Annotated in this window: 50 protein-coding genes and 1 riboswitch (1 of these 51 running past the window's edge); of the genes, 33 read left to right on the top strand and 17 right to left on the bottom strand. The window is 40.6% G+C overall.

Features of this window, described 5'->3' with window-relative positions:
• From HC725_RS02900 to nagZ, 3 genes are all read right to left on the bottom strand, one after another.
• Window positions 1–293: the 5' end (the start) of an adenosine deaminase gene (locus tag HC725_RS02900; protein WP_190330302.1), read on the bottom strand. 718 nt of this gene lie to the left of the window's left edge; the window shows 293 of its 1011 coding nt (coding positions 1–293); it begins with the start codon at window positions 291–293; its stop codon lies beyond the left edge, outside the window.
• A 140-nt stretch (window positions 294–433) separates the two neighbouring features.
• Window positions 434–532, bottom strand: a riboswitch (purine riboswitch).
• Window positions 533–617: 85 nt separating this feature from the next.
• Window positions 618–1325: a phosphonate utilization transcriptional regulator PhnR gene (phnR, locus tag HC725_RS02895; RefSeq protein WP_190330262.1), complete on the bottom strand. Its 708-nt coding sequence runs from the start codon at window positions 1323–1325 to the stop codon at window positions 618–620.
• Window positions 1326–1447: 122 nt separating this feature from the next.
• Window positions 1448–2440 (bottom strand): beta-N-acetylhexosaminidase, encoded by a 993-nt coding sequence (gene nagZ, locus HC725_RS02890; RefSeq protein WP_190330261.1) that lies wholly within the window; start codon window positions 2438–2440, stop codon window positions 1448–1450.
• Window positions 2441–2598: 158 nt separating this feature from the next.
• Between nagZ and HC725_RS02885 the strand changes: the two genes are divergently transcribed.
• The 5 genes from HC725_RS02885 to HC725_RS02865 all read left to right on the top strand — a co-directional run bounded on the left by HC725_RS02885 (window position 2599) and on the right by HC725_RS02865 (window position 7668).
• Window positions 2599–3702, top strand: coding sequence for an anhydro-N-acetylmuramic acid kinase (locus HC725_RS02885; protein WP_190330260.1), 1104 nt, complete (start codon window positions 2599–2601; stop codon window positions 3700–3702).
• A 272-nt stretch (window positions 3703–3974) separates the two neighbouring features.
• On the top strand, window positions 3975–4931 hold the full coding sequence (locus HC725_RS02880; RefSeq protein WP_190330259.1) for a porin: 957 nt from the start codon (window positions 3975–3977) through the stop codon (window positions 4929–4931).
• A 252-nt stretch (window positions 4932–5183) separates the two neighbouring features.
• A complete protein-coding gene (locus tag HC725_RS02875; RefSeq protein ID WP_190330258.1) occupies window positions 5184–5609 on the top strand; it encodes an ATP-dependent zinc protease family protein in 426 nt (141 codons plus the stop codon).
• A 30-nt stretch (window positions 5610–5639) separates the two neighbouring features.
• Window positions 5640–6545, top strand: a complete 906-nt coding sequence (gene rimK, locus HC725_RS02870; RefSeq protein ID WP_190330257.1) for a 30S ribosomal protein S6--L-glutamate ligase — start codon at window positions 5640–5642, stop codon at window positions 6543–6545.
• Window positions 6546–6615: 70 nt separating this feature from the next.
• Window positions 6616–7668 (top strand): succinylglutamate desuccinylase/aspartoacylase family protein, encoded by a 1053-nt coding sequence (locus HC725_RS02865; protein ID WP_238928410.1) that lies wholly within the window; start codon window positions 6616–6618, stop codon window positions 7666–7668.
• Between the two features lie 75 nt (window positions 7669–7743).
• Here the strand turns inward: HC725_RS02865 and HC725_RS02860 are convergent, their stop codons facing one another.
• Window positions 7744–8301, bottom strand: coding sequence for an isochorismatase family protein (locus tag HC725_RS02860; protein WP_190330255.1), 558 nt, complete (start codon window positions 8299–8301; stop codon window positions 7744–7746).
• A gap of 237 nt (window positions 8302–8538) precedes the next feature.
• A complete protein-coding gene (locus HC725_RS02855) occupies window positions 8539–9795 on the bottom strand; it encodes an adenylosuccinate synthase (RefSeq protein WP_190330254.1) in 1257 nt (418 codons plus the stop codon).
• A gap of 137 nt (window positions 9796–9932) precedes the next feature.
• Between HC725_RS02855 and HC725_RS02850 the strand changes: the two genes are divergently transcribed.
• Both HC725_RS02850 and HC725_RS02845 read left to right on the top strand, forming a co-directional pair.
• On the top strand, window positions 9933–10832 hold the full coding sequence (locus tag HC725_RS02850; protein WP_190330253.1) for a LysR family transcriptional regulator: 900 nt from the start codon (window positions 9933–9935) through the stop codon (window positions 10830–10832).
• A gap of 158 nt (window positions 10833–10990) precedes the next feature.
• A complete protein-coding gene (locus tag HC725_RS02845; RefSeq protein ID WP_190330252.1) occupies window positions 10991–11644 on the top strand; it encodes a glutathione S-transferase family protein in 654 nt (217 codons plus the stop codon).
• 76 nt (window positions 11645–11720) lie between these two features.
• Here HC725_RS02845 and ppnP read toward each other — a convergent pair whose 3' ends face one another.
• On the bottom strand, window positions 11721–12002 hold the full coding sequence (ppnP, locus tag HC725_RS02840) for a pyrimidine/purine nucleoside phosphorylase (protein ID WP_190330251.1): 282 nt from the start codon (window positions 12000–12002) through the stop codon (window positions 11721–11723).
• A 219-nt stretch (window positions 12003–12221) separates the two neighbouring features.
• On the opposite strand from ppnP, the gene HC725_RS02835 reads away from it, so the two are divergent.
• The 8 genes from HC725_RS02835 to HC725_RS02800 all read left to right on the top strand — a co-directional run bounded on the left by HC725_RS02835 (window position 12222) and on the right by HC725_RS02800 (window position 23927).
• Entirely contained in the window at window positions 12222–13178 is a 957-nt protein-coding gene (locus HC725_RS02835; RefSeq protein WP_190330250.1) for an AEC family transporter, read from the top strand.
• Between the two features lie 50 nt (window positions 13179–13228).
• Window positions 13229–14533, top strand: coding sequence for an L-methionine/branched-chain amino acid transporter (yjeH, locus tag HC725_RS02830; RefSeq protein ID WP_190330249.1), 1305 nt, complete (start codon window positions 13229–13231; stop codon window positions 14531–14533).
• Between the two features lie 129 nt (window positions 14534–14662).
• Window positions 14663–15346 carry a hypothetical protein gene (locus tag HC725_RS02825; RefSeq protein ID WP_190330248.1) on the top strand — a complete coding sequence of 228 codons (684 nt, stop codon included), beginning with the start codon at window positions 14663–14665 and terminating at the stop codon, window positions 15344–15346.
• A gap of 339 nt (window positions 15347–15685) precedes the next feature.
• Window positions 15686–16669 carry a transcriptional regulator EbgR gene (ebgR, locus tag HC725_RS02820; protein ID WP_190330247.1) on the top strand — a complete coding sequence of 328 codons (984 nt, stop codon included), beginning with the start codon at window positions 15686–15688 and terminating at the stop codon, window positions 16667–16669.
• 250 nt (window positions 16670–16919) lie between these two features.
• Window positions 16920–20033, top strand: coding sequence for a beta-galactosidase subunit alpha (gene ebgA, locus HC725_RS02815; protein ID WP_190330246.1), 3114 nt, complete (start codon window positions 16920–16922; stop codon window positions 20031–20033).
• A 3-nt stretch (window positions 20034–20036) separates the two neighbouring features.
• Window positions 20037–20498, top strand: a complete 462-nt coding sequence (locus HC725_RS02810; RefSeq protein WP_190330245.1) for a beta-galactosidase subunit beta — start codon at window positions 20037–20039, stop codon at window positions 20496–20498.
• A 125-nt stretch (window positions 20499–20623) separates the two neighbouring features.
• On the top strand, window positions 20624–22072 hold the full coding sequence (locus HC725_RS02805; protein WP_190330244.1) for an amino acid permease: 1449 nt from the start codon (window positions 20624–20626) through the stop codon (window positions 22070–22072).
• 430 nt (window positions 22073–22502) lie between these two features.
• Entirely contained in the window at window positions 22503–23927 is a 1425-nt protein-coding gene (locus tag HC725_RS02800) for an amino acid permease (protein WP_190330243.1), read from the top strand.
• Between the two features lie 106 nt (window positions 23928–24033).
• Here HC725_RS02800 and HC725_RS02795 read toward each other — a convergent pair whose 3' ends face one another.
• On the bottom strand, window positions 24034–24366 hold the full coding sequence (locus HC725_RS02795) for a tRNA-binding protein (protein ID WP_190330242.1): 333 nt from the start codon (window positions 24364–24366) through the stop codon (window positions 24034–24036).
• Between the two features lie 266 nt (window positions 24367–24632).
• Between HC725_RS02795 and ygjJ the strand changes: the two genes are divergently transcribed.
• The 8 genes from ygjJ to HC725_RS02755 all read left to right on the top strand — a co-directional run bounded on the left by ygjJ (window position 24633) and on the right by HC725_RS02755 (window position 33042).
• On the top strand, window positions 24633–25685 hold the full coding sequence (gene ygjJ / locus HC725_RS02790) for a protein YgjJ (RefSeq protein ID WP_190330241.1): 1053 nt from the start codon (window positions 24633–24635) through the stop codon (window positions 25683–25685).
• Between the two features lie 18 nt (window positions 25686–25703).
• Window positions 25704–28076, top strand: coding sequence for an alpha-glucosidase (gene ygjK / locus HC725_RS02785; protein WP_190330240.1), 2373 nt, complete (start codon window positions 25704–25706; stop codon window positions 28074–28076).
• Between the two features lie 293 nt (window positions 28077–28369).
• On the top strand, window positions 28370–29284 hold the full coding sequence (locus HC725_RS02780) for a DUF368 domain-containing protein (RefSeq protein ID WP_190330239.1): 915 nt from the start codon (window positions 28370–28372) through the stop codon (window positions 29282–29284).
• Between the two features lie 164 nt (window positions 29285–29448).
• Window positions 29449–29925: a hypothetical protein gene (locus tag HC725_RS02775; RefSeq protein ID WP_190330238.1), complete on the top strand. Its 477-nt coding sequence runs from the start codon at window positions 29449–29451 to the stop codon at window positions 29923–29925.
• Window positions 29922–30512: an SCO family protein gene (locus tag HC725_RS02770; protein WP_190330237.1), complete on the top strand. Its 591-nt coding sequence runs from the start codon at window positions 29922–29924 to the stop codon at window positions 30510–30512. The genes HC725_RS02775 and HC725_RS02770 overlap by 4 nt, the downstream gene beginning before the upstream one ends.
• On the top strand, window positions 30512–31024 hold the full coding sequence (locus HC725_RS02765) for a copper chaperone PCu(A)C (protein ID WP_190330236.1): 513 nt from the start codon (window positions 30512–30514) through the stop codon (window positions 31022–31024). Before HC725_RS02770 ends, HC725_RS02765 begins: the two co-directional genes overlap by 1 nt.
• A gap of 128 nt (window positions 31025–31152) precedes the next feature.
• Complete coding sequence (locus tag HC725_RS02760; protein WP_190330235.1) at window positions 31153–32064, top strand: DMT family transporter; 912 nt, start codon at window positions 31153–31155, stop codon at window positions 32062–32064.
• 141 nt (window positions 32065–32205) lie between these two features.
• A complete protein-coding gene (locus HC725_RS02755; RefSeq protein WP_190330234.1) occupies window positions 32206–33042 on the top strand; it encodes a bifunctional allantoicase/(S)-ureidoglycine aminohydrolase in 837 nt (278 codons plus the stop codon).
• 79 nt (window positions 33043–33121) lie between these two features.
• Here HC725_RS02755 and HC725_RS02750 read toward each other — a convergent pair whose 3' ends face one another.
• From HC725_RS02750 to HC725_RS02740, 3 genes are all read right to left on the bottom strand, one after another.
• The gene (locus HC725_RS02750; protein WP_190330233.1) at window positions 33122–33667 is read right to left on the bottom strand and encodes a GNAT family N-acetyltransferase; all 546 of its coding nucleotides are present in this window, start codon (window positions 33665–33667) and stop codon (window positions 33122–33124) included.
• A 278-nt stretch (window positions 33668–33945) separates the two neighbouring features.
• Window positions 33946–34296, bottom strand: coding sequence for a hypothetical protein (locus HC725_RS02745; RefSeq protein WP_190330232.1), 351 nt, complete (start codon window positions 34294–34296; stop codon window positions 33946–33948).
• Between the two features lie 49 nt (window positions 34297–34345).
• Complete coding sequence (locus HC725_RS02740; RefSeq protein ID WP_238928408.1) at window positions 34346–35662, bottom strand: YjiH family protein; 1317 nt, start codon at window positions 35660–35662, stop codon at window positions 34346–34348.
• Window positions 35663–36049: 387 nt separating this feature from the next.
• Between HC725_RS02740 and HC725_RS02735 the strand changes: the two genes are divergently transcribed.
• Window positions 36050–37519, top strand: coding sequence for a DEAD/DEAH box helicase (locus HC725_RS02735; RefSeq protein ID WP_190330230.1), 1470 nt, complete (start codon window positions 36050–36052; stop codon window positions 37517–37519).
• 691 nt (window positions 37520–38210) lie between these two features.
• Here the strand turns inward: HC725_RS02735 and HC725_RS02730 are convergent.
• Window positions 38211–38684: a peptide-methionine (S)-S-oxide reductase gene (locus tag HC725_RS02730; RefSeq protein WP_190330229.1), complete on the bottom strand. Its 474-nt coding sequence runs from the start codon at window positions 38682–38684 to the stop codon at window positions 38211–38213.
• Between the two features lie 148 nt (window positions 38685–38832).
• On the opposite strand from HC725_RS02730, the gene HC725_RS02725 reads away from it, so the two are divergent.
• The 3 genes from HC725_RS02725 (at window position 38833) to HC725_RS02715 (ending at window position 40578) form a co-directional block, all read left to right on the top strand.
• A complete protein-coding gene (locus HC725_RS02725; protein WP_190330228.1) occupies window positions 38833–39189 on the top strand; it encodes a YibL family ribosome-associated protein in 357 nt (118 codons plus the stop codon).
• Window positions 39190–39312: 123 nt separating this feature from the next.
• The gene (locus HC725_RS02720; protein WP_190330227.1) at window positions 39313–40023 is read left to right on the top strand and encodes a DUF445 family protein; all 711 of its coding nucleotides are present in this window, start codon (window positions 39313–39315) and stop codon (window positions 40021–40023) included.
• A 27-nt stretch (window positions 40024–40050) separates the two neighbouring features.
• Window positions 40051–40578, top strand: coding sequence for an RDD family protein (locus tag HC725_RS02715; protein WP_190330226.1), 528 nt, complete (start codon window positions 40051–40053; stop codon window positions 40576–40578).
• A gap of 123 nt (window positions 40579–40701) precedes the next feature.
• Here the strand turns inward: HC725_RS02715 and HC725_RS02710 are convergent, their stop codons facing one another.
• The 3 genes from HC725_RS02710 to HC725_RS02700 all read right to left on the bottom strand — a co-directional run bounded on the left by HC725_RS02710 (window position 40702) and on the right by HC725_RS02700 (window position 44874).
• A complete protein-coding gene (locus tag HC725_RS02710; protein ID WP_190330225.1) occupies window positions 40702–41979 on the bottom strand; it encodes an MFS transporter in 1278 nt (425 codons plus the stop codon).
• 66 nt (window positions 41980–42045) lie between these two features.
• Window positions 42046–43320, bottom strand: a complete 1275-nt coding sequence (locus tag HC725_RS02705; protein ID WP_446751345.1) for a peptidoglycan DD-metalloendopeptidase family protein — start codon at window positions 43318–43320, stop codon at window positions 42046–42048.
• A gap of 345 nt (window positions 43321–43665) precedes the next feature.
• Window positions 43666–44874, bottom strand: coding sequence for a YcbX family protein (locus tag HC725_RS02700; RefSeq protein ID WP_190330223.1), 1209 nt, complete (start codon window positions 44872–44874; stop codon window positions 43666–43668).
• Between the two features lie 178 nt (window positions 44875–45052).
• Between HC725_RS02700 and pyrC the strand changes: the two genes are divergently transcribed.
• Window positions 45053–46081 (top strand): dihydroorotase, encoded by a 1029-nt coding sequence (gene pyrC, locus HC725_RS02695; RefSeq protein ID WP_190330222.1) that lies wholly within the window; start codon window positions 45053–45055, stop codon window positions 46079–46081.
• A 157-nt stretch (window positions 46082–46238) separates the two neighbouring features.
• Here the strand turns inward: pyrC and HC725_RS02690 are convergent, their stop codons facing one another.
• A complete protein-coding gene (locus tag HC725_RS02690; RefSeq protein WP_190330221.1) occupies window positions 46239–47135 on the bottom strand; it encodes a LysR family transcriptional regulator in 897 nt (298 codons plus the stop codon).
• A gap of 92 nt (window positions 47136–47227) precedes the next feature.
• Between HC725_RS02690 and HC725_RS02685 the strand changes: the two genes are divergently transcribed.
• Entirely contained in the window at window positions 47228–48148 is a 921-nt protein-coding gene (locus tag HC725_RS02685) for a DMT family transporter (protein ID WP_190330220.1), read from the top strand.
• A 43-nt stretch (window positions 48149–48191) separates the two neighbouring features.
• Here the strand turns inward: HC725_RS02685 and HC725_RS02680 are convergent, their stop codons facing one another.
• Together HC725_RS02680 and HC725_RS02675 are read right to left on the bottom strand one after the other, a co-directional pair.
• Entirely contained in the window at window positions 48192–48623 is a 432-nt protein-coding gene (locus tag HC725_RS02680) for a GNAT family N-acetyltransferase (RefSeq protein ID WP_190330219.1), read from the bottom strand.
• Between the two features lie 145 nt (window positions 48624–48768).
• Complete coding sequence (locus tag HC725_RS02675) at window positions 48769–50355, bottom strand: BCCT family transporter (RefSeq protein WP_190330218.1); 1587 nt, start codon at window positions 50353–50355, stop codon at window positions 48769–48771.
• Window positions 50356–50827: 472 nt separating this feature from the next.
• Between HC725_RS02675 and HC725_RS02670 the strand changes: the two genes are divergently transcribed.
• The 4 genes from HC725_RS02670 to proX all read left to right on the top strand — a co-directional run bounded on the left by HC725_RS02670 (window position 50828) and on the right by proX (window position 57630).
• On the top strand, window positions 50828–53971 hold the full coding sequence (locus HC725_RS02670; RefSeq protein WP_190330217.1) for a chitinase C-terminal domain-containing protein: 3144 nt from the start codon (window positions 50828–50830) through the stop codon (window positions 53969–53971).
• A gap of 284 nt (window positions 53972–54255) precedes the next feature.
• Window positions 54256–55443 carry a glycine betaine/L-proline ABC transporter ATP-binding protein ProV gene (gene proV / locus HC725_RS02665; RefSeq protein WP_190330216.1) on the top strand — a complete coding sequence of 396 codons (1188 nt, stop codon included), beginning with the start codon at window positions 54256–54258 and terminating at the stop codon, window positions 55441–55443.
• Window positions 55444–55448: 5 nt separating this feature from the next.
• Complete coding sequence (proW, locus tag HC725_RS02660; RefSeq protein ID WP_190330215.1) at window positions 55449–56552, top strand: glycine betaine/L-proline ABC transporter permease ProW; 1104 nt, start codon at window positions 55449–55451, stop codon at window positions 56550–56552.
• A gap of 49 nt (window positions 56553–56601) precedes the next feature.
• Window positions 56602–57630, top strand: coding sequence for a glycine betaine/L-proline ABC transporter substrate-binding protein ProX (gene proX / locus HC725_RS02655; protein WP_190330214.1), 1029 nt, complete (start codon window positions 56602–56604; stop codon window positions 57628–57630).
• Window positions 57631–57671: the final 41 nt, after the last annotated feature.

The raw sequence follows: 57671 nt of genomic DNA, 5'->3' as shown, positions 1-57671 counted from the left end.
TCAAAGAAAATTTCGGTGTGGATGACATTATCTTGTTGGCAGCGCAATAAATACGCCCAAGTAAGATCGTAAAAATCTTGCTCATGAATCAATACATTCGCACCTTGATAATAGATGTCGAGGAACGACTGTAAATTATTGAATTGGTATGCTTCCTGTACTTCTTGTGAGGAAGTAAAAGGAATGGAAATCTGATTACGCTTGGCGAGTTCAAACATAAGATCAGGTTCAAGCGAGCCTTCAATATGCAAATGCAATTCAATTTTTGGCAGGCCTTGGATAAAGGTTTTCATCTGTTGGTTCATTGTCTATACCCTTTTTTCAAATCAATTGATTAAAGTGAATGCGCAACGATTTTTTCTTTTTGATGTACTGACCCACAATCCAAAAAATGGAGTATGAATAAGTTAAGTGTAGACATACAAAGAGAAAACGACCGCTCGCTTCTCTTCGTAATCGAAATAATGGTATTTCGGTAGAGACTCCCACGCCAGATTAGTGGGATTATACGAAGTGAATTTAACGCTCATTTTTTCGTAATGTGGCGTTAAATTACTGGTGGCAGATTGTGCAAAAATTCCAATAAAAATACAAGTATCGATATTGCTAGGTTTTAATTAATCACACTGAAATTCGGCCGTTGATTCAATACACATAGCATCATGTCGCCAATACTCTAAATCACAATCAACCAATTGCCCATGTTGATTGTAGTTAATCCGTTCTACTAAAGTCGCGGGACTGCCCGGCGTAGCTCGCAAAGCTTGGGCCATATTTCCAAGCAAGGAAGTCGTGCTGACTCGATAACGAATTTTTTGATACTGCTGCCCATAGTGTTCATGATAAATATCGGTTAATGACTGGCTTAAATCATGCTTAAGCAGCTTTGGGAACAACTCTGACTTTATGTAATTAGTGACAAACACCACTGGTCTATCTTCTAAGTAGCGCACTCTATCTACTTGGTAAACATCGGAAAAAGGCGGCAATTCTAATAATTTCACTGCCTGTTTGTTTGCTAGCATCGATTTGGTTGAGATCAATTTCGTCTCAGGTTTGCGCTGTTGTGCTAAAGCCATGTTCGTAAACTGATGGGTTTGAGTTGGATCGTAAATAAGAGGTTCTGGAGAGATAAACCAACCACGGCGATCTTCACGGTAAATTTTGCCTTCTGCTTCCAATAGCGATAACGCCTCACGCAAAGTCACTCGCGTTGTATCAAAAGATTCCGCTAATTTACGTTCAGATGGCAGCTTTTGTCTCGCAGCCAACATGCCCGAATCAATTTGCTCAACCAACGCTTCTTTAATTTTCACATACTGCACGGCATCCCTTATTTATCTTGAATTCAGCGGTTAATACCAACGATGCTAACAATTAACATAAGGCCACAATTAACATAGATATAGCTACTGTAGTTAAAATAGACGAATAGAGCTACCGCTAACTAACGTAAAGTTTCTTGATGATCTCGCATCAATCGGTTGGCTTGCTTCCAACGCTCAGTTGATTGCAGCTCAGCCAAACTAAAGCTTTGTTTTTTCAACAACGACATCGCTTGTGGCACTTCAGTTACGGGTAAATTATCCAAAACTTCAATCGCAGATTGTCGATTATTACACATCAATACCATGTCGCAGCCCGATTGCATGGATTTTAGTGAACGCTCGGCTGGCCCCCCCATAATACTGGCGCCTTCCATGTTAAGATCATCTGAAAACACAATCCCTTCAAAACCAAGCTGGTTACGCAATACCTCTTTTAACCAATAGTTTGAACCACTTGCGGGTTGATCATCATAATGAGGGTAAACCACATGCGCCGGCATCATCGCATCAAGAATTCCAGCTTCAATTTGTGCTTTAAAGATCGCCATATCGGTAGCAAAAATATCATCACGGTGATCAAATGGCGTTTCATAATGCGAATCCACAATCACACCACCATGACCCGGAAAATGCTTACCGGTGGTTGCCATACCAACTTGCTTCATCCCTTTCATATAAGCCGAACTGTATTTCAAAATAGTATCGAAATCTTCGCCAAATGCACGGCTACCAATCGCTTTACATTGAAACGTTTTATCCAACACTGGCGCAAAACTTAAATCGATATCGTGCGCAATCAACTCTGCTGCCATTAACCAGCCGCCAAGTAACGCCGCTTCTTCACCATTCTTCATTTCAGCATAATCTTTTGCTGCAGGAATGACCGTAAAGCCCTCACGAAAACGCTGCACACGACCACCTTCTTGATCAACACCAATGAGAATCGGACGTTTAGCTGCGGTGCGAATGGCTTTATTAAGGGCAATTAATTGCTCATTATCGTGGTAATTACGCGCAAATAAAATCACGCCGCCCACGGTTGGATGTGCCAGAATTTCTTTTTCTACTGCGTCGAGTTCAAACCCTTCGACATCTAACCACAATGGACCCATGCTTATTCCTTACTGAACAAATTAACTTTATGTTTATGTATTCAGTGAATGAAAACCAACACATGTGATGTAATCCACTGAATCACTATATAATTTCCATATTTTGACACTATATGCAGTTATACTCAAAGCACAATATTGCTGTAGGAGAACGATTCATGGAAAAGTACATTGGTATTATGTCTGGCACCAGTTTAGATGGTGTGGATACTGCATTAGTCGAAACCGATGGGAAAACAATAAAGTTATTAGCCCATGACTTTTTTACCATGCCTGCGGATCTCAAAGCCGATGTATTAGACGTGTGCATTGGACAACAAACTAATCTGGTCAAAATCGGTGAGATTGATCATCGCTTAGGGCATGTGTTTGCCGATGCTGTAAACCAATTGCTCTTTACTAGCCATACTTCAATCAATGACATCACCGCCATTGGCAGTCATGGTCAAACCGTATTTCATGCGCCAGATTCACGCTACCCCTTCACGATGCAATTGGGTGACGCCAATATTATTGCCGCCAAAACAGGTATCACCACCGTGGCCGATTTTCGCCGCAAAGATATGGCACTTGGCGGCCAAGGTGCGCCTTTGGTTCCTGCTTTTCATCAAGCACTCTTTGATCATTTAGACAATAATATTGTGATCCTAAACATTGGCGGTATTGCTAATCTCTCTATTATTAATGGCGATCAAACTTCAGGTTATGATACCGGACCGGGTAATATGCTAATGGATGCTTGGGTGCAAAAACATTATCAACAAAGTTTTGATAAAGATGCCCAATTAGCCAAAAGTGGCACCATTGATCAAGCTTTGCTGCAAGCCATGTTACAAGAACCTTATTTCCAACAATCGGCCCCTAAAAGCACTGGGCGCGAGCTATTTAACCTACCATGGCTAGAGAATATGTTCTCTGAATTCTCGACGTCTATCGCGGATGTACAAGCAACGTTAGCCGAATTAACTGCAATAACCATTGCCGAAGAAGTCAGAAAATTTGGGAGTAACACCGCCACAAATGAGCTTTTAGCGTGCGGTGGTGGCGCTCAAAATCCATTACTGATGGCTCGTTTAACTGAACTACTGCCTAATTGGCAGGTTGGTAATACTTTAAAATACGGCATTGATGCTGACTATATGGAAGCGATGGCATTTGCATGGCTGGCACACCAAACGATGAATCGTCAACCGGGTAATTTACCCGCCGCAACAGGTGCAAGTCGATTAGCCATTCTCGGTGCAATTTATTCTGCGACTTAACTTACCTCTATTACCACAATATCTATCCAGACAATTTACTTAAATAAACTTTGTACAGTGCAGGTTATGTAGCCAAAGATCCCACCATCTTTGGCTATTTTTTTGCTTTTACTCTTCTAGTTTAAGTGATGCCAATCACATTTTCATCCGCTCTCACCTATTAAACCAAACTGTCACATTCTCGACATCAATGTTTCACACTCCTCTTTTAGAGTAACCGCAACACCTAAGAAGACATGTAAGTCTCTAATTTAAATCAATAGGATTAAACCATGAAAAAAGCAGTATTGGCTTCCGCTGTTCTTGCAGCACTCGTTTCGACATCAACTCTCGCAGCAACCGTTTATAAAGATGAAACATCTGAGTTAAAAATTGGTGGCCGTGCAGAAGCTCGCTTCAATGTGTCAGATAACAATGAAGAATATGACTCGACCACTGGTGATCAAACAGGTAGTAAGTTTGATGATAAAAGCCGTGCGCGTCTAAGCATTTCAGGCAAAACGAAAATATCAGAAGGATTGACGGGTTTTGGTAAATACGAAAACGAAGTCAGTTCAGGTAGTGATATTAAAACACGTTATGTATTTGCAGGTATTGGCACTCAAATTGGCGATTTTTCTTACGGTAAACAAGATACCGCTTTAGTTATGATCACAGACTTTACCGATACTATGGCCACTTTTGGTGCAGACGCAGATGATGCTTTATCACTTAATGCTGGCGCAGATAAACAAGAGAATAACTTTGCCTACAAAGGTGAATTTGGTGGGCTAACCGTTGGCGCTAACTATCTCGCAAGTGAAGAGGTTGATAGCGACCAATATTCTTTAGGTGCAAAGTACTCATTTGATTTCGGTTTGGATTTAGGTGCCGGCTATGCTGGTGGTAAATCGGCTGATAATGATGTATCTCAAGTTGACTTAGGCGCACAATATTCTATTGCTGATTTCACTTTCGGTGCCCTATACCAAATGACAACTGATGATGGTGCAAATGGTGATAATGATGGCTACGAAGTTTCAGCGCAATATAAATTTGAACAGTGGACATTCGTTGGCGTGTATAACTATGCCACCGGTAATGACGGCGATGATGACGCGGTAGATAACTTCGCACTTGAAGGCGTGTACAAATTCAACAGTAACCTGCGCACTTATGTTGGCTACAAATTTGAGCAAATCGACAATCAAGATGATCGGCTACAAGCAGGCATCCGTTACGATTTCTAATACCTTGCTAGCATAACGAGATAAGCACTAGCCAGACGAATTGTCTGGCTTTTTTGTAGGTCGCTAACATCAATAATCTACCTTTATTTTCAATCAACGCTTTTTATCGTGACCAAAAAAACATTTCACATGACGTACCCCTATAGAATTGTTAAGGTCCGCAACATTACCTATCTACACTGCTAATTACTTGTTATATTCAAGTAGGCTTACACTCTGCAAGTCTATTAACCAACCTTAGTGATAAAAACTATGACCGATAAAATCATCGTAGGATGGCGAGAAATATTATCCCTCCCAGAACTGGGCATTGAAACGATCAAAGCCAAGATAGATACCGGGGCTCGCAGCTCTTGTCTACATACTTTCAAACTTGAAACTTTCGAGCGAGACAGTGAACTTTGGGTTCGTTTTTGGGTACACCCTCTGCAAAATAATAATGATTTTATCAAAGAGTGTGAAGCCAAGGTTTTAGATCAAAGAATGGTCAAAGATTCAGGCGGCCACGAAGAGCAAAGGTTCGTCATCCAGACTATGCTTAAGTTTAATAAAGAAGAATGGCCAATCGAAATGACATTAACTAATAGAGAAAATATGTTATTTCGGATGTTATTAGGCCGAACAGCGATGCAAAACAAGATCATAGTTGATCCTACTGCATCATTTTTAATTTCTTAGTATCAACCCATCCACCAAGGATAAAGATTAATGAAAATCGGGATTTTATCGCGTAACCGCTCACTGTATTCAACTAAGCGCTTAATCGAAGTGTGCCACGCTCGCGGACATGAGGTCAAAGTGATCGATGCATTGCGTTGTTATATGAATATCAATTCTGACCAGCCACAGATTCATTTTAAAGGTGAAGAATTAAAAGATTTTGATGCCATCATTCCTCGTATTGGCGCATCAGTTACCTTTTATGGCACAGCGGTATTGCGCCAATTTGAAATGTTAGGTGTTTACCCTGCTAATGAATCTGTTGCGATCACTCGTTCACGCGACAAACTTCGCTCTATGCAGCTCCTTTCTCGCAAAGGAATTGGCATGCCTATTACCGGTTTCGCCAGTAAACCAGATGACATCAAAGATCTACTTGAAATGGTCGGCGGAGCACCCGTGGTGATAAAGTTACTTGAAGGTACTCAAGGCATTGGTGTTGTATTGGCTGAAACACGTAAAGCGGCTGAAAGTGTTATCGAAGCGTTCATGGGCTTAAAAGCTAACATCATGGTGCAAGAATACATTAAAGAAGCAGGCGGTGCGGATATCCGCTGTTTTGTTATCGGTGATAAAGTTATTGCGGCAATGAAACGTCAAGCTGGTGAAGGTGAGTTTCGCTCAAACCTACATCGAGGTGGAACAGCATCGTTGGTTCGTATCACACCGGAAGAACGCAAAACGGCTGTTGCTGCAGCAAAAATTATGGGCTTAAACGTTGCAGGCGTAGATCTATTACGTTCTTCACGCGGCCCATTAGTGATGGAAGTCAATTCATCACCTGGTCTTGAAGGCATTGAGGCGGCAACAGGGAAAGATGTTGCAGGGATGATCATTGATTTCATAGAAAAAAATGCTTCTGAAAAAGGAACCAAAACTCGTGGACGTGGCTAATAATCCCAAAGCAACTGAAACTGCAACACCAGTCAAAAAAAAGGTGAAACGAAACCCATCTTTTAAATTTATGGACAAGGTGATTAAAGCAGGTGAACGACAAGTAATGGAAATTGAAGCGGCAAAGCTGTATACACACTCGCCGCTTTCTATCCCTATCGAAATCATACATGGCAAACAGGCTGGTCCTGTCTTATTGCTTGATGCTGCCATTCATGGTGATGAACTTAATGGCGTAGAAATCGTACGACAAATTATTGAAAAAATAGACGCGAGTAAGCTCAAAGGTACTTTGATTGCTGCGCCTATCGTCAATGTGTTCGGTTTTATTCATAAGTCGCGATATTTACCCGATCGCCGTGATTTAAACCGTTGTTTCCCTGGTTCAGAAAAAGGTGCACTTGCTTCACGTATTGCACATACGTTCTTTACTGAAGTTGCACAAAAGGCCGATTACATTATCGATCTACATACCGGAGCGATTAATCGAACTAACCTGCCACAACTTCGAGCGTGCTTAGAAAACCCTGAAACGCTCAGAATGGCAAAAGCATTTGGGACGCCAGTGATTATTGATGCAGCTCTACGTGATGGTTCGTTGCGTGCTGAGGCTGAAAAGTTCGGTATTCCAGTTCTTACCTATGAAGCTGGTGAGGCTCTACGCTTTGAGCCTATCGCCATTAACGCTGGTGTATTAGGGGTAATTCGTGTCATGCAAGAGTTGAAAATGCTCCGCGCATCACGTAGAAAATTACCAGAATCTGTTATTGCTAAATCAAGCAGCTGGGTTCGAGCAGAAAGTAATGGCATTTTACGTACCATGGTTACTTTAGGCGATCGAGTAAGTAAAGGCCAAGTATTAGCCTATATTAGCTCACCGCTAGGCCACGAAGAAATGACCATGGAAGCGCCAAAAGAAGGTATCGTCATTGGTCAACAGACCTTACCTCTCGTCAATGAAGGCGATGCAGTATTCCACGTTGCGTATTTTACGGAAGATAATGATTCTGTTGGTGATAAAGTCGAAAATTATATCGGCGACATTATTGAGCTTGTAGAAGCTAAAGATGAAAACCTGACAACTGGATTTATTGCCGTACCTAACCAAATGAATAATGGTTAGCATGTGACCTAGATTGATCCAAAAAGACCAGATCATAATGATCTGGTCTTTTTTTATTCTATTTTTAACTCTAAATTAGCGTTTTTCAACAAGGGCAATCACATCCTGAGTTAAACCCGTTTCTGCCATTCTAGGGAAAATTAAGTTCACGCTATTATTGTGTGTATCTAAGTTTAAATCCGTCATAGCATCGATTGCTAATGTCACGTTATATCCCGCTTCAAAGGCTTGTCGAGCTGTTGATTCCACACCAATACTTGTTGCCACCCCAACTACCACAACTTGCGTTACGCCTTGTGCTTTCAGATGTGTATCTAGATCAGTATTAACAAACGCACCCCACGTTTTTTTAGTCACTAAATGATCGCTAGATTGAATATTCAAACGAGAATCAAGTTGAGCCCAATCTGCTGGTAGTTCCCCATGAGAACTTGTTTGATCAGTACGACCTGGCGCACCACCTGCGACATTCACTAAAACTACTGGCAAATTTTTTGCACGAAAAGCATTCAGCAGTTGCACACATTTATCCACCACTGGATCAGAGTCATGGCATGTTGGTAAAGCCAAGATCCCTTTTTGAATATCAATTACAATCAAGGCAGTTTTCGGATCTAATACAGTAATAGACATAATCTCTCCGTTTAATGATAAAAATATAAACAATGCCAATGATAGACCAATAAATGTGATATTGGTTCCGTTTTCTGCCCTTTCACTGCCCTTTTCTTCAATCTGATATCCGACCTTCTTCATTCCAAAGTAATGAAAACAACGCTAGGCCGATAAGCAAACAGGCATAAAAAAACCTCGCAAATACTTATCGTATTAAGCGAGGTTTATAATTCTTATTTATAAAGATTGATAAAACTATCGAATAATCATTTGATCGCGTTCTGGTCCAACCGATACCATGCTCACCGGAACCCCCATTAAGGCTTCAATACGCTCAACATAATGCTGCGCCGCCGATGGTAAGCTTTCAAAAGTACGGCAACCCGTAATATCTTCGCTCCAACCTTCCATCTGCTCATAAACTGGACTTAATGCCGCTGTTTGTGGCCAGATTGGGTTTTCACTATGATCACCGTCGTAAGCAACACAGATTTTTAAATCTTGCATGCCAGATAAGCAATCGATCTTAGTGAGTGCAATTTCGGTTGCCGCTTGCAGCTCAACGCCATTACGAGTTGCAACGGCATCAAAGTAACCCATGTCACGAGGACGACCAGTCACTGCGCCATACTCATTAGCACTTTCACGGAAGTTATCTTGCTCTTCCATTGCGGTCACTAAAGTCCCCGTACCAACCGATGAGCTAAATGATTTAGCTACCGCAACAATACGCTCAGGACGAAGTGCAGGTAAACCACTGCCAATTCCAGCATAAGCTGCCGTCACATTTGATGATGTCGTGTAAGGGTATTCGCCATAAACCAAATCACGGCCAGCGCCTAATTGCGCTTCAAATAAAAGATTTGCATCTTGTTTTTGTAACGCTTTTAAAGGCTCAGTCACATTACAAATAAATGGACGCCAAGCCGCTGTCACTTCAAGTAGCCATTGCGTCATTTCTTCTGCACTTTGAGAAAAATCACAGCTTGGATATAAGGCTTTTAATTGTGGCATTTTCCAGTCAAGCATAAATTGAATACGTTCTTGCAGGACTTCTGGTTGATTTAACCAACCGACTAAAATGCCTTTCTTCATGACTCGATCGCCATAAGCTGGTGCAATACCTTGACGAGTAGAACCGTAAGCTGCATCGCCTAAACGTAACTCTTCAAGCGTATCTTCAAGAGCATGCAGTGGAAGGCAAAGTGTTGCGCGATCAGAAATACACATTTTCACTTCGACGCCAGCCGCTTTCACTTCTGCCATTTCTTCACTTAATGCCGCAGGGCTAATGACCATACCAGGCCCAAGAACCGCAATACAATTTGGGTTAAAAATACCGCTTGGTAGCTGGTGTAATTTAAAGGTGCCGAAATCATTGACCACAGTGTGGCCTGCGTTGTTACCACCTTGAAAGCGAATACTGGCAGACGCATCTTCCGCTAAAAAATCCACGATACGGCCTTTGCCTTCATCACCCCAGTTAGCACCAACAACAACAATAGACGGCATAATTTATTCTCCAAATTGATTAAGCGAATATGTTATCTCTCCTATCTAAATAAGAGAAATTAATTATAATTATTGTCTTGATAAGAATTGCATATAACATGAATCATCACGACAATCTGAATTTGGGAGGCAATAGCATGTTAGATATCCACTGGCTTAAAACCTTTGTGACCTTAGCAGAATTAAAACACTTTGGTAAAACGGCTAATGCCCTGCACATGACTCAACCCAATGTCAGTCTACATATTAAACAGTTAGAAAAAACCACTCGAGTAAAGCTCATTGAACGCAATCCATTTTGCTTAACCCAAGCAGGATTACGGCTATTAGATACAGGACAAAAAACCTTACAGGATCTTCAAGTATGTCAATCAGATCTTAATGCGATTAATGATTTAAGTTTAGGTACATTAACTATTGCGGCTAGCGATATTATTTCTCGCTTACTCCTGATTGAACCTTTTCAGTTATTTAAAAAAGAATTCCCTGGTATTGATTTCTCACTTCTCAATACCACTTCATCACAAGCATCAAGCTTAGTAAAAAGCGCCGAAGCCGATCTTGGATTTGTGATTGCACAAAAAGAAAGTGAACCACTGCATTTTACCGAGCTACAAAAAATAAAATGGTGTGCTCTAGGTAACAACTTAAGTTTATGGCAACAAGCGAAAGATAATCAAAATATTACGTTAACCGAGCCACCAACGTTGATTTTACTCGGTCACGATACTCGAACTCGCGATTTACTAGACAGCGCACTACCTTCTTTAAACTTGCCAAACTATCGCATTATGGAAGTGGGCAGTGTCGATGCTCAAATTGATTGGGCAGAAGCGGGATTTGGCGTGGCCATCGTTCCAGAATTTTCACTGCATACAAAGTTAAACTTGACCACCTCCGTCACACCACTACCGCAATTTCCCACCACCAGCTTAGGTTATATCGTGCGTCAGAATCAGGTGTTATCGAAAGCAATAAAACAATTATTACACTGGGTGAATGATGAGATGATACGTAGGCAACTCACGGTAGAATAAATATTAAGTAAAAATGAGGCCATTTCAATCTCATATAATCAACACCTGTTTCAAGATAGTAATATTGCTGGAAGATAGTCATATTGCTGGTTAGAGAGTAGACTCAAGAACTCTTTCTTTTACTTCTTTAATATTGTCGACTAAATAAGGATTTAATCATGAGCTTAACTGTTTATGGCGTTCCGCTCTCTCCATTTGTGCGTAAATTACGCTTGTGTTTATTCGAAAAAGGGATCGATTACCAATTAGAAATAGTGCCACCTTTTAATCAACCATCTTGGTTTTTAAACATTAATCCTTTAGGGCGAATTCCTGCCATAAAAGACGGCAATTTTTCATTGGCCGATTCTAGTGTAATTTGCCAATATATTGAGGATAAACATCCTGAACTAACACCATTACTAGGTCAAAGTCCGGAACAAAAAGCGACAGTACGATGGTTAGAGAAATATGCCGACTATGAATTATCACCGCTCACAACCTTCACTATATTTCAGCATCGAATCATTAATCCAAGTATGAATAAAACGTGTGATGAAAATATGGTGCAATTGGCAATGAATGAAAAGCTGCCGACGCACTTTGACTATCTTGAACAAAGCCTTGGAAATGCAGAATTTTTGGTGGGTGACACTTTAAGTCTTGCGGATTTGTCATTCACTTGTCAGATAATTAATATGGAATATGCTGGTGAGCGATTAGATGAGCAGCGTTGGCCTAACCTTACTGCTCTTATTTCTCGTATTAAAGCTCGTCCTTCGATGCAGGCATTATTACAAGACGAACAAGCAATGCTCGCATCCCTGAAATAGTGCATCGATATTGTTTAAATATAGGCTTTAACTTGTGTTAAGAGGGTATTCCGTAGGTGGAATGAATCAGCCCTCTTTAAAGATACTCACATAAATAAGCCGTTGGCGTAATCACTTTAAGATCAAAAGAAGAGTCACCAACCACATTAAAAGCTTGGCCTGCTTCATAAGTGATCCACTCTTCGCTACCCGGTAATTTTACTGTTAGTGCGCCCTTTACTACGGTCATTTTTTCTGGAGCCGCAGTACCAAATGTATATTCACCCGCAGCCATAACACCAACACTGCTATCACCATCTTCTTGCGTAAAACCCAATGATTTTACCGAACCTTCAAAATATGTATTTTCTTTGATCATTTTTATGTCCCTATTAATAAATGATTGACGCACTCTTTTTATCTGAGCTCTTCATTTAACTCAAGATTTATTTTCTGTTACCGATCATTTTTAGTCACTTTTATGGTACTTTTTGTTTGAATGACATTAACGATTAAAGAGTGACATAGAGTTACTCTCTAATTGATTTTGGCGCGTACTTCCAGTATGAATCTTACCTCTTCTTTTCACGGAAAAATTATGACTGAATTGATGCAGCATTTTGCCTTTTCTATCTCTATTACCGGCCCTATCTGTTTGATGTTATTGCTCGGGGTACTATTACGCAACTTTAAGATGATAAACGATAATTTCATCGAAGTTGCCTCCAAACTGGTCTTTCGAGTTACGCTACCTGCGTTATTATTTCTAAGCATTATCAAATCTAGTAGCATCTCATCAGATAGCTTGTCCTTGGTCATGTTTGGGATGATTTCTACTATCGTATTTTTTATTTTCGCCACAATAACAACCCGAATGTTCATTAAAGAACCTAAAGATCAAGGTGTGATCGTTCAGGGGGCTTTTCGTTCGAACATGGCGATTATTGGACTGGCTTATGTCAGTAATGCTTATGGAGAAACAGGCGTTGCAATTGCGGCTATCTATATTGCTGGTGTCACCATTTTATATAATATTTTAGCCGTAATAGCCTTAACCCCTAAAAGCCAAGAACCAAGTCTTAAATCTTATCTTGGGATGCTCAAAGCCATTATAAAAAATCCATTAATTATCGCGATTACGCTTGCATTAGTTGCCAGTAAGCTGAGTGTTCCTGTACCAGAAATGGTTATCCATGCTGGGCAATATTTTGCACATATGACACTGCCTTTAGCCTTATTATGCGCAGGTGGTTCTTTGAATATTCGAGAATTACAGCACGATAAAGCCGCCAATATTCTTGCCAGCAGTTATCGATTAATTCTTTGTCCACTTATGAGCACTCTTGGCGCTTACTGGTATGGATTTGAAGGCCTAGAACTGGGAGTGATCTTTTTCATGACATCTTCTCCGGCCGCTGCAGCCAGTTATGTGATGGCTCGTTCCATGGGAGGAAACGCTACTTTAGCTGCCAATATTATTGCTTTGACCACCGTAGGTTCAATACTCACATGCAGCTTAGGGATTATTTTGCTCTCGAGTTTTCAGCTCATGTAATTGAAGCGAAAATATATACATTCAATATCCAAATCATAAAAGAGCAGTAAATGAGTGAAAATTTAAAACAAGAAATTACCCTTTTAGGCGGTGTTGGTCAGCTTTCAACCACCTTACTAGGGACTGGTTTATTCATGATCCCAGCGATTGCGGCCAATCTAGCAGGCACTTGGTCATTATGGGCTTGGGTGATCCTATTCATTGCTATTTGTCCCATTGCTCTCACCTTTGCAATTTTAGGGCAACGCTACCCAAATGCGGGCGGTACTGCGTATTTTGTTCGCCAAGCTTTCAATTCCAAAACCGAACGCAGCGTCGCTTGGTTATTTTTAAGTGTGCTTCCTGTTGGTCTTCCAGCCGCGATTACTTTGGCGGGCGGCTTTGGTCATGCCATATTGTTTGATAACCAATGGATGCCCAATTTATTAAATCAAGGTATTGGGTTTATTGATGGATATTATTTATCGGAAATCCTCACTATCGTTCTTATTCTCGCGCTCACCTTGTTAGGCAGTAAATCTTCATCTCACTTTCAAACGCTCATTGCGATCAGCATTTTTGCATTGGTGGCGATACTCTTTTGGCAAAGTGATATTGGGATTGATGATATTCCAATGCCAAGTTTGAATGCTTCTGCGATATACCCTATTGGTACAGCGCTAGCAGTTATGTTTTGGTGTTTTGTTGGTATAGAAGCTTTTACACACATGGGAGAAGAATTTAAAAATCCGCAACGAGATTTTCCCATCGCGATCATTCTTGGTTGCTTTGTAGCAGGATTTATTTATTGGGCGTGCTCCGTTGTGATCTTAAAATTTCATGCATTTGAGCCAAACATATTGGCGCACAGTTCCATTCCTTGGCTAAGCGAACAACTACTCGGGAATAAGCTTGCCACCGTGATCACCCTAATTGGTTACTTTGCTTGTTTTGCTAGCATCAATTTATATACTCAAAGCATGATTCGCTTAGTGTGGTCGCAAGCCCGTGATTATCAGCCCACCAGCAGCCTCACTCGTTTATCCAAACGTGGTGTGCCGACCAAAGCCACCTATGCTGTAGCCGTGGTACTATTTTTATCTGTCACCATTGGTCATATCACGAATCTAGATCTTGAAACTTTAGTCAAACTAGCGAACAGTGTTTTTGTATTGTTATACTTGCTAGCCATGCTTTCAGCTTATCGGTTACTGACCGGTTGGAGTAAATACTTAGCTGGTTTCTCAACACTCCTGTGTAGCATCGTCTTCCTATGTTTAGGTTGGAGTATGCTCTATGCCATCTGCATTTTCACACTTTTAATGATGCCTTGGAAAACGTGGTTTAATCGTCAATATAAAACACCTTCTCTATAAAAATAATGATTTAAGATTGATTCCTAATTACAGTTATCATCACTTGAGATAAACTACAATGCAGATACAACTGTGTATTAGTTTAAAAGTATATTGAGCCAAAAGGCATATTTGCAGGAAGCAATTTAAATGTTAATTGAATGGGAAGCTGGTCGTGTATGGTATGAAGATATGCCATACCATAAATTTGGATTAACGCATCTTCAGCGCATGATCGTCATTAAGTTGGAAAATGAACAATTGGTCGTGATCTCACCGATTGAATTGGATACGCAGAAGCAATTAGAGCTATCTAATCTTGGTACGCTGAAAGCCATCATTTCACCAACATCGACTTACCATCAATATTTATCTGACTGGTGGTTGGCCTATTCAGAAGCGTATTTTTATGCCACACATGCGTTAATTGAAAAACGAACCGATCTTAATTTTGATGGTGTGCTTTCAAACAACACACCTAAACTTTGGCAAGGACAACTGCTACAAACCTCGGTAGTCAGTGACGATCATCCAAACAAAATGATCTTTTGCGATCCCACCAGTCGTACACTATTTGTTAGTGATAATTTAGTGGCTATTCAACCTCACCTACCGTTAGGGCAAAAAATAACCACCTTAATTCAAGGCAGTAAAAACGAAATCAAATTGCCTTATTTAGAACGTCGAAAATTCAAAAATAAAGCTCGGCTTAGAGCCTCAATTCAAGAGATAATGACATGGCCTTTTGATCGCTTATTATCATCCAACGGGTTAGTCATTGAAAAAAATGCAAAAGATGCGTTCTATCAAGCCTTTTGGTGGGCTTTTCAATAATGATATTAGCTATATAACCCCGACAAAATTAACCATTCGTCGTTCAATTTTTTAGACTACAAAACCATGTCATCAGAGTATACATAGCCACTAAATTACTGGGCATTTTTTCGTTAAGGCAATGACACAGAGAATTAAACCCTCAAATTATCTCCATCATGTTTTTCATTTAATGACACAACAAGCCTCAAAAAGTAAGCCGCTTTTACCTCAAAAAAACTCTACTCAGAATAAAATTCTACTTAAACATCAAAATTTTAGTAAAAGTTAATGTGTTTTAACGATCGATTTATTACAATCATTATTATTTATTCAATGAAACAACCTTAGGCTATCTCCATGACCACGTTAAAAGATATAGCAATGGCTGCAGGTGTCTCTTCTGCCACAGTATCACGCGTTTTAAATGATGATCCTAACTTAAGCGTGAAAGAACAAACCAAGCAACGCATTTTTGAAATTGCTGAAAGCTTAGAATATAAAACAACGAGCGATCGAATCTCTCAATCAGCAAAGAAATACCATCATCATTTCCTTGCGCTTTATACCCATAAACAAGAAGCAGAAGTAAATGACCCTTATTACTTATCGATTCGTCATGGTATTGAAACACAATGTGAAAAGCTCAAAATTGAAATTACGAACTGCTATGAAAATAAGCTCCCTAAAAAAAGCAATAAAATTACCGGCATCATTTTAGTTGGCAACAAGCAAACTAAGGTGATCAATGCAGCACAAGAGATAAGTTCTAACTTATGTTTTGTCGATTACTCTGCTTGTGATCTGTCTTTTGATTGTGTGGATATCGATCTCGTCTCTATCAGTAAGCAGGTGACAGATTTCTTTATTGCTCAGGGTTACAATCGCATTGGCTTTATTGGTGGCCAAGATTATGTTGATACTACTGACATCCGTGAAATTGCATTTTCAGAATATGGTAAGCTAAAAAATGTGGTCAACGATGATGACATTTATCGTGGTGATTTTTCTAGCTCTTCCGGTTACGAATTGGCTAAAGAAATGCTGGCCAAAAAAGCGTATCCGAAAGCATTATTTATTGCATCCGACTCTATTGCTATTGGTGTCTTACGCGCTATTCATGAGCATGGGCTCAGTATTCCTAAAGACATTACTCTGATCAGTGTTAATGATATTCCAACGGCTAAATTTACCTTCCCTTCTCTTTCAACGGTGAAGATTCATGCGGAAATGATGGGAATTCAAACCGTCAATTTGCTGGTTGGGAAAGTTCGAGATGGCCGCGACATTCCCGTCAAAATTATCGTACCAACTGAATTAAAGTTGCGTAACACCACCAAATAATATTGATCACAATTTAGTATCATTAATACTATTCCAATCATTTACACCCAAGCCCCACTTAACGTTAAGTGGGGCTTTTTTATGACACTACCTCTCATCTAATCCACCTGATCACTTATTTAATGTGATCGAAGTACTATTATCAGAACACAAAAATTTACTTAGTAAAACTTTTACTAATAATAGGTAAATATTTACTTCATTAATTATTACTGACCTCGGATTACAGCTATTCCGACTAGGAGGCAACGTGAACAATTGGGAAAACTTCCAACTTTTACATGAGAATCGTTTAGCGCCACGTGCGTATTTTTTCTCGTATGCAACGGAAAAACTCGCGACAACATTTCAACGTGAATTAAGCCAACACTTCCAACTACTGAGTGGTCAATGGCGCTTTCAATATTTCACAAATCCACAGTTTGTCTCTGAAGCGTTCTATTCTCAAGCAATGCCAGAATGGTCAGATATTACGGTACCAAACATGTGGCAAATGGAAGGACATGGTGATCTACAATACACCGATGAAGGCTTTCCTTTCCCTATCGATGTTCCTTTCGTTCCAACCGATAATCCGACCGGTGCGTACCAACGCGAATTCTTTTTAGGTCAAGAATGGGATCAGCAGCAAACACTGATTAAGTTTGATGGTGTCGAAACCTATTTTGAAGTGTACGTAAACGGCCAATATATCGGTTTTAGTAAAGGCAGCCGCTTAACCGCTGAATTTGATATTTCTGCTGCGGTACAAGCGGGCAAAAACCTGCTTTGTGTTCGCGTAATGCAATGGGCCGATTCAACCTATATTGAAGATCAAGACATGTGGTGGACCGGCGGTATTTTCCGAGATGTCTACCTTGTGGGGCAACATGCTACGCATATTCACGATATCCAACTTCGCACCGACTTTGATCATAATTACCAAAATGCCACTTTAAGCGGGCATATTGATGTAGCGAGTACGCTCAGCGAACAATCGAATCGATTCACGCTTGAATACGCTTTATACGATGGGCATACACTCGTAACGCAAACGCTTTCAGAAGCGTTTAGTGTTCAACGCCAACATACCATCGATTTCTCATTTGAGGTTAATCAACCGAAACAATGGAATGCAGAAACACCTAATCTGTATCAATTATTCATCACATTAAAAGATCAGCAGGGTAATACTCTAGAAGTGATCCCGCAACGAGTTGGTTTTCGTGACATTAAGGTTCGTGATGGGTTGTTTTATGTGAACAATCAATACGTGATGCTACATGGTGTTAATCGCCACGATAACGATCACCTTAAAGGCCGTGCAGTGGGGATGGATCGTGTTGAAAAAGACATCATCTTGATGAAACAACACAACATCAACTCAGTACGTACCGCCCATTATCCGAACGATCCTCGTTTTTACGAGCTATGCGATATCTATGGTTTATTCGTTATGGGTGAAACCGACGTAGAAACTCATGGTTTTGCTAACGTGGGCGATTTAAGCCGCATTACCAACGATCCTGAATGGGAAAGCACTTTTGTCGATCGAATTGAGCGCCACGTTCATGCACAAAAAAATCATCCATCGATCATTATCTGGTCGCTCGGTAATGAATCGGGTTATGGCTGTAATATCAAGGCCATGTACCAAGCCTGTAGAGCCATTGATGACACTCGCTTAGTTCATTATGAAGAAGATCGAGATGCAGAAGTCGTAGACATCATCAGCACCATGTATTCTCGCGCTCAACTGATGAATGCCTTTGGTGAACACCCACATCCTAAGCCTCGTATTATCTGCGAATATGCTCATGCGATGGGTAACGGACCTGGCGGATTAACCGAATACCAAAATGTATTTTACCAACACGATTCAATTCAAGGTCACTTTGTTTGGGAATGGTGTGATCACGGTATTTTAGCGCAAGATGATCAAGGCAATGAATTCTATAAATACGGTGGTGACTATGGAGATTATCCAAATAACTACAACTTCTGTATGGATGGCCTAATCTTCTCCGACCAAACCCCAGGACCAGGTTTAAAAGAATACAAACAGGTTATTGCCCCAATAAAGGTACGTGATTTTGATGCCCAAAAAGGTCAATTAACTATCGATAATAAGCTGTGGTTTAGTAACCTTGATGATTACACCTTTACGGTTGAATTCCGGGCAGAAGGACAAACTTTATCAAGCCAAACTTTAAAAGTAGAAGCACTGGATGCCAATACGAGTCGTAAGATTCAAATTGAATTACCTGAGCTTGATACTCGAGAAGTATTCCTCACCGTATCTATTCATAAAGACTCTCGTACCTCTTATAGCGATGCGCACCATGCTATTGCTGGATATCAATTCCAAGTCAAAACCAATACCGCCGCTTTAGAAGATTACCAGCATAGCAATAGGTTGCCTTTAGTTCTTAATGAAGATCGTTTGGAATACCACATCCAAGGGCATAATTTTGCTCTGATATTTTCTAAACTCAACGGCAAACTCACTTCATGGAAGATCAATGGTGAGGAAATGATTGTTTCTGCGCCTAAGTTAAACTTCTTTAAACCGATGATCGATAATCATAAACAAGAACATGAAGGTCTATGGGAGCCCGCTCACTTGCAAATTATGCAAGAGCACTTCCGCACACTCGACGTTCAAAGCATGCAAGATACTATTGAAATCACCACCACCAGCATCATTGCCCCACCAGTCTTCGATTTTGGTATGCGCTGTAAATATCGCTACCAAATCAATGCGATGGGCCAATTAAATATAGAATTAAGTGGCGAACGTTATGGCGACTATCCTCACGTGATTCCAGTGATTGGGCTTGATCTTGGGATTAAGCAAGATTTCAATATCGTTCAATATTATGGTCGAGGTCCAGAAGAAAACTATCAAGACAGCCAACAAGCCAATCACATTGATGTGTACCAAACCACAGTGCGCGATATGTTTGTAAATTACCCATTCCCACAAAACAACGGCAATCGACAAGATGTTCGTTGGGCTGCACTGACTAACCGCCAAGGCAAAGGCTTATTGGTGAAGCCACAGCAACCGATCAACCTCAGTGCTTGGCATTACACCAACCAAAATATTCATCAAGCACAACATACTATTGAGCTTGAAGAAAGCGGCTACATCACACTCAATCTTGATCATCAAGTCATGGGTTTAGGATCAAATTCTTGGGGAAGTGAAGTATTAGATTCTTATCGTGTGTATATGGATACCTTCCGCTACGCCCTCACACTTGCACCACTTGAAGGTGGCCATAATGCAGCGCAAGAATTGGCCAAACACCAATTCGAGAAAGGATTGTTTGTTCCGTCAGTAGTTTCTAACCCAATAACACAATGTGAAAACGAGGCATAAGGCATGATTATTTTAGATAATTTAGAACAGTTTAAAGTGGTCTACCGTGACGGTAAAAAATGGAATCGCTGTATTGAAGCTATTGATAACCTGAACAATATACAGCCAAACGTCATGCATTCTATTGGCGACTCATTGGTGTACATGATCCAAGAAAACATCGCTAATGAGCAGCAACACTGCTCAGACTTCATCGGAAATCGCCGTTATTTTGATGTGCATTATTACCTTGAAGGCGGTGAAGAGATTGAATGGGCAGACAAAAAGTCACTCACGACTACTCATGCTTATCAAGATGAAACCGATCGCGAATCTTTCACCGGTAATGGTCAAAAAGCTCAGCTATCACAAGGTCAGATCGTTATTTTTAATAATGAAAATGCCTATCGATGCATCGCTTCCCAACTCTGTAAAAAAGTGGCTTTGAAAGTCACCATCGAAGATGGCTATTTCTTAAATAAATGATACTGGGATAAAAATAAAGGGGATAGTCAGGCTGACTATCCCAAATAAAAAAACAGTACTCACGATGAATATCAAAATTTAACTATCTATCGTGAGTCATTAATAAAATTCAGGGGGAACACCACATGACTGAGTCTATGCGTGGCACTATCGGCAAATTCGCTTTGCTGTCCATGACGTTTGCAGCCGTATTTAACGTTCGTAACATCGTTAACAACAATATTGAGCTGGGTTTAAGTTCAGCACCAATTTTCTTATTTGCGACCATCGTTTACTTCATTCCATTTGTTTTTATTATTGCCGAATTTGTTTCAGCTAATAAAGATTCTGAATCCGGCATGTACGATTGGCTAAAACAACCATTAGGCACCAGAATGGCCTATCTAGGTTCATTCCTTTACTGGTTCGTGAACCTATTTTGGTTTATCTCATTGCTACCTAACGTTATCGCCTACGCTTCTTATGCGATGCTAGGGTATGAATATGCATTCTCTCCAATGATCACCTCGATTATCTCTATTATTCTTTTTGCGGCGGCAACGCATATCTCGACTAAAGGCGCGTCGTGGTTAGGTAAAATTTCTGAACTTGTTGCTTATGGCGTATTCGCCTTATTTGGTATTTATATTGTTGGCGCGTTAATGGCATTAGGTGGCAACATTGTCCCTGCAGAGCCGATCACATTAGAAGCAATGACCCCAACTATTAACTGGGCAACGCTCGGTATTATGTGTTGGATTTTCCAAGCAGCAGGCGGTGCAGAAACGGCGGCGGCTTATCTCAATGATGTAAAAGGTGGAACGAAATCATTCATAAAAGTGATCATTGCCGCTGGGGTTGGCATTGGGATAATGTACGCTGGCGGATCTTTACTTGTGAACGTATTTGTTTCTAGTAAAGATTTAACTTATGCCGGAGGTATGGTCGAAATATTTACCGGTATGGCGCAATATTTCCATATTTCTGAAACCTTAGTCGGCCGCTTTGTTGGGATCGTACTGTTCATTGCTATGTTTGGCTCTATGATGATGTGGACTGCGGCACCAGTCAAAATTCACTTCTCTGAGATCCCAAAAGGCGTTTACGGCGAAAAAACAACCGAGCTCAATGAAAATGGTGTACCGGTGCGTGCAGCATGGTGGCAATTTGTATTTGTCGTCGTCATGCTTGTCGTTAATGGTTTTGGTTCAGAATCAGTACAAGAGATGATGAACACCGCGATCAACCTAACCGCAGGGACCGCAATGCTTCCACCAATTTTCATTATGGTGGCGTACTTTGTCTTCCGCTGGAAACACGATGACACTCCTCGTGAATTCCGTATGGGATCTCGTAAAGTCGGCATGGGAATTGTATCGATACTTATCGCTATTTTTGTCGTGAGTATGGCCGCTTCTGCCTTCCCAACTGGCGTTGATTTAATTAAAGCTTTCTTCATTAATGTCTTTATGACGGCTGTATTCTCAGCACTTGCCTATTGGTGGATTGCTCGATTTGAGAAAAAACAAGCTCAGAAAACCGATATGAATGATAACAACATAGCGGAGAAAAAAATCGCACCACACACGCACTAATTAATCAATGAAACATGGCGGTTATCCATTAGCGATACCGCCATATTTCTCTTAATACGGTATATTTTTTGACTTAATAGTCATCACTGCAGCCTTTTCATATCAGAGGGCTTTGTTATTTCTTTTTATTTCTTTTTATGTCTTTATTCAATACCACTCAAAATAAACCAACTAAGTCATCCCTCCTTTCTACCTCTATCGTCAAATAGATCAACAAAACAATAAAAGTAAATATTTTACTAAATTAAGATCACACTTTAGAAGGTAACCGTTAGATAAAAATCAATACTAGACGTATTATTCTTACGCACTTTCAACATCGAACAAAACCACTCATAACAACATAAAAAACATAAAAATCAATGCGTTAAAATATCGCACATTAATTATTACACCAATAACAAGATCAACCCACATAATGGAGAGCACTATGGTGGATCCCAAACGCAGTACCATTGGTAAATTTGCTTTACTTTCAATGACCTTTGCTGCTGTTTATAGCTTTAATAATGTTGTGAACAATAATATTGAAATTGGGCTCTCGTCCGCCCCTATGTTCTTTATTGCGACCATCTTTTACTTTATTCCTTTTTGTCTAATCATTGCTGAATTTGTTGCTCTGAATAAAAATTCAGAAGCTGGGGTCTATGCTTGGGTGAAAAGCTCACTGGGTGGGCGCTGGGCATTTTTATCCGCTTACACCTATTGGTTTGTGAACCTCTTTTTCTTCACCTCATTATTACCTCGTGTAATGGCTTATGGCTCCTACGCTTTCTTGGGTTATGAATATATATTTACTCCGCTCACCACCGCCGTGATCTGCACTATCTTGTTTGGCGTTGCGACTTATATTTCAACTAATGGGGCTAAGTTTCTAGGCCCTATTACCTCGGTCACTTCATCGCTCATGTTACTGTTAACTCTTTCCTATATTTTGCTTGCCGGTGGTGCATTGATGGGGGGAATTCAACCCGCCGATCCAATCAGTATGGAAGCAATGACACCTAATTTTAACTGGGCATTTTTAGGCGTAATTACTTGGATATTTATGGCGGCAGGTGGCGCAGAATCTGTCGCCGTATACGTAAACGATATAAAAGGCGGTCATAAATCTTTCGTTAAAGTTATTATTATTGCGGGAATTTTCATTGGAGCACTTTACTCAATAAGCTCTATTCTAATTAATGTCTTTATCTCCCGAGAAGAACTAAAATTCACAGGGGGTTCGGTGCAAGTATTTGAAGGATTAGCCCACCATTTTGGTTTACCTGAAGTGTTCATGGCACGATTCGTTGGTTTGGTTTCTTTCACAGCAATGCTCGGCTCATTACTTATGTGGACGGCAACCCCCGTCAAGATTTTTTTCTCTGAGATACCACAAGGAATTTTTGGCGCTAAAACGGTTAAACTCAATAAGAATGGGGTTCCAGCACGTGCCGCATGGATGCAATTTTTTATAGTTATTCCTTTAATGATCATCCCCACTATAGGATCAAATACAGCACAAGATTTAATGAACACCGTAATAAATATGACCGCAGCAGCCTCTATGTTGCCACCACTTTTTATTATGATTGCCTATTTGATGTTGCGCGTAAAACTGGATCACTTAGAACGTGATTTTAGAATGGGATCTCGCCGTACGGGTATTGTGGTGGTTTCTATTTTGATCGCCATTTTTACCGTAGGCTTCTTTGCCGCAACTTTCCCTTCTAGCGCTCATATACTCACGATCATCTTTTATAATGTTGGGGGTATTGTTATCTTCCTTGGCTACGCTTGGTGGAAGTACAATCAATATGAAAAAACACTCACCGATGAACAAAAGAAAATGGAAGCCAGTATACTCACGTAAAATATAGCGATAACTTAAAAAAGCCCTTTCTCAACGTCATAAATAAGAAAGGGCTTTATAAACCTAGCGTTCTCGAATAACACGATCCGTCATTATAACGATATGGCTAAACGATTTTTATTCCTGCTGGCATTATCCGCTCTGGCGTTAATAATACACTTTCCGATTCATCTTCAGTCTCGGCACATAACAACATACACTCTGATATCTCCCCGCGCATTTTAGCTTTTTCTAAATTACACAATACGACGACCTGTTTGTCCAACAGCTCGCTCTCAGTGTAATAAGGCACAAGGCTGGTCACCGTTTGCAACGTTGTTTCTCCTACACACACTTGAACAATATACAATTTGTCGGCATTTTCATGTCGCTTAACTTTTGTAATACGCCCTACTCGAATATCTAATTTGGCGAAATCGCCATACGAAATAATATCCATTAATTTCTTCCTATGATTGACCACATTTAATCGATGATATCGGCTGCTGGTAGGCCCCGATTGATCATATTTCCCTTCATTTATCGCCTACTTTCAAAGGTTAACAAATCATTCGGCTTTAATGTATACAAATAGTAAATATTTACTAAATATAGATCACATGTTTACTAATAAAGCATGGGTAAGTAAAAGATTGCACTGTATTATTCTTTGGCTTGCTCACCACTTAACGTGTTTTTACAATCATAAAAAATAAGAATAAAGCCATGAAAATACCTTTACTGAAAACCTTTGCTTTAACCTTGCTGGCTACATCGCTCCACGCTTACGCTCAAGATCCTGAAATACCAGCCACCCATACTTCAACCCAGCTACCACCAACCGAAAGTTCACATTACCGTTTCTATGGTGAAGTGGGTTTTGGTGGCTCAACAATGTTAGAAGGTGACGATAAGCATAAATACAGCGACGGTACTTATATCGAAGGTGGAATTGAGTTCAATTTCGATCATTGGTTTGGCTTGTTATACGGCGAGGGCTGGACAGTTCAAGCCGACGATGAGGGAAATCCATGGGCAACCGGTCATGGTTGGGGAGGATTCGAAGGTGGGATCAACCGAGCTTATATTGGTTATCGCACTGACGGAAAAACAGAATTCATCGCAGGCCGTATGGATTCTTCACTGGACGATATTCAATACTGGGGCGATCCGACCGTAGAGTATGGTTACGAAGTGCCCAATACTCGCGATGTAAATATAGCCATTAAAGTACAAAATCTAGATGGCAAGTTTCGTTATAGCCTTTCCGCAGCACCAAAAAGTAATTTCGATGAAGATAATGCTCTGGTCCATTTTGGAAAATACGATCGTTATGCCGATAAATATATTTTAGATGGGATGATTAATGGTTACGTTCAGTACGACTTATATGATGATTTAACATTGATGGGCGGCGCAGAAGTAACCGATGGCAGCGGGGAAATGGTGCTAGCAGGAGTGCAATATAAAGGCCTTGCAACACGAATATGGCACCACACCGATAAAGGCGCAGAGACAGATCATGAAACCGAAAGTGGTGTGATGACCAGTGCCATGTATGAAGCATTCAAAGGTTTTTATCTTTCTGCTGCTTATAACTACGCTGAAAGAAAATTTGAAATTACCGACAATGAAACCGTTTCTTATATCAATGCGGGCATTTGGTTTGAATATGGAGGCGGCAGTTTTGCGACAGCATTCGACAGCAAATGGTATATGGATAACGACACCACCCAATCGGATAATAAAGTCTTCTTAATGCAATACTTCTACTGGTAATTATTAAAGGAAAATAACATGTTAACCAATAAAACCACTCTTGCTTGCACCATTACCAGTGTCTTACTTATGGTTGGTTGTTCTCAAAAAACACAAGAAACACACCACCTTGCTACTGATTATAAAAATGTTATTAATCGCACCGGTTCTCCTGAATATATGCGTGATACTGATTCAGATGAACACCAAGTTTACAGCCCATTCTTTGATGATGGCGCATGGCATGGACACATACTGCCCGACAATAAAGAAGGCATAGGCGGCTTTCCTGGTCCTGCGCTCTTAACTGAAGAATACATCAACTTTATGGCCAATAATTTTGACCGTTTAAGTGTGTATCAAAACAGTCAAAAAGTTGATTTTAAGATGGAAGCTTACAGCCTGCCTGGTGCTCTTAAACAAGTGCTCACCGCACCCGGCATTAACATTGAAATGACGCTGCGTTTTGCCAGTAATCGTACTTCATTATTGGAAACCCAAATCACCACAGATAAACCATTGGATCTGGTATGGGACGGGCAATTAATGGAGCAGGTATTTGCCAAAAATGGCCATTCTCAAACCAATAAAACCATTGAGCAAACGTATCCTAATTATAAGCGCACTCTTATTCCTACCACCGATGGTTTAACGGTGACCTTTGGAAAGGTACGTTCAACATGGGATCTTCTTACTTCGGGTGAGTCTGAGTATCAAATCCATAAAACTATTCCGATGAAAACCACCATAGAGGGCCATCAATTTACCGCACGTTCTCATATTGATGCTTCCACCACCATTTACACCACCTATTCCCATGTATTAACGAAAGAAGAAAACCAAACCGAACAAGCCAAAATTAAAGATATGTTGGTGAATCCACAATTTTACATCCAAGCGTCGCAGCAACGCTGGCAAGGTTATTTAGATAAAGGATTAGTGAATCCAGATGCCACTTCCGCTCAAGAACGTGTTGCAGTAAAAGCGATTGAAACCTTAAATGCAAACTGGCGAGGTGCAGCGGGTGCAATGAAATTTGACTCTGTGACCCCATCGGTTACTGCTCGTTGGTTCTCGGGTAATCAAACTTGGCCTTGGGATACTTGGAAACAGGCTTACGCGATGGCGCACTTCAACCCTGAAGTAGCAAAAGACAATATACGTGCCGTATTTTCTTATCAAATTCAAGAAAACGATCCGGTTCGTCCTTGGGATGCAGGCTTTGTTCCCGACCTTATCGCATACAATAAAAGCCCAGAACGTGGCGGTGATGGGGGTAACTGGAATGAACGAAATACTAAGCCGAGCTTGGCTGCATGGGCTGTCATGGAGGTGTACCGCACCACCCAAGATAAAGCTTGGTTAACCGAGATGTACCCGAAATTAGTGGCATACCATAACTGGTGGTTACACAACCGTGATAACAACCATAACGGAGTACCAGAATATGGTGCAACCCGAGATAAAGCCCACAATACCGCCGACGGTAAAATGTTGTTTACGGTAATCAAAGGGGATACATCTGAAACCTTCGCAGGACTAGATAAATACCAAGCAATTTTAAAAACCGAACATTATGACTCAATTGAGATCCCAGCCCAAACGGCAGCCTCTTGGGAATCAGGCCGCGATGATGCTGCCGTTTTCGGTTTTATCGATCCCGACCAAATGAAAAAATATCTTGCCCAAGGTGGTAAACGCAGTGATTGGGATGTTTCTTTTGCACAAAATCGTGATGAAAAAGGCACATTATTAGGTTACTCCTTGCTGCAAGAATCTGTCGATCAAGCCAGTTATATGGTTAGCGATAACTATTACTTAGCCGAAATGGCAACGATTCTGGGGCATGATTCAGACGCTACGATATTTACCCAAAAAGCCACTGACTTAGCCGACTACATTAACCAATGCATGTTTGACGAAAAAACCGGTTATTTCTACGATATTCGTATTGAAGCGATGCCACTTGCCAATGGTTGTGCCGGTCGCCCGATTGTTGAGCGCGGCAAAGGCCCAGAAGGTTGGTCACCACTATTTAATGGCGCGGCAACACAAGCGCATGCAGATGCCGTAGTCAAAGTAATGGAAGATAGTAAAGAATTTGATACTTATGTTCCTCTTGGCACAGCCTCACTGACGAATCCAGCCTTTGGCCCTGATATTTATTGGCGTGGGCGTGTTTGGGTAGATCAGTTCTATTTTGGTCTTAAAGGCATGGAAAAATACGGTTATCGAGATGATGCGGTAAGAATGGCGAACACTTTCTTTGCCAATGCTGATGGCTTAGTCGGAGATGGCCCTATTCGTGAGAATTACAACCCACTCACTGGCGCTCAACAAGGTGCACCTAATTTCTCATGGAGTGCAGCGCATCTTTATATGCTTTATAACGATTTTTTCACTAAACAATAAGTAAAAAAACAAAGCTAACCGTTCACTGCCTCTTACTAATACACTCATATAAATGGTCATCATGATTTGATGGCCATTTTTTAGAAGTGTCATCATTTAGAAAATCATACATAATTCGGCATACCCAAAGATTAAAAGCGCCATATCCTCGTTTATGGCCGCCTATTCTGATCCCCCCAATAAAGCCCAAATTAACCATCAAATGACTTTTCTTTCACCGTAAACCATGACAACCTACGCCCCTAATTAAGATGATGATCCTCATCATTTTTCAGTTAATGGTATTTTGGTTGATGAACTACTTATTTACTTATCTCAAAGGCATTGCAATGGGCGCTGCCGATGTTGTTCCTGGTATTTCAGGGGGGACTATTGCTTTCATTACCGGTATTTACGATACCTTACTTGGCAGCATTCAAAAGGTTAATCCAAGTTTATTCGGCTTATGGAAACGTGAGGGATTCAAAGCTGTTTTACTGCATATCAATGCGGGCTTTCTGATTGCATTGTTTGGCGGGATCCTGACCAGCATTTTAACGTTAGCCAAATTGATTTCTTGGCTATTAGCCACCCATCCGATCCCTTTATGGTCTTTCTTTTTTGGTTTAATTTTAGTTTCAGTCATACATATCTTCAAACAAGTCGAACAAAGAAAAGCCCTACATTTACTTTTTTTAGCTCTAGGAATAGCGCTGGCTTACAGCATTACGATTTTACAACCGCTTAATATGCAAGCCACACCTGTTAATTTAATTATTGCTGGTGGCATTGCTATTTGTGCCATGATTTTACCTGGCATTTCAGGTAGCTTTATTTTACTGTTGCTTGGTATTTATCCAACTATTCTGACTGCCGTAAAAGAGCTCGATCTGGGTATCATTAGTTTGTTCGCTATTGGTGCAGTTTGCGGTTTATTAAGCTTTTCGCATCTATTAGCTTGGTTATTAAAGCGCCATCGTGATGCTACTCTGATTTTCTTAACAGGCTTAATGGTTGGCACACTGCCAAAAATTTGGCCTTGGAAAGAAACGATAAGTTGGATGACCAACTCTCACGGCGAGCAAGTACCATTGCTGCAACACAATTTACTTCCCAATCAATTTGAGCATGTAGTGGGTGAACCATCACAACTCTTCCTAGCGATCATCTGTATGATCAGTGGTGTTTTGGTGGTGTGGCTACTAGAAAAATTCGCTCAAAACGATTAACTAAATATCGTCAGATTAAAATCAATAGCCCAAGTTTTCGGATTTGAGCTTTTTATTATTATTTCCTTTATTATTCTCCCTAACTCACACATTGATAACAAAGTCTGTTTCGCACTACCCCTTACTGGTAATATCGGATTGAAAAAATTACTGATGAGATAGATATGCTAGCCAACGTCGCTTCAAATATACGCCGTATTATATACTCTATCCTATTGATTGGATTGGCATTAACTGCTGGTTTTTATGCTCCTGATTTATATTATTTTGTCAAAAACAATACCGCATTTACCTCTACTGCACCTAAATGGGATCTGTCTCGCTATTGCCCACTATCAACCAAAGAATGCCAACAAAATAACGTCATATTAGCCCTAGATACTGATATTGTGCGCCCATTAACCGCCACTCAAATCCATGTGACTTGGCCAAATCAAAATAGCGATAAATTAATGTTAACCTTACACGGCCTTGAAATGGATTTAGGAGTAGTAAAGTTTCCTGTTATTAAACAAACAGATGGTAGCTACTTTGGCAATATTGTATTGCCTATTTGTACCGATACTAAAATGACTTGGATTGGATCGTTAACAGATAACAACCAGAACACCATTTATACTTCAATTAGGATGGAAAAATGAAAAAGTCTTGGATAGGCTTATTAATATTGGCATTTATTATTGGTGCTGCGGCCAATTTGTATATGAATAATCACGAGCGGATTAATGCCGAAGATCCACAAGCTACCTTGTTAGAAGGAATCGATGGAGAAGTTGTCAATATTTTTGATGACCAAGACCAGCGCATTCGAGTTATATACTTTGGATTTACACGTTGCCCAGATGTTTGCCCAACTTCACTCGCCATGTTATCAGCCGCCTTAAAGCAGCTCCCTCAAACGGAGCTAGATAAGATCCGGCCGATGTTTATTACTTTAGATCCTGAACGTGATTCTGGTAAGGATGCTCAAAAATATGCCCACTATTTTCACCCGAACATTGAAGGATTTTCAGGATCACTCGATACCATATCAACTCTGGCTCACCGTTACGGGGTGATTTTTCAAAAGACTGAATTAAAAGACTCAGCGTTAAAATACACCATTGATCACAGCTCTTATTTCTACTTTGTAGCATCCGATGGTTCATTATTGAAAAAAGTACCACACACATTAAACCCACAACCTATTATTGTTGCCATTGAGCAACTAGAAAAGGAAAAACCATAATGAAAATCAATCTACTTTCTCTAGCGAGTATAACGACCATCACTTTATTATTAAGTGGATCTGCACTCGCCCATGATGGCTTAAAATATGACAATCCGTACGCACGAGCCACGCCACCGAATGCCGTTAATAGTGCTATTTTTATGACTATTGAAAACCACCAAGATCACAACCGAAGCCTTATCTCGGTATCAACTAATGTCGCAGAAAAAGCAGAACTACATACCGTAGAAAAAAATGGCGAGTTAATGAAAATGCGCCAAGTAACCAACATTACTTTACCGGCACGTGGACAAGTTGAATTGAAACCAGGTAGCTTTCATATAATGCTGCTCAATGTGAAACAACCTTTAGTTGAAGGGCAAACCATTTCTGTCACACTCACTTATGCCAATGGTGAAACCAAAGATATTACCGTTCCAGTTAAGAAAGTAATGGCAGGCATGATGAGCATGCCACACGACGATGAACATAAAAAAACAGAGAAAACCGAACATTCGATGGATCATTAATTTCATCAGCACAAATCCTGTACAGACAAAATGGTGTCATTATTAATATCAACTAAATATCTTTACTTGGTTGATATTAATAACCCAAACGAACCGATTACGCACCTTAAGACAATAAGTGATGCCATATGATACAGAAAACCTCCATCACCTCGTCTAAAGCCACGACTGCCACGTTATTATTTACCACCCTAGCTCTCATCGCATTCGCGGCAAACTCTGTTTTAGGCCGATTAGCACTCACCAGCGAACACATTGATCCATACAGCTTTACGATTATTCGTTTAAGTTCTGGTGCGATTATGTTGTGGTTAGTGTTAAAGGCTCGCTCTCGCTTATCTTTTTCTTCACACACTAAAGCACAAGGAAGTTGGTTATCAGCATTCATGCTATTTCTCTATGCTTGTACTTTTTCTATTGCCTACCTTTCACTCGATACCGGCATTGGTGCACTAATTCTATTCGGCGCCGTACAAATCAGCATGATCTTATATTCATTTTTTACTGGTTCGAAATTAAAGAAGACTGAATTTCTAGGAATCGGGTTAGCATTTTCGGGCTTCTTATATCTAGTGTTACCAAACTTAACCACTCCGTCTTTAAGCGGATTTATATTGATGTCGATAGCAGGTATTGCTTGGGCTGGATATACAATTAGGGGAAAACAGTGCGACGATCCATTATGTGATACAACGGGTAATTTTATCCGAACCTTACCTTTCACTTTATTATTATTGACCGCTTTTTTATTCACCCCTTCTCAACCCACTTTACAAGGCATATTACTGGCTATTGCATCTGGCGCCTTAACCTCTGGTTTGGGATATTCACTATGGTACGTGGCACTTAGAGGTTTATCCGCCACTCAAGCAGGTGTAGTACAACTATTGGTTCCGGTCATCGCAGCATTCGGTGGTGCTATATTTATCGCAGAACCGATCACGCTGCCATTCATTCTCGCCTCAATGATGATTCTTGGCGGCATTTTCCTTGTGATTTTACAAAGCAAAAAACACCATAACGATATTAATAAAAAATAATGCAAGTGGTTATTTTAAATAGAAAACCTAAATATTGTGAACTTTGTTGTTTAATTTTGTATACAATGTAGTATAGTGAATTCATCAGTTATTAACGTTTACGTATCATTTCCCCTCTCGTTTTATGAAGGATCACAATACATGAGCAAGAAACACGCTTATTACTCACCAGAAGGTGGGTTACCACCTCAAACTCAATTACTTTCAGACCGCGCAGTACTAACAGAAGCTTACGCCATTATTCCCAAGCGAGTCATGACCGATATCGTTACAAGCTTTCTGCCATTTTGGGAAAACATGCGCATGTGGGTTATCGCCCGCCCATTGAGCGGATTCTCTGAAACCTTTTCGCAATATATTGTAGAGATCTCCCCTGAAGGTGGTTCTGACAAACCAGAGCTTGATCCTAATGCTGAAGGTGTTTTATTTGTTGTTGCCGGTGAAATGGACATTACGATTGAAGGCAAGGCACATCATATGACTGAAGGCGGCTATGCATTCTTGCCACCGGGTTGTAAATGGACGGTTCATAATAATAATGACCAACCAGTGCGTTTCCATTGGATCCGTAAAGCTTACCAATTTGTTGACGGTCTTGAATTACCGGAAGCGTTCGTTACTAATGAAAATGATCTTGCACCAATCGCAATGCCGGATACAGATGAAGGCTGGGCAACCACTCGCTTTGTTGATTCTACCGATATGCGCCATGATATGCATGTTAATATCGTGACATTCCAGCCAGGTACTGTGATCCCATTTGATGAAACGCATGTAATGGAACATGGTTTATATGTTCTACAAGGCAAAGCGGTGTACCACTTGAACCAAGACTGGGTTGAAGTTGAAGCCGGTGATTTCATGTGGCTGCGTGCATTCTGCCCACAATCTTGTTACGCAGGTGGCCCTGGTCCATTCCGTTATCTTTTATATAAAGATGTGAATCGCCATATGCCATTTATTCGTCCGCGCAACTAATGTGATTCTCATTTAATTGAAATTAATCGTAAAAAAACCGAGCTTATAACTCGGTTTTTTATTCTTTGAGTTTAAACATTTAGGCTTGTGAATGGCATAATACCGCTTGTTTAAGCTGATCAGGAGATTGCCAAGTATAAGTATGACAAGGCACTTTAGTACCACATGGCGCATTCCATACCATATCTTTACTGTCCGTAGCCCCGACGGATAAATAAAAGTTTATTGCTGCTTGGTTAGCTTTTAATACTTCTAAATACATACCCAAACTAGAAAAATGTTTATTCGCCCAAGTTGCGGCTTCTGCCATCAACTGCTTACCAAACCCTTTCCCTCGAAAGCCAGACGCAACATGCAAGTTGTCAATAATGGTACCGTAATCAAAACTATGGTTACCATATAAGCAAATAAAACCACAAAGCTGATCATTATCTTCCAATAGCAAAATACCTTGGTTCAATGAAGGATGGATTAAGCGGGTTTGCCAAATCGCTTTTCGTTCATCAAGTAGTTGATTCTGTAAATAATCATCATCTAAAATACCAGCATAAGCTTGCTGCCAATTTGCAGTGTGCAATGCTGCAATTTGGGCATAATCATTGAATTCAGCTTCCCTTATTTTCATCAGACATCCCTTCCTTAATGCTATCAACAGAGTCAAATTCCATCGACCAAGATTGCTATATTTTTATATTAATTAAATGAATAAAAACTCAATATCAAGTCTTACTGTATAATAAAACCAAAGAAAGTTACGACTGTTTTTCAACTTAATTTCAATATGATATGCTAAATTTTAACTTATTGACTAAAATGAAATATTATTCAGAACTAAAACAACAAAACCAATGGGAATAACCATTGGCTTTGTTAGATATTCAGTACTAATTATCTCAGTTCAGGTTAACTACGCTTAGGTTGAACGTATGTTTTACCTGCCGCTTGATAAGTATCTTTCATTTTCACTTCAAATAAAATTTCAAAGAACCAAGCTACAAAGCGGATAACATCATCCCCTTCGTTCATAATATGTTCAACGTATTCTTGCTCTACACCTTGCTCATCTTTCTCAGTAGTCACATGATAAATACGACTTTCACCATCAACATCAGCCAGCGCAAACTGGCCAGATAAAGACTTAGCGGCTTCCGAGACATCAGCATCGCTATTCATCTGTAGAAATTTCAAGATTTGAGGTACAGCGTCAAGTGTGCACAACGTTTTTACTAATGTTTCAAATTCATCTTGTTGCATAGTTTGATTACTCTTTTATAAATTGGATTAGATTTACTAACGATAAAGACTAGAAAACCAAATGTGCGACCGCGACAATAACAGGCAAGGTAATTAAAGTCCGTAAAATAAAGATAATAAACAGTTCCCATAGTGCCACTGGAATTTTACTGCCTAACAATAATGCACCGACTTCTGACATATATATAAGCTGAGTCACCGACATAGCCGCAATGATAAAACGAGTCATATCACTGTGAATCGGAGCGGCAAGAATCGCGGGAATGAACATATCAGCAAAGCCCACCACAATGGTTTGCGATGCTTCAACGGCTTCTGGCACACCAAGTAATTTCAAATAAGGAATAAATGGTTGGCCTAAAATAGAAAATACAGAGGTATGTTCAGCAATAATCAAAGCAAGTGTCCCTAGCGCCATTACGACTGGTAACACGCCAAACACCATATCAATCGCATTACGCACACCTTCACCTAGCACACTTTTAAAAGACGGTACGTTATGGGCCTTTCTTAATGCGAGTGTCATGCCCCAAGTATAGTTAGTATGTCCTTCTGGTAAATCATCAGCTTTACGATCAGGTACACTGCCATCAACAAAAACGTCTTTCTTCCAACGTAGTGGTGGAATACGAGGCAAAATAATCGCTGCGACAAATCCGGCTAAACATACCGCCGCGTAAAATGGCAGAAATAAATACTCCAAACCAACTTGCGCAATAACGACCAAACTAAAGGTAATAGATACAGCAGAAAAGGTGGTTCCTACAATGGCCGCTTCACGTTGCGTATAAAATTTATCTTCATACTGTTTACTGGTCAGTAAGATGCCAACCGAACCGTCACCCAACCAAGATGCCATACAATCAATCGCAGAGCGGCCCGGTAAGTTGAAAATTGGTCTCATCACTTTACTTAATAAAGTGCCAAATAGTTCTAGCAGACCAAAATTAAGTAAAAGCGGTAATAACATTCCAGCAAAAATGAACACGCAAAATAATGTTGGCAATAAACCATTTAATACCATGCCACCGGTATTCTCTTCCCAAATAAATTCAGGCCCAAGCTGGCTATGACTCATCACCGCAGCCAATCCGCCCAATAAGCGTACGATCAACCAAATTGGACTTGGGTTCATTAAACTGTTTAAGAAAGGATTATTCTGAACGAACTTGGGTTTAACCACTTGGCAAGCTAACGTCGCCACCGACATAAATGCGATCACCAGTGTCACTATATCAACAATATGATTCGCCAGAAGCGCTTGCATCGATTTGGCTAAAACGGCAACAGGAATGGTATATGAGTCTTGATATTGAATCGGAGCCATAAACAAAAACAAACCAATCAATGATGGAATGAGGAACATTAAATAGGTTTTTGTTGGGTACGACTTATAACTTAGAGGATGATCGCCGACAGTTGATTCAACTAAAGATGGATCTTCTAGCGTTTCTGAGGTCTTATTCATTATGCTCTCAAATGACAATGCTTAAATATTGCGCAATCCATCGCATAACTATTCACTATCTATCCGTGATTTATTCACTGGCGGCAAGAATACCGATATTTGAGTCAAAGTGGAATACTCGACACCAAGAAAAACACGAATAATGACGATAGTGGTTGCTGCTTGCTTGTAAAAGCCTCAGAATAGCGCATTCAAAAAATGGTAGACTGATCTTTAATACTTTCGGCTTACCATGCATGCCTTTCAAAGCCACATCGGCTATCTATTAATTACTGAGACCACTATATGAGTTTTTCCTCTTTGGGACTTTCTGCACCTCTACTAAAAGCAGTAGAAGAGCAGGGCTATAACACACCTTCACCAATTCAAGCAAAAGCAATTCCAGCGGTTATCGAAGGCAAGGATGTCATGGCTGCAGCCCAAACAGGAACTGGTAAAACAGCGGGTTTTACTCTTCCAATTCTAGAACGCTTACTTGGTGGTGAGCGTGTTCGTCCGAATCAGGTGCGTACTTTAATCTTAACTCCAACTCGTGAACTTGCCGCTCAAGTACATAAGAATGTGGAACAATACAGCCGACATACTCGCCTGACTTCTGCTGTGGTATTTGGTGGTGTTAAAATTAACCCTCAAATGATGAAACTGCGTCAAGGTGTCGATGTATTAGTAGCAACACCTGGCCGTTTGCTTGATTTATACAACCAAAATGCCGTACGTTTCTCACAACTTGAAGTACTTGTACTTGATGAAGCGGATCGCATGTTGGATATGGGCTTTATTCGCGATATTCGTAAAATTTTGAGTTTCTTACCCGCTAAACGCCAGAATCTTCTGTTTTCAGCGACGTTTTCTGATGATATTCGTAATCTAGCTAAAGGCTTAGTCAATAATCCTGTTGAGATTTCAGTTAATCCTGCGAACCAAACTGCCACTACGGTTGAGCAATCCATCTACCCTGCGGATCAAAAACAAAAATCACCGATGCTATTAAAACTGATCGAAGATAACGATTGGCAACAAGTGTTGGTCTTTAGCAAAACTAAGCATGGTGCGAATCGTTTGAGCCGTTTCTTAGATGAAAGAGGCATTACATCTGCCGCTATTCACGGCAACAAGAGCCAAGGTGCACGTACTAAAGCATTAGAAAACTTCAAAACAGGTGAAGTTCGAGTATTAGTCGCAACCGATATCGCCGCTCGCGGTATCGATATTGCTCAACTGCCTCAAGTAGTAAACTTCGATTTACCTCATGTATCTGAAGATTATGTTCACCGTATTGGCCGTACTGGTCGTGCTGGCGCAACTGGTAAAGCGATTTCTTTAGTCTGCATCGACGAAGTACATGATTTGTTTTCGATTGAGCGTTTAATCAAGCAAGTGTTACCGCGCATGGAACTCGAAGGCTTCAAAGTCGTCAATACACTGCCTGCATCGAATCTAGATATGCGTCCGATGAAGCCGAAAAAACCGAAAAAACCGAAGGCTCATAACGACGGACAACGCTCGAGTGATAATGCCCGTGGGCACAAACCTGTCAGCAAAAACCGTCGTCATACTGGTGCAGCTAAACCAGCAACAGCCAGTAATGATGGAGCGCAAGCGTCAGGCCCACGTTCAGATGCACCTCGCGCTCGCCCAAGCAATACAAGCTCAAGTGCAACTCGCCCGAATAGCTCAGGCGCAGCAAATGGAGCAAAGCCAGCAGCCCCACGACGTAACCCAAAAAATAATGGCAGTAACTTTAAATCTAACTAGTTGCTAATGTTCGATTTAATATAAAAATAAGCGTTCTCATCACTAACGGCTCAACTAAATGTGAGAGATCGCTTACGCTTACTGTGCGAAAAAACGTTTTAAATATTTATATGCATACAATAAAACCCATTAAATAACTGTTATTTAATGGGTTTTTTATACCCCCTATTTATCATCTAATTCTTAATTCTATTTATCGTCTTGTGGCAATATCAAAATCAAGTAATCTTAACTTTGTCGAAAGGAAGCAATCTTGTTAACGGAAAACAAACCGTAATAAAAGGATTGAACTTACTAACAGATAAGATTAATGGATAAACTTTTGTTGGCAGGAGCCTATAAACAAAAGTACGGTGGCTAGGGTTGGCGACCGGCAGGATGCAGGACAATGAACGGATATAACTAAGTTGCAGGACGTAACTTAAAATGGATTTATGTATACCTCAAGATTGAGGAAAGGACACCGCTCAGGGAACAAGTGATTGAATGCTATTCAGGAAGATTAGTTTATATGGAATAAATTGGACACCGCTAGGATGCGAGATAATGGATAAGCTTAGGACAAGCAAACTATCACGGATTTGATGCATGGAGCATGAAAAGTAGCCGGATTGCTGCGAGTAAGACATTAACCCCCGATATTCAAATGTCGGGGGTTTTTCTTATTTTTACCAAGCTAGAAATGATTTCGTTATTGTCGGTATTTATGTAAAAGATCAAACGGAATATGACAATAATCATTAGGGTGTAAAGTCAATCGATCTTGATGCTCATCATCACTTTTTACATAATTTGATAGTGTCATGACTTCTACCACAATTTTATCTGCATCATCACGTTTAGCTATGTATCGTTCAACAATCAGTAAGGTCGTATCGTCACTGCTATAAACCCCAGTTCGGTACTTTTCACCTACATCTTCCCCTTGCTGATTAAGACTATAAGGGTCAATGATTTCAAAAAAGTAATCCATCAACTGGTGAATAGAAACTTGGTTCGGATCAAACTGAGTTCGGACGCATTCCGCATAACCATCGTAATCCCCTTGCGTATCATGATTCTGCCCATTGGCTCGGCCCGCTTCTGTCATCAAAACACCAGGTAAATGACGCATAAACTCCTGAACACCCCACAAGCAGCCACCCGCAAAAAATATTTCGTTCATTATTTTACTCTGATCCTTACACCTATATTTTCTTCATTATAACCGTCACGGATCCCATTGAAACCCCTCCAAGTAACAATAGGTGAACGCCATGGCTTATGCTACAATTTGCGCCCTTTGTATTTGTGATAACTTGACTGGTGTATATATGAGCCAAAATGATGAAAAACAACAACTAAACAACCGACTCGATAAATGCCGTCATAAGTTAGAAGCGGCACAAAAACGTGCAGATAAAGCAATGATTTTTCAATTTGAAACTGAAATCAAGCAAATCAGCAAAAAGCTAGCGCAGATGAATCACAAAGATAGCTTTGATCTGAACAAAGAGCGTAAAGCATTATTGGCAATGCCGTTTATTCGCGAGCTGACTAAAGCAGAACAAGCCGATCAAGGTAGTTTAAAGAAATCAGTAAAAGGCTTAATTATTGTTCACCCTATTACTAAAATTGGTAAGCAATTGAATTTAGAAGTCATGACGGGCTTTTCTCCGATCAAGTTCTAATGTCTGCATAATCTAATATATCGACATTGAACGTTTTCTTAAAAAGATGATACTTTTCCAAGTTATCATCTTTTTTATTACCTATTTTCTTAGATATTCATTAACTCAAACAAAGTAGACATCATGAATAAAAGCCTTATTACTAACCTCATTTCTTTAATACTGCTTGCTATTGGTTATGTAACTCAGCAAACCACCATTCTTTATGCTGGTTTATTTGCATTTTCTGGTGCTATCACCAACTGGTTAGCAGTGCACATGTTATTTGAGAAAGTACCCGGTTTATATGGCTCTGGTATTATACCTGCGCGTTTTGAAGAATTTAAAGCGGCCATTAAACACTTAATGATGACGCAATTTTTCACTCAGCGTAATATTGAGAACTTTGTTAGTGGTGAGATGTCTCAGGGTAAAGGCCTAGATCTTCAACCGATTATTGAGAAAATCGATTTAGCCCCTACTTTTGATTCATTGACTGAGGTTATTGTAAACTCATCATTTGGTGGAATGCTGGCAATGTTTGGTGGGGCGGAAGCTCTACAGCCACTCAAGCAACCATTTATTGAAAAAATGCAGCAATCTATTATTGAACTTAGTCACAGTGAACAAATACAACAAGCCGTTCAGCAGCAACTGCACAGTCAATCCATGTTGGGTGACATTAACTCTAAAATTGAAACTATTATCGACCAAAGACTTAATGAGCTAACGCCTAAAATGGTGAAAGAAATGGTACAAGTCATGATTAAGCAGCATTTGGGATGGCTTGTCGTTTGGGGTGGTGTGTTTGGTGGGCTTATCGGCGTATTATCAGCATTCGTCAATTATCTATAATAGATTTATCATTTAGTAGGGATCAACATGGTTAATTTCAACAACCCACTCGGAACACCTATTGAGTATGAATATGTCGGTTTTTGGGCTCGCGTTGGAGCCAGCCTAGTCGATACTGTTCTTTATTCTTGCCTATTACTTTTATTGCCTCTTGGCAGTATGTTCAATAATGTTGAAAGTTACTCGGTCGAAAATGACATGGGAAGTTTTCATTCATTTAGTACATCTTGGTCAAGTATTTTACCGCAAGGTACATTATGGAGTTATCTACCTCTGCTGATCATTACCGTTTTGTTTTGGCGTTACCGTTCTGCCACACCGGGGAAAATGTTAATCAAAGCTCAAGTGGTCGATGCAAAAACGGGTTTACCACTAACGACCCCGCAATCCATTATTCGCTATTTAGGGTATTTTGTTTCAACCTTTCTATTTTTATTAGGTTTTCTTTGGGTGGCATTTGATAGTAAAAAACAAGGCTTTCACGACAAACTAGCTGGCAGTGTTGTGATTCGGCCTAAAAGTAATACCTTTCAACCTGATTGGTCGAATAAATAAATTTATAACATCGCGTTAAACAACAAGGCCGAACAGAAATTATTATCTGTTCGGCCTTGTTATTTTTAGTTCACTAGTAAACCAGTCTTTTTTCTTTCTTGGAAACTTAGGTGCTTGCAGGTACTAATCTACTTTCTTTCCCCACCTAAACATACACACTTCATTATCTATACTTGGTTTTGAAGGAACATTAAAAGCGAGCAATAGTGAAACAGCCGCCATTGTTGCGCCAATATAAAATACCGCCGCGGGAGACTGGAGCCACAGTAAACCAAAACTAACTGGAATAATGACCGCTGCAATATGATTAATGGTAAATGATACGCCCGCCGTTGATGCCATATCTTTTGGATCCGCTATCTTTTGAAAGTATGTTTTTACCGCTAATGCTAAAGCAAAGAATAAATGATCAATAACATACAAACCGGCCGCTAAATGCGCATTATGAACCAACGCATAGCCAACAAAGACTAAGATCAAGCCAACATATTCAAAGATCAACGCTTTACGCTCACCGACCACACCAATGAAGCGGCCAATTTTTTTAGCGAATACGAAATTAAACACATAATTGACTAAAAATAATAACGTAATATCTGCAGCTGAATAGTGAAATTTCTCAACCATCAAAAAGCCCGCAAATACGGTAAAAATCTGACGACGCGCACCGCTCATAAACGTTAAAGCGTAATATAACCAATAACGTTTGCGTAAGACTAAATTCTTATTTTGAATGGTTGTCGATTCAAATTGAGGAAACGCAACCGCCATAAATACAGTAACCGCCAATGCAACACTGCCGGTGATCAAATAAACATGCCAGTAATTTAATTTTAATACCTCTAGCATGCTCCACAGAGCACCATAAGTAAGGAGTGAAGCTAGCGCACCAACTGCAATTAATTTTCCTAAAAATTCTGGTGCTTCTTCTTTTGATAACCACTGTAGGGACAAGGATTGCTTTAAGGTTTCAAAGTAATGGAAACCAGTAGACATCAATAATGTCGTCAGCAATAAACCCAATATCGATGGGAAAAAACCCGTAACAGCAACGCCAACAGAGAGCATGGCTAATGCAACGATCATAAACTTCTGTTCGCGAATAAATAGCAGCACAAAGACAACCGTAAACGCTAGAAAGCCCGGAATTTCACGCACGCTTTGCAACAAACCAATATCGGCACCAGTGAACGCCGCTTTTTCAATGACAAAGTTATTCAGCAGCGCTTGCCAGCTAGCAAAAGCAATCGGGACGACAATCGAAACCAATAACAAAAAAGTTTGCGGGTTTTGCCAGCTATATTTATGTTTTATATCGGTGTGATGCTGTAATGCTTTATCTGACTTAGCTTGCGACTCTAAAGGAGGAGTAGTTAAAGGTGGGGTTGTTAAATTATCCATTTTCAATCCATTTAAAATGAAAAAGGCAAGTGAGATTAATCCAATCACTTGCCTTATGTTTATGATCTAACTCGACTTATTTTCGGCCGACTTATCTTCCTGTTTTGCTATCTCTTTTGCTTGTTTAAATTCTTCATCTATTTGTTTTACATTCGCATTAAACGCGGCTTTATCTTTCTTAGAAATAGATGTCGCCATAGGAATTTTCGCCGTTAAAAAATTCACTGGATGATTACGAATGATGAACTCATAATGCAAGTGAGGACCAGTTACCCGTCCAGTAGCCCCCGATTTAGCAATCAATTGTCCACGGTGTACTGCTTGCCCTTTACGCACTAACATTTTACTCAAGTGTAAATAACGAGTCGAATAGGTCGTACTATGTTGGATAGATATATATTTACCTGCATATGGATGATTAGTAGTCATAGTCACAATCCCATCCCCCGTCGCAAATACATCGGTACCACTAGGTGCAGCAATATCCGTACCATTATGTGGAGCTAAACGGTGCGTGACAGGATGCAACCGGTGAGGATCAAATGGTGAACTAATACGATAATGTATTTTGGTTGGCCACCGTAAAAATGCACGTTGTAAACTGTCACCGTGTTTATCGTAATATTGACCATCCGTATGCAAATACGCGCTGATCACATTACCCCTATTATAAATTCTAATCGCATCAATCTCACGATTGCCACTGGCAATTCCATCTATGAATTGACGTTTTTGCAAAATTTCAAACTTATCTCCAGCGCGCAAATCACGCCCAAAGTTAAGTTTATCTTTTAAAATTTGAGTAATATTGGCAATTTCACGACCTGACACACCCACTTTATAAACTGAGGTTGAAAAGCTGCCTTGAATTTCACCCACCAATGGGTAAGTCTTCCATTCACCCTCAAGGGTAATCTCATCAAAGGTATAACTCGCATCATCGTTACGAGTAAACTCCACTTTATCAGCGATGGTAAATTCCACTTCTAATTTAGTGAGATGCTTTTGATCTTCATCCATCCAAATTTTTAATGTGTTACCCGGTCGTAATGTATCTAACGTTAAATGGTTTTGGTCGGTATCCATAACGCTGAGCATGTCGCCATATGGCACACCTAAACGAACAAAAATGCTACTTAAATTATCCCCATCTTGAATCTGATAAGCGAATAGAGGTGGATTTTCTAGTGGTCGAATAGGTTTAGTTTTAGCCACCGCTTCTTGCTCTTTGATTAAAACTTTATCCATATCCATATCAACTGATTTCCGTCCATCACTGGTCCCCGAAAAAATGGCATATAAGATCCAAAGAACAACCAAACCGATGGTAATTTGAACCATGCGAGGAAATAAAGGATGTTTACGTAATTGTGATAATCGTTGTTTAGGCATAATTCTGTGTGTTTATAATTTATCGTGTTTATAATTCATCACCTTAATAATAAAATAAGGCAGAAAATTGAAAAAAATCGGCAGGAACAAGCCTGTAAAATGCGCCTGAATTCACCAAGTATGACCAACTAAGACAACTTAGGCGGAAAGAGTTCAAAAACGCAGGCCGAAATGTAACTTAATTTTACAAAAAAAGCGAACGCATTCACTCTTATCGGGTAACCTATAAAGTAATAAAAACCATCGTTAAACCTCAGCTTAACGACGGTTATTCTATTGCCAGAGACGGATAAACTAGCTGACTAATTCGACATCTGACTTCGGAATGCAGCAACACGCAAGCACTTTACCTTCATCAATTTCGCCAGGGAATAAAGCTGGCATGTCAGGCTGATCAACCTTGCCAGATTCTAATGTCATTTTACACGTCCCACAAAAACCAGATCGGCAACTATTAGCAACCGAGACACCTGCTTTTTCAGCTTGCTCTAATAAGGTTGACTGGTTATCACCTTCAAATAAATTACCATCAATACTAATCATAATGGTTTTTACAGGCTCAGCTTCAACCACATCCTCACTGGTATCTTGGTAGAGCTCTTTTTCTTTGGTTTCGAGTACTTCAACCACATCGCCCGTACGGATCATTCCTTCATTTTTAGCGATCACATTTTGGCCAAAATAAATACCACCATCGTCATCAGAACGAAAAGTGGATAATGTTTTAAGCGGTTCATTTTGCTCACTGCGCATGGCGGTTTTAGGATTCACCGTAGTAAGTACACAACGCATACAAGATTTAACGATTTCAAATTCGACTTCACCAATACGAATACGTTTCCACCCATCCTCAGCAAAAGCTTTCGTATCTGACACCACAATATTAGGTCTAAACTGAGCCATGCTGTGTTGCACTGTGCTTCCTTTATTTAGACAACGTTGATTTAGTTCATCAAGAGAGGCTTGGCTTATCAATAACAATGGATATCCATCCGCAAAGCTCACATTGGTTTGAATTTTTTCTCGCTGACGATTCGATTGCTCACCCGTAAACAATAATTGTACTTTTTTACCAATAATAAAACTAAACCATTGATTAGCTTCTTCTGACGTCGCATAAGCTTGAAACTCATCGCCCCATACTTGACACGTCACCTCTGTCATTAAGCAATCGGTAAATTTAATATGCAATGGTTTTGCTTCTGGGTAGGTTAGTACTAAACCATTGGATTGCAGAGCTGATTTTACTCGCACCATTTGATTATTTTCACGAGCTGTGATCATCCTGCCATTCATATCGGCCACCATAAAACGACGGTCAAAGCTCAAGCCTTGTTTTTCAACCCAAGATGACGACAGTTCAATCCCAGTGATTGACTTAACTGGATAAACATTAATTTGAGAGAGTAAAGCGGGAGTATATTCACCTAGACCATCTTTCTTATCAAAACCAAGTGTAGCTTCAATCTTAGCGAGTTTTCTTTCCAATTCAGACGTACTCATTACCGCTCCAATGCTTTTTTATTTTGTTGATTGAATATTAGCAGAAATCCCTATAAAAGATCAGGTGAAAATTAGGGGCATTTCCTCTATGATTCGCTCTAAACGAAAGCGTTTGCGTACGACTTTGCCCATAAACATTCAACATCAGAAATTAGCTCATAAATAAAGGTGGAAATTCATGACAACCCTAACCATTACCCGTCCTGACGATTGGCATGTTCATTTACGCGATGGCGATGCATTAGCCAATACCGTAAAAGATATCAGCCGTTACAATGGTCGAGCGTTGATCATGCCCAATACGGTTCCACCCGTGACCAATTTAGACATGGCGCTTGAATACCGTAAACGCATTATGGAGTATAACCAAAACCATGCATTTGAGCCGTTGATGGCACTGTATTTAACCGATAACACTACCGCTGAGGATGTTCGCACCGCACACGCTTCTGGCAAAGTGGTTGCGTGTAAACTCTACCCTGCCGGTGCTACCACAAACTCTGATTCTGGTGTGACCTCGGCACAAAAAATCTACCCTGTTTTAGAAGCGATGGCTGAAATTGGCATGTTATTGCTTATTCATGGGGAAGTGACAACTCACGATGTGGATATTTTTGATCGTGAAGAAATATTCTTAAGTACGGTTCTTGCACCGATCGTCAATGATTTCCCACATTTAAAAATCGTGTTAGAGCATATTACCACTAGCAACGCCGTTGAATTCGTTAAAAATGCGGGCGATAACGTGGCAGCAACGATTACTGCGCACCACTTATTATTCAATCGTAATCACATGCTAGTAGGCGGTATCCGTCCTCACTTTTATTGCTTACCAATTTTGAAGCGTGGTTCACACCAACAAGCTTTAATAGAAGCAGCCACCAGCGGTAACAAAAAATTCTTCATCGGTACCGATTCTGCACCTCACGCTCAAGGCAAAAAAGAAACCTCTTGTGGTTGTGCCGGGTCTTATACCGCGCACGCTTCGATTGAACTTTACGCCGAAGTATTTGATAAAGAGGGCAAGCTTGAGAATCTAGAAGCGTTTGCTAGTCATAATGGTCCTGATTTCTATAATATCGCGCGTAATAGCGACACCATCACCATTGAAAAATCATCATGGTCAGTGCCTGCAACGATGCCTTTTGGCGACGATGTTGTAGTTCCAATCCGAGCCAATGAACAGATTGAATGGTTGGTAAAATAAAAACGATTTCGTGATGTTTTATCACTAACAGAATATTGATATAAAAAGCTCGGGGATTGGAATCAGTCCATACCCGATCTTTTTATTTATCATCATAAGTAAAATCAGCGTTGATTTATTGAGGTATTAAATTAAACGATAAGATCCGATAAGGTATTTATTCCATTTCATCAAAACGCGCAACCACATACTCGACAAACAACCGCACTCGCATTGGCAAGTTATCGCGATCACGGTACAACATAAATAACGTTCTAACCTTGCTGCGCCACTCTGGTAATACTCTGCTCAATTCATTATTTTCTATCATTGGATGCGCAAAATAGTCTGGGATATAACCGATACCTAGACCTTTTTTAACGCCATGGGTCAACATCTGAATTTCATCCACTTCTAATCGGATACCGTTAGTAGCTTGGAAATCATATTCTTGCTTAGTTTCTACATTTACTAACTGCCAAATAGACATAGGATGGCAGATGATCACAGGCTTACCGCACAAATCCGTCGGATGCGTTATTGCTGCGGTGTCATAGTTGGGACATGCGCACAAAATAAAATGGATATCCTTTAATGGCCGAGCAATCCAATTGTCCACAACTGGATTTCCCACTCGAAAAACCACATCCATGCCTTCTTCTTCGATATCAATTAGCGTATTAGAAAAATGCAAATCAAGTTGAATATCCGGATATTGCAATAAAAAATCATAAAAAATCTCACGTAAAAACTGAGAGCCAGCATTGATTGGGGCACTAATACGAATTTTACCTTTTGCTTGGTATTTTTCACTGTGTAAGTCTTCACCAATATCACTCAGCTCATCAAATAAATCATTCGCCCGCTGGAAATACAACTCTCCTGTATGCGTGAGTGATACTCGGTGTGCATCTCGGTTTAGTAACCTAAGTTGCAAGTCTTGTTCCAATTGACGAATACGGCGGCTCAGAGTGGAAAGTGGCATAGATAAACTTTCCGCTGCGGCTTTAAAACTTTTTAGACGTGCTACAGTACAAAAATAATGTAGATCATCAAGTGAATAGTTAGATTTCATATATAGGATTTACCATCTTATTTTTGCTTGTTTATCTAATTATTGAAACTAATACACTAGTGACAAGTTTTTAACAAGTTAGATGGAATAATATGAATTTATCAACCACCACCAAAGCCGCGCTACTTTTGGTTCTGTGTGCTTTTTTTTGGGGAAGCACTTTCCCTCTCGGTAAAAATGCCTTAAATGAAGTGCATGCTTTTACGTTAGTCTTTTGGCGCTTTACGATTGCAGCAATTTGTCTAGCTATATATATAAAAATGATTCGTAGTCCCAAAATCATGTTAACAACTAAACAATGGATTTGGGCTGTGGCGGTGAGCGCCGTTGGGGTTGGAGGCTTAAATCTCGGCCTATTTACAGGGCTAACTTATACCAGCGCTGCCAATGGTTCCCTCATTATGGCGCTCAGTCCATTGATGACATCACTGATCGCTTGTGTTGCAAAACGTACTCTGCCAACAGGTGCGCAATGTTTTAGTTTATTGGTCAGTTTATCGGGTGTCATGCTCGTGATCACTAATGGACACCTAGAAACATTACTGAATATGCAGCTTAATCATGGTGATAAACTTATTTTTACCGGAATGCTCGCGTGGAGTTTATACACTTATTGCAGCCAGGGGATCAGCCGTTGGATGCCAGTGATCCCATACACCTTTATCGGCATGGTCAGCGGTGCGGTAGTGATTGGGATTATGTGTTTGATGACTCCTGAAATTCACCCTTTTGATGAATTCATGAATAGCTCAACCGTAGGTATGACCGAGATAATTTACATCGGACTCTTTGGCACCGTCGCAGGTTATTTATTATGGTTAAACGGTGTGCGTCAGCTAGGCTCAGCCAATGCCTCACTATTCTTTAATTTTGTACCTGTATTTGCTTTGTTTACTTCATTGATAATGGGACAAAGCGTGACCCAATTACAACTCGTCGGGGTTGCTGTCGTTATCGCGGGTTTATTATTGCCTCGCTTAATTACCTTAAAGCCTCGTCCAACAGAAACGTAATCCATCAATATTCGCTAGGTGTTAAGCTTATGACACCTAGCTATTAAAGACTTTTTTGATATACATGTGTGGTTTTCGTCTTGATAAAATCCAAAGCTTGATAGAAATCATGCGATTCTTCCCGCGCAATATTTGATCTTACCATCAAACACTTTAATCCTTGTTGTTGAGCCCAATGTTGAGCTGCAAGCACTAATCCTTTTCCAACCCCTAATCGACGAGCAAGTGAACTTACCACAAGTCCCGTAATTTCAGCTTTAAAACCAGTTTCGAGTGACAATCGCTTTTCTACTACCAACCAACCTAAGACTTGCTCCGGAGTAGAAGCTAATAGCACGCAATAATGATCAAAATGTTGCATATTTGATAACCAAAGCTGAGTTTCAGATTCAGTAGTTTCATAACCTAATGTTTTTGTTAACTCAGAGATGGAAGCTGAATCTTTTATGCTAGCTTCAACAATAGAGTACTTCATCGCGATTACCTTATGATTTAACTCTGTTTAAGTTTAAGCCTGTGTGACAAAATATTGCAGCCATTTTGTTTATTATGCGAACTTCAATAGAAAAAAACCAACCCAAAGGCTGGCTTTATTATTTTTAGGCCATCAATATTATAGATTAATCAAAGCCCTGCTCTTTCGCCATTTTCATTGCAATTTGTGGCGCATTCCACAATGAAGGCAATAAAATAAACGATACCGGCACCGCCGTGATCACAATGAATGATTGCAACGCCGAGATCCCACCTTCACCAAGTGAAATCAAAATGATCGCGGTCACGCCCATCATAACTCCCCAAAAGGTTCGAATAACCGCGTTAGGTTCTGTTTCTCCGCTGATCACAACACTGATGGTATAAGTCATCGAGTCACCCGTTGTCACAATAAATACCGTCGTCAGTACAATAAATAAAATCGACACTAAGGTTGGCATTGGAAATTGTTGAGTAATCGCAAATAATGCACCAGGCAGATTGAAGCCTTCAAATGCCGAACTAATACTACCCGGATTAGCTATCTCAAATGCTAATCCGCTACCACCGATAATAGTGAACCAAAAACACGTCACTAATGGTGCCACTAGACTTATGGTACAAATCAGTTCACGAATAGAACGACCACGAGAAATACGAGCAATGAAAATAGCCATCATAGGGCCATAGCCTAAAAACCATCCCCAGAAAAATACTGTCCAACCACTTAACCACCCTTCATCACCACGATAAGTCGCCATAGGAATGAAATTATCAATCATTGTTCCAACGCCTTGAATATAGCCATTGAAAATGAAGTTAGTAGGGCCAAAGATTAAAATGTAAATCATTAACCCAGCCGCTAAAATAACATTATAACGACTGATCATTTGCATTCCGCGATTTAGACCACTTAATGCAGAAAGGGTATATAAAACAATAGCAAACAATACGATAATCATCTGTGTAATGAAGCCATTAGGCACATTAAACAACTCATTTAAAGCATAACTAATTTGCAAACCAAGGAAACCAATTGGGCCAATTGTGCCTGCGGCGACCGCAATGATACAGCAAGCATCAATCAAGGCTCCAGTATGTCCATTAAGCGCTCTTTCACCTAAAACTGGGTAAAGCAAAATTCGAGGTTTTAGAGGTAAGCCTTTATCGTAATGAAGGTGCATCACCACAATTGTCGTTAAACTACCCACAATCGCCCACGCTAAAAACCCCCAATGCATAAAGGATTGAGAAAGCGCATTAATCGCTCTTTGTTGAATATCATCGGTGGCAGCATAAATTGGAGGTGCGCTAACAAAGTGCGCGATCGGCTCAGCCGCAGCCCAAAAGACGCCGCCGCCAGCAAGTAGAGTACAAAAAAGAATCGACATCCAACGAAAATTAGGCAGTTCTGGTGTATCAATACCACCAAGGATTACACGGCCAGTACGTCCGACGGCTAAAGCAAGTCCAATAAGAAAAGTAAGTAATAAAAGAACTTGCCAAAAAGGACCAAAGACTTCTACTGACCAAGCAAAGCCAATATTAACTAAGCTGGATAGCACTTGACCATCGAATAAGGCAAGTACGACAAAAAGGGCAATAAAACCACCGCTATACCAAAGTGCGGGATTGGTAAGACCTAATTTATCAGATGTGGATGAAGCGGTTTCTTGTAATTGAGAATTAGATGATTGTGAAGATGTATCTAGGGAGTTGGTTAAATCAGACATTCTGACTCCAATTTTCTCTGCATGGCACGTACCATAACAAAGATGTATTTACACCTGCTGTCATCCCTTCCAAACAGGTCGCGTATCACTTAAAACAGATTCAGTCATCTACCATACAAAAATAGATGACGAAAATAACCAGTCATAAGTTTAGCCGACGTAGGGTAAAGGTTTATAGAATAACGTCAACCCAATAAGCCATTATTTATTTAAATGCCGAATAAACATTCGAAATCCGCCTCTTATGTTATTGAAATGTCAGAATAACTAAAAAACCGATTGCATCTACAAACTGGTGTAATTTTTTGCCTGTCTGATAGTAACTTTCCGAGTCACCATTGAATTATCACAATATGTCAGTGTGAATTATATAAATTCTCCTACAGTTGTTTTGCGCGAGAACTTAAGTAGATCGCAGGGGTAATTGCTATCCATACAATAAGTAAAAACAATATTTTAGGGATGATTTAATATGGAAAGAGCACAAACTAAATTTGGCAAACATGCCTTTCGGCTGAGTACCTTAACCGTGGGTTGCATCATGGCATTCGGAAGTTACGCGGCCACCGATTGTAGTTCGATAGAAAAGTGGGATTCAAGCGCAATTTATAATAGCGGAGATAAAGTACAGCAAGATAGCAGTGTATATAGCGCGAAATATTGGACTCAAGGCAATAACCCAATAGAGGCTGGTGAATGGGGAGCCTGGGCATTAATTGACACATGCTCTGGTGAAGTTATCACTAATGAAGCCCCGACCTCTGATCTTACTGCACCAGTGGCAGCAGCGGATATTACCGAAGGCGACATAGTGACATTAACGGCTAGTGCCAATGATGCTGATGGCAGTATTGCTCGTGTTGAATTTCTAGTCGATGGCTCAATTGTGGCACAAGCGACCACCGCACCTTATAAAGCAAGTTGGACCGCTGTTTCAGGTTCACATAGCTTTAGCTCTATTGCATACGATAATGAAGGCGCACAAAGTACCCAAAGTAGTGTCACTGTTGATGTTAAAGCAGCACCAACAGATGGCAATCAAGCACCAACTGTTTCAGTTGCCCTTTCCGCCACTAGCCTGAATGTTGGCGAAGTGGTGACATTAACCGCTACTGCTGCAGACAGCGATGGCACGGTTGATAAAGTTGATTTCTACGTTGCGGGTTCTTTGGTGGGTAGCGTAGCTTCTGCTCCTTACACTCTTGATTACACCACCACCAACGCCGGGACTTTAGCGGTATTTTCTAAGGCCACGGACAATAAAGGGGCGACTACTGATTCATCGGCCGTTTCTTTAAGAGTGTTAAGCGATTTACCCACCGCCAACTCTTGTCGTCCCGATGGTTTATATCAAACCGAAGGCGTTAACGTTCCTTATTGTGATGCTTATGATGAAGACGGTCGTGAGATCATGGGAGCCGATCATCCTCGCCGTGTAATTGGCTACTTTACCAGTTGGCGATCTGGCGATGATCCACAAGCCGCATACCTAGTAAAAGATATTCCATGGGAACAATTAACTCATATTAATTATGCCTTTGTCAGTATTGGTTCTGACGGTAAAGTCAACATTGGTGATGTTAATGATCCAAATAATGCCGCGGTTAATAAAACATGGCCGGGTGTGGATGTGGATCCCGAGTTAGGCTTCAAAGGCCACTTTGGCGCATTAGCCACTTACAAAAAACGTTATGGCGTAAAAACACTGATATCTATTGGCGGCTGGGCTGAAACTGGCGGTCACTTTGCGCCTGATGGATCGCGTATTGATGATGGTGGTTTTTACACCATGACTACCAATGCAGATGGATCTATTAACCACGCCGCGATTGAAAAATTTGCCCAGTCGGCTGTCGAGCTAATCCGAAAGTATAAGTTTGATGGTATTGATATCGATTATGAGTATCCGACCTCAATGGCTGGCGCTGGTAACCCACTTGATAAAGACATTATGGAGCCACGTCGTGCGCACTTATGGGCTTCTTATCAAGAACTAATGAAAGTGCTACGAGAGAAAATAGATAAAGCATCGGCGGCTGATGATCAATATTATATGTTAACCATCGCCGCGCCATCTTCAGGCTATTTATTACGTGGTATGGAAACCTTTAACGTCACCAAATATCTCGATTATGTCAATATTATGTCTTACGACTTGCATGGTGCTTGGAATGATCATGTTGGCCACAATGCGGCTTTATACGATACCGGTAAGGACTCCGAGCTTGCACAGTGGAACGTTTATGGTACGGCTGCCTATGGTGGCATTGGTTATCTAAACACCGATTGGGCATATCATTTCTTCCGCGGTTCTATGTCGGCAGGACGAATCAATATTGGTGTGCCTTATTATACTCGCGGCTGGCAAGGTGTGACTGGAGGCGATCATGGTTTATGGGGTCGTGCAGCATTGCCAGATCAAACTCAATGTGATGCTGGCACAGGTGAAGGAGAGAAAAACAATTGCGGCCATGGTGCGGTGGGCGTTGACAACATGTGGCACGACACCGATCCAAAAGGCAATGAAATGGGCGCAGGTTCAAACCCAATGTGGCATGCCAAAAACCTCGAAAAAGGCATTTGGGGATCGTATGCAGATGCTTATGGTTTACACCCAGACACCAATCCAGAGGATGCTTTAACAGGTTCTTACACTCGTTATTACGATAGTGTGGCGGTCGCGCCTTGGTTATGGAATGAAGATAAAAAGGTCTTCTTATCTACCGAAGATAAAGAATCGATCACCACCAAAGCTGATTACGTTATCGACCAAGGTATTGGTGGCATCATGTTCTGGGAACTGGCGGGCGATTATAGCTGTTATGTGTTAGATGCAAACGGTAAGCGAACCACTGTTGATTCAACTGAACAAGCCTGTATTTCTGGTAATGGCGAATATCACATGGGTAATACCATGACCAAAACCATTTACGATGAGTTCAAATCTGCAGCGCCTTACGGTAATAAAATCGCCACCAGCGCAATGCCAGAACAAGTGGTGGATATTAGTGTGAGTATTGGCGGATTTAAAGTAGGCGATCAAAACTACCCAATTAATCCAAAAATCACCTTCACCAACAACACAGGTCAAGATATTCCGGGTGGAACCGAGTTCCAGTTCGATATTCCAACCTCTGCGCCAGATAACGCCAAAGATCAATCTGGTGGGGGTTTAGCCGTCATTAGCTCTGGTCATACTCGCGCCGATAATGTAGGTGGTTTAGATGGTGTGATGCATCGTGTCGCCTTTACCCTTCCTGCATGGAAAAGCTTACCGGCGGGTGAAGCCTATGAGTTGGATATGGTCTACTACCTACCAATTTCAGGCCCAGCCAACTATACCGTCAATATTAATGGTGTCGACTATAGCTTTAAGTTTGAGCATCCTGACTTTCCAGTCGCCGATCTATCCATCAATACTGGTGGTGGCGATAATGGCGGTGGCAGTGCAAGTTGCGATGGTTCTGGCTTAGTGACCTACCCAACTCTGCCGCAGAATGATCATGCAAACCAAGGTGACAAAGTCATCAATAACGGTGTCGTATATCAAGCAAATTGGTGGACAGCATCGACTCCTGGCAGCGACGGAAGCTGGGCAACCGTATGTAGCCTTTAGTGATTAATCCTTAATAATAAAGCGCACATCAATTCATGATGTGCGCTTTTTATTGCAATATAAAACCTCCTAATAAAAGCAGATCTCCCGACCATATACCATTGATAATTAAATCAATAACTCATAAATACATTCACCAATCCAATCTATAAATCATTGTTATTAAGACTTCGATTCATAATAGTATTTTTGCAATCCTCTCAAAAATTAGTTAGTGTACTAAACAATTTACAAAATCATGACGTTCCGATTTTTGTAAAATTTAGTCAAGGATGCAATAAAACATGACAACTAAATTAGAAGTAAAAAATCTCTACAAGGTATTCGGAGAATCCCCTGATGAGGCATTTAAGTTATTAGAACAAGGTCTCGATAAAGACCAAATTTTTGACAAAACCGGCTTAACTGTTGGTGTTAAAGATGTTTCCCTTTCCATCAATGAAGGTGAGATTTTCGTTATCATGGGGCTATCTGGCTCAGGAAAATCAACCTTAGTCCGCTTATTAAACCGCTTAATTGAACCAACCCAAGGCCATGTTTATTTAAATGGTAAAGATATTGCGGTTATCTCCGATCAAGAACTGCGCACTGTTCGTCGTAACAATATCAGTATGGTTTTCCAAAACTTCGCCTTAATGCCACATATGAGTGTTATCGAAAACGCTGCATTTGGCCTTGAATTATCAGGCGTTGAGTTGGACAAACGTAATGATGCGGCGCGTAAAGCATTAGCTCGAGTCGGGCTTGAAAATCAATGTGAATCATATCCTGATGAATTATCCGGCGGGATGAAGCAACGTGTGGGCCTTGCCCGTGCACTCGCAACCGACCCAGATATTCTGTTAATGGATGAAGCATTTTCTGCGCTCGATCCATTAATTCGAACCGAAATGCAAGATGAGTTAATTCGCCTACAAAGTGATGATCGACGCACGATTGTTTTCATCTCTCATGATTTAGATGAAGCAATGCGAATTGGTGACCGAATCGCCATTATGCAAGATGGCGTAGTGGTTCAAGTCGGTACGCCGGATGAAATATTACAAAACCCAGCCAATGATTATGTTGAATCATTCTTTAGTGGTGTAAACGTAGCATCGGTTTACTCAGCCAAAGATATTGCACGTAAAAAACCTGCTGCAGTCTTCAAAAAAGGTGAAACCGACGGCCCAGCGGCTGCACTACAAATTTTATCGGATCACGATCGTGACTACGGTATCGTCACCGACAAAGCCAATATCTATGCAGGTATTGTCTCTATCGACTCTCTAACCCTCGCCAAAAAAGAAGGAAGGACTTTAAGCTCTGCATTGCTCAAAGATACCCTCTCTTTGGATGCAGACACTCCCGTCAGCGAGCTAATCAGTAAAGTAGCAGATGTCCCTTATGCCGTCCCTGTTGTGGATGAAAAAGGTCAATATCATGGCGTAATAACCAAAACGCGCCTACTACAAACATTAGATAGAGAGTAATTATTATGACAACCGAAACTACTATTACAGAAACGGTTAGCCAGGCAACGGCAGCCGATCCTTGGGCCAGCACTGCGGTTGATACTGCGAGTAACTCAGATCCTTGGTCTACCGCAAGCTCGGCTGAAAGCACAACGTCTTGGTTAAGCAATGCGCCAACAGAACATGTTCAGCAAAGTATTGACTGGTCTCATCCATTTAAAGATGCGGTGATCCCTTTTGATCACTGGGTAGAAACCTCATTGAACTGGCTGGTTATGCATGGACGCCCAATCTTCCAAGCTATTCGTGTGCCAATTGATTTTATTTTAACGTCATTTCAAACGGCTTTGGTATCAACGCCTTCGATGATCATGATTGCAATTTTAACCTTAATTGCATGGCAGTTAGCTGGAAGAAAAATGGGGATTTCGACCTTACTTTCTTTAGCCGTAATTGGCTTAATTGGGGCGTGGTCAGAAGCGATGGTGACATTGGCCTTAGTGCTTACCTCGGTCTTTTTCTGTCTGCTTATTGGGTTACCTATGGGGATTTGGCTCGCCAGAAGTGAAACCGCAGGCAAAATAATTCGCCCCATACTCGATGCGATGCAAACCACACCGGCTTTTGTGTACTTAGTGCCAATCGTCATGTTGTTTGGTATCGGTAACGTGCCTGGTGTTGTGGTGACGATTATTTTCGCCTTACCGCCCATTGTCCGCTTAACTATTTTAGGTATTCAACAAGTACCAGAAGAGCTTATCGAGGCAGGTCATTCATTTGGTGCAAGTCCGAAACAAATGTTGTATCGAATTCAATTACCGCTAGCAACACCAACGATAATGGCAGGTGTAAACCAAACCTTAATGTTGTCACTTTCAATGGTAGTAATCGCCTCAATGATTGCCGTTGGCGGTCTAGGTCAAATGGTATTACGCGGTATTGGTCGATTAGATATGGGTCTTGCAGCAGTTGGTGGTTTAGGCATCGTTATCTTAGCTATCTTGCTTGATCGCTTAACTCAAACCATCGGTGTTGCCGCCCGAGATAAGAAAACTCGCTGGTATGAAACTGGTCCAGTTTCTTTGATATACAAGCTAACAACTAAAAACACTTCGACATCTTCATAATAAAAATGAACCTACATACAAAGTGTAAACAAGTTAACTAGGAGAAAATATGAAAACGACATGGATGACAAAAACACGAACGACAAAAGCCATTACTGGTGCATTATTTGCCAGTGTGCTTACCTTTACTGCCGCCACTTACGCAGAAAACTTACCGGGTAAAGGTATTACCGTTCAACCAATTCAATCAACCGTTGCCGAAGAAACTTTCCAAACGCTTATCGTAAATAAGGCAATGGAATCTCTTGGCTACACGGTAGAGCCGACCAAAGAAGTCGATTACAACGTAGGTTACACGTCAATTGCCAATGGCGATGCGACCTATCTAGCCGTTAACTGGGATCCTCTTCATAAAGACAAGTATGAGCAGGCCGGCGGCGATGACAAATACTATCGTAAAGGCCAATACATCACAGGTGCGGCGCAGGGTTATTTGATTGATAAGAAAACCGCCGATAAATATCACATCACCAACATTGAGCAGCTAAAAAATCCTAAAATAGCCAAGTTGTTTGATACCAACGATAACGGTAAAGCAGACTTAACGGGTTGTAATCCTGGTTGGGGTTGTGAAGCGGTTGTGAACCATCAAATGAAAGATTTTGGTTTAGAAGCCACTATTGATAATAACCAAGGTAACTATGCCGCGATTATTGCCGATACTATTGCTCGTTATAAAAATGGTGAATCCATTCTGTATTACACATGGACGCCATATTGGGTAAGTGGTGTGCTAGTTCCAGGGAAAGATGTAGTTTGGTTAGAAGTTCCACATTCATCATTACCAGGCGATCGTAGTGATATTGATACCACACTTCCAAATGGTAAAAACTATGGCTTCCAAATGAACAGCATGCGTATTGTTGCCAATAAGAAATTTGCTGAAGCAAACCCAGCCGCAGCAAAACTTTTCGCCATCATGAAACTGAACATTAACGATGTCAGTGCCGAAAACTTGATGATGCAAAAAGGTCAAAACAAACCTGCTGATATCGAAGCTCACGCTAACGGTTGGATCAAAGCACACCAAAAACAATTTGATGCTTGGATTGCACAAGCGAAAGCAGCGGCTAAATAAGCTGAAGTTAACTTGTTAACTCAACGTAAAAGCAGTTAGCT

This window comes from Vibrio sp. S17_S38, assembly GCF_014694375.1.
GTDB lineage: Bacteria > Pseudomonadota > Gammaproteobacteria > Enterobacterales > Vibrionaceae > Vibrio.
Note: the sequence above shows the minus strand (reverse complement) of the source record. Positions and strands in the feature narration are given on the sequence as shown.

What these genes read in the sequence shown, in the direction of transcription:
- nagZ (WP_190330261.1), bottom strand. Translation starts at nt 2,440, where the DNA reads ATGGGTCCATTGTGGTTAGATGTCGAAGGGTTTGAACTCGACGCAGTA.
- HC725_RS02885 (WP_190330260.1), top strand. Translation starts at nt 2,599, where the DNA reads ATGGAAAAGTACATTGGTATTATGTCTGGCACCAGTTTAGATGGTGTG.
- HC725_RS02880 (WP_190330259.1), top strand. Translation starts at nt 3,975, where the DNA reads ATGAAAAAAGCAGTATTGGCTTCCGCTGTTCTTGCAGCACTCGTTTCG.
- HC725_RS02875 (WP_190330258.1), top strand. Translation starts at nt 5,184, where the DNA reads ATGACCGATAAAATCATCGTAGGATGGCGAGAAATATTATCCCTCCCA.
- rimK (WP_190330257.1), top strand. Translation starts at nt 5,640, where the DNA reads ATGAAAATCGGGATTTTATCGCGTAACCGCTCACTGTATTCAACTAAG.
- HC725_RS02865 (WP_238928410.1), top strand. Translation starts at nt 6,616, where the DNA reads ATGGACAAGGTGATTAAAGCAGGTGAACGACAAGTAATGGAAATTGAA.
- HC725_RS02860 (WP_190330255.1), bottom strand. Translation starts at nt 8,301, where the DNA reads ATGTCTATTACTGTATTAGATCCGAAAACTGCCTTGATTGTAATTGAT.
- HC725_RS02855 (WP_190330254.1), bottom strand. Translation starts at nt 9,795, where the DNA reads ATGCCGTCTATTGTTGTTGTTGGTGCTAACTGGGGTGATGAAGGCAAA.
- HC725_RS02850 (WP_190330253.1), top strand. Translation starts at nt 9,933, where the DNA reads ATGTTAGATATCCACTGGCTTAAAACCTTTGTGACCTTAGCAGAATTA.
- HC725_RS02845 (WP_190330252.1), top strand. Translation starts at nt 10,991, where the DNA reads ATGAGCTTAACTGTTTATGGCGTTCCGCTCTCTCCATTTGTGCGTAAA.
- ppnP (WP_190330251.1), bottom strand. Translation starts at nt 12,002, where the DNA reads ATGATCAAAGAAAATACATATTTTGAAGGTTCGGTAAAATCATTGGGT.
- HC725_RS02835 (WP_190330250.1), top strand. Translation starts at nt 12,222, where the DNA reads ATGACTGAATTGATGCAGCATTTTGCCTTTTCTATCTCTATTACCGGC.
- yjeH (WP_190330249.1), top strand. Translation starts at nt 13,229, where the DNA reads ATGAGTGAAAATTTAAAACAAGAAATTACCCTTTTAGGCGGTGTTGGT.
- HC725_RS02825 (WP_190330248.1), top strand. Translation starts at nt 14,663, where the DNA reads ATGTTAATTGAATGGGAAGCTGGTCGTGTATGGTATGAAGATATGCCA.
- ebgR (WP_190330247.1), top strand. Translation starts at nt 15,686, where the DNA reads ATGACCACGTTAAAAGATATAGCAATGGCTGCAGGTGTCTCTTCTGCC.
- HC725_RS02810 (WP_190330245.1), top strand. Translation starts at nt 20,037, where the DNA reads ATGATTATTTTAGATAATTTAGAACAGTTTAAAGTGGTCTACCGTGAC.
- HC725_RS02805 (WP_190330244.1), top strand. Translation starts at nt 20,624, where the DNA reads ATGACTGAGTCTATGCGTGGCACTATCGGCAAATTCGCTTTGCTGTCC.
- HC725_RS02800 (WP_190330243.1), top strand. Translation starts at nt 22,503, where the DNA reads ATGGTGGATCCCAAACGCAGTACCATTGGTAAATTTGCTTTACTTTCA.
- HC725_RS02795 (WP_190330242.1), bottom strand. Translation starts at nt 24,366, where the DNA reads ATGGATATTATTTCGTATGGCGATTTCGCCAAATTAGATATTCGAGTA.
- ygjJ (WP_190330241.1), top strand. Translation starts at nt 24,633, where the DNA reads ATGAAAATACCTTTACTGAAAACCTTTGCTTTAACCTTGCTGGCTACA.
- ygjK (WP_190330240.1), top strand. Translation starts at nt 25,704, where the DNA reads ATGTTAACCAATAAAACCACTCTTGCTTGCACCATTACCAGTGTCTTA.
- HC725_RS02780 (WP_190330239.1), top strand. Translation starts at nt 28,370, where the DNA reads ATGAACTACTTATTTACTTATCTCAAAGGCATTGCAATGGGCGCTGCC.
- HC725_RS02775 (WP_190330238.1), top strand. Translation starts at nt 29,449, where the DNA reads ATGCTAGCCAACGTCGCTTCAAATATACGCCGTATTATATACTCTATC.
- HC725_RS02770 (WP_190330237.1), top strand. Translation starts at nt 29,922, where the DNA reads ATGAAAAAGTCTTGGATAGGCTTATTAATATTGGCATTTATTATTGGT.
- HC725_RS02765 (WP_190330236.1), top strand. Translation starts at nt 30,512, where the DNA reads ATGAAAATCAATCTACTTTCTCTAGCGAGTATAACGACCATCACTTTA.
- HC725_RS02760 (WP_190330235.1), top strand. Translation starts at nt 31,153, where the DNA reads ATGATACAGAAAACCTCCATCACCTCGTCTAAAGCCACGACTGCCACG.
- HC725_RS02755 (WP_190330234.1), top strand. Translation starts at nt 32,206, where the DNA reads ATGAGCAAGAAACACGCTTATTACTCACCAGAAGGTGGGTTACCACCT.
- HC725_RS02750 (WP_190330233.1), bottom strand. Translation starts at nt 33,667, where the DNA reads ATGAAAATAAGGGAAGCTGAATTCAATGATTATGCCCAAATTGCAGCA.
- HC725_RS02745 (WP_190330232.1), bottom strand. Translation starts at nt 34,296, where the DNA reads ATGCAACAAGATGAATTTGAAACATTAGTAAAAACGTTGTGCACACTT.
- HC725_RS02740 (WP_238928408.1), bottom strand. Translation starts at nt 35,662, where the DNA reads ATGTTCCTCATTCCATCATTGATTGGTTTGTTTTTGTTTATGGCTCCG.
- HC725_RS02735 (WP_190330230.1), top strand. Translation starts at nt 36,050, where the DNA reads ATGAGTTTTTCCTCTTTGGGACTTTCTGCACCTCTACTAAAAGCAGTA.
- HC725_RS02730 (WP_190330229.1), bottom strand. Translation starts at nt 38,684, where the DNA reads ATGAACGAAATATTTTTTGCGGGTGGCTGCTTGTGGGGTGTTCAGGAG.
- HC725_RS02725 (WP_190330228.1), top strand. Translation starts at nt 38,833, where the DNA reads ATGAGCCAAAATGATGAAAAACAACAACTAAACAACCGACTCGATAAA.
- HC725_RS02720 (WP_190330227.1), top strand. Translation starts at nt 39,313, where the DNA reads ATGAATAAAAGCCTTATTACTAACCTCATTTCTTTAATACTGCTTGCT.
- HC725_RS02715 (WP_190330226.1), top strand. Translation starts at nt 40,051, where the DNA reads ATGGTTAATTTCAACAACCCACTCGGAACACCTATTGAGTATGAATAT.
- HC725_RS02710 (WP_190330225.1), bottom strand. Translation starts at nt 41,979, where the DNA reads ATGGATAATTTAACAACCCCACCTTTAACTACTCCTCCTTTAGAGTCG.
- HC725_RS02705 (WP_446751345.1), bottom strand. Translation starts at nt 43,320, where the DNA reads ATGGTTCAAATTACCATCGGTTTGGTTGTTCTTTGGATCTTATATGCC.
- HC725_RS02700 (WP_190330223.1), bottom strand. Translation starts at nt 44,874, where the DNA reads ATGAGTACGTCTGAATTGGAAAGAAAACTCGCTAAGATTGAAGCTACA.
- pyrC (WP_190330222.1), top strand. Translation starts at nt 45,053, where the DNA reads ATGACAACCCTAACCATTACCCGTCCTGACGATTGGCATGTTCATTTA.
- HC725_RS02690 (WP_190330221.1), bottom strand. Translation starts at nt 47,135, where the DNA reads ATGAAATCTAACTATTCACTTGATGATCTACATTATTTTTGTACTGTA.
- HC725_RS02685 (WP_190330220.1), top strand. Translation starts at nt 47,228, where the DNA reads ATGAATTTATCAACCACCACCAAAGCCGCGCTACTTTTGGTTCTGTGT.
- HC725_RS02680 (WP_190330219.1), bottom strand. Translation starts at nt 48,623, where the DNA reads ATGAAGTACTCTATTGTTGAAGCTAGCATAAAAGATTCAGCTTCCATC.
- HC725_RS02675 (WP_190330218.1), bottom strand. Translation starts at nt 50,355, where the DNA reads ATGTCTGATTTAACCAACTCCCTAGATACATCTTCACAATCATCTAAT.
- HC725_RS02670 (WP_190330217.1), top strand. Translation starts at nt 50,828, where the DNA reads ATGGAAAGAGCACAAACTAAATTTGGCAAACATGCCTTTCGGCTGAGT.
- proV (WP_190330216.1), top strand. Translation starts at nt 54,256, where the DNA reads ATGACAACTAAATTAGAAGTAAAAAATCTCTACAAGGTATTCGGAGAA.
- proW (WP_190330215.1), top strand. Translation starts at nt 55,449, where the DNA reads ATGACAACCGAAACTACTATTACAGAAACGGTTAGCCAGGCAACGGCA.
- proX (WP_190330214.1), top strand. Translation starts at nt 56,602, where the DNA reads ATGAAAACGACATGGATGACAAAAACACGAACGACAAAAGCCATTACT.